Annotated in this window: 51 protein-coding genes and 2 riboswitches (1 of these 53 cut by a window edge); of the genes, 45 read left to right on the top strand and 6 right to left on the bottom strand. The window is 41.0% G+C overall.

The genetic code is table 11. The features are described 5' to 3' along the window. On the top strand, nucleotides 1-2,536 hold the 3' portion of the coding sequence (locus ACFQ19_RS06080) for an ABC transporter permease (RefSeq protein ID WP_379591177.1). 59 nt of this gene lie to the left of the window's left edge; the window shows 2,536 of its 2,595 coding nt (coding positions 60-2,595); its start codon lies beyond the left edge, outside the window; it ends in the stop codon at nucleotides 2,534-2,536. Nucleotides 2,537-2,815: 279 nt separating this feature from the next. Here ACFQ19_RS06080 and ACFQ19_RS06075 read toward each other — a convergent pair whose 3' ends face one another. From ACFQ19_RS06075 to ACFQ19_RS06065, 3 genes are all read right to left on the bottom strand, one after another. Next, entirely contained in the window at nucleotides 2,816-3,844 is a 1,029-nt protein-coding gene (locus tag ACFQ19_RS06075; protein WP_379591176.1) for an NAD-dependent formate dehydrogenase, read from the bottom strand. Nucleotides 3,845-4,899: 1,055 nt separating this feature from the next. Continuing rightward, nucleotides 4,900-5,079 (bottom strand): hypothetical protein, encoded by a 180-nt coding sequence (locus ACFQ19_RS06070; protein WP_379591175.1) that lies wholly within the window; start codon nucleotides 5,077-5,079, stop codon nucleotides 4,900-4,902. A gap of 141 nt (nucleotides 5,080-5,220) precedes the next feature. Further along, complete coding sequence (locus ACFQ19_RS06065) at nucleotides 5,221-5,583, bottom strand: YxeA family protein (RefSeq protein WP_379591174.1); 363 nt, start codon at nucleotides 5,581-5,583, stop codon at nucleotides 5,221-5,223. A gap of 184 nt (nucleotides 5,584-5,767) precedes the next feature. On the opposite strand from ACFQ19_RS06065, the gene ACFQ19_RS06060 reads away from it, so the two are divergent. The 5 genes from ACFQ19_RS06060 (at nucleotide 5,768) to ACFQ19_RS06040 (ending at nucleotide 10,673) form a co-directional block, all read left to right on the top strand. Then, nucleotides 5,768-6,454: a response regulator transcription factor gene (locus ACFQ19_RS06060; RefSeq protein WP_379591173.1), complete on the top strand. Its 687-nt coding sequence runs from the start codon at nucleotides 5,768-5,770 to the stop codon at nucleotides 6,452-6,454. Between the two features lie 17 nt (nucleotides 6,455-6,471). Continuing rightward, the gene (locus tag ACFQ19_RS06055; RefSeq protein WP_379591172.1) at nucleotides 6,472-6,930 is read left to right on the top strand and encodes a GNAT family N-acetyltransferase; all 459 of its coding nucleotides are present in this window, start codon (nucleotides 6,472-6,474) and stop codon (nucleotides 6,928-6,930) included. 25 nt (nucleotides 6,931-6,955) lie between these two features. Beyond that, nucleotides 6,956-7,957 (top strand): sensor histidine kinase, encoded by a 1,002-nt coding sequence (locus tag ACFQ19_RS06050; RefSeq protein ID WP_379591171.1) that lies wholly within the window; start codon nucleotides 6,956-6,958, stop codon nucleotides 7,955-7,957. A gap of 87 nt (nucleotides 7,958-8,044) precedes the next feature. Continuing rightward, nucleotides 8,045-8,809, top strand: a complete 765-nt coding sequence (locus ACFQ19_RS06045; protein ID WP_379591170.1) for an ABC transporter ATP-binding protein — start codon at nucleotides 8,045-8,047, stop codon at nucleotides 8,807-8,809. Beyond that, on the top strand, nucleotides 8,784-10,673 hold the full coding sequence (locus tag ACFQ19_RS06040; protein ID WP_379591169.1) for an ABC transporter permease: 1,890 nt from the start codon (nucleotides 8,784-8,786) through the stop codon (nucleotides 10,671-10,673). The genes ACFQ19_RS06045 and ACFQ19_RS06040 overlap by 26 nt, the downstream gene beginning before the upstream one ends. 69 nt (nucleotides 10,674-10,742) lie before the next feature. Here the strand turns inward: ACFQ19_RS06040 and ACFQ19_RS06035 are convergent, their stop codons facing one another. Beyond that, complete coding sequence (locus ACFQ19_RS06035) at nucleotides 10,743-11,399, bottom strand: alpha/beta fold hydrolase (RefSeq protein ID WP_379591168.1); 657 nt, start codon at nucleotides 11,397-11,399, stop codon at nucleotides 10,743-10,745. 144 nt (nucleotides 11,400-11,543) lie between these two features. On the opposite strand from ACFQ19_RS06035, the gene ACFQ19_RS06030 reads away from it, so the two are divergent. The 3 genes from ACFQ19_RS06030 (at nucleotide 11,544) to ACFQ19_RS06020 (ending at nucleotide 14,731) form a co-directional block, all read left to right on the top strand. Then, a complete protein-coding gene (locus tag ACFQ19_RS06030) occupies nucleotides 11,544-12,107 on the top strand; it encodes an LOG family protein (RefSeq protein WP_080873654.1) in 564 nt (187 codons plus the stop codon). A 176-nt stretch (nucleotides 12,108-12,283) separates the two neighbouring features. After that, nucleotides 12,284-12,384: riboswitch (purine riboswitch) on the top strand. A 191-nt stretch (nucleotides 12,385-12,575) separates the two neighbouring features. Next, nucleotides 12,576-13,880, top strand: coding sequence for an NCS2 family permease (locus ACFQ19_RS06025; protein ID WP_379591167.1), 1,305 nt, complete (start codon nucleotides 12,576-12,578; stop codon nucleotides 13,878-13,880). A gap of 131 nt (nucleotides 13,881-14,011) precedes the next feature. Further along, nucleotides 14,012-14,731 carry a gamma-glutamyl-gamma-aminobutyrate hydrolase family protein gene (locus ACFQ19_RS06020; RefSeq protein WP_379591166.1) on the top strand — a complete coding sequence of 240 codons (720 nt, stop codon included), beginning with the start codon at nucleotides 14,012-14,014 and terminating at the stop codon, nucleotides 14,729-14,731. A gap of 145 nt (nucleotides 14,732-14,876) precedes the next feature. Here ACFQ19_RS06020 and msrA read toward each other — a convergent pair whose 3' ends face one another. Next, nucleotides 14,877-15,407 (bottom strand): peptide-methionine (S)-S-oxide reductase MsrA, encoded by a 531-nt coding sequence (gene msrA / locus ACFQ19_RS06015; RefSeq protein WP_379591165.1) that lies wholly within the window; start codon nucleotides 15,405-15,407, stop codon nucleotides 14,877-14,879. A 165-nt stretch (nucleotides 15,408-15,572) separates the two neighbouring features. Between msrA and ACFQ19_RS06010 the strand changes: the two genes are divergently transcribed. Then, nucleotides 15,573-16,130, top strand: a complete 558-nt coding sequence (locus tag ACFQ19_RS06010; protein ID WP_379591164.1) for an MOSC domain-containing protein — start codon at nucleotides 15,573-15,575, stop codon at nucleotides 16,128-16,130. Nucleotides 16,131-16,206: 76 nt separating this feature from the next. Beyond that, the gene (locus ACFQ19_RS06005; RefSeq protein ID WP_379591163.1) at nucleotides 16,207-16,455 is read left to right on the top strand and encodes a hypothetical protein; all 249 of its coding nucleotides are present in this window, start codon (nucleotides 16,207-16,209) and stop codon (nucleotides 16,453-16,455) included. A gap of 264 nt (nucleotides 16,456-16,719) precedes the next feature. Here the strand turns inward: ACFQ19_RS06005 and ACFQ19_RS06000 are convergent, their stop codons facing one another. After that, nucleotides 16,720-17,037 (bottom strand): ArsR/SmtB family transcription factor, encoded by a 318-nt coding sequence (locus tag ACFQ19_RS06000; RefSeq protein ID WP_379591162.1) that lies wholly within the window; start codon nucleotides 17,035-17,037, stop codon nucleotides 16,720-16,722. Between the two features lie 358 nt (nucleotides 17,038-17,395). Between ACFQ19_RS06000 and ACFQ19_RS05995 the strand changes: the two genes are divergently transcribed. The 34 genes from ACFQ19_RS05995 to ACFQ19_RS05830 all read left to right on the top strand — a co-directional run bounded on the left by ACFQ19_RS05995 (nucleotide 17,396) and on the right by ACFQ19_RS05830 (nucleotide 57,627). After that, nucleotides 17,396-18,010, top strand: coding sequence for a DUF2179 domain-containing protein (locus ACFQ19_RS05995; RefSeq protein ID WP_379591161.1), 615 nt, complete (start codon nucleotides 17,396-17,398; stop codon nucleotides 18,008-18,010). Between the two features lie 65 nt (nucleotides 18,011-18,075). Next, nucleotides 18,076-18,177: riboswitch (purine riboswitch) on the top strand. Beyond that, a complete protein-coding gene (locus ACFQ19_RS05990) occupies nucleotides 18,175-18,306 on the top strand; it encodes a hypothetical protein (RefSeq protein WP_379591160.1) in 132 nt (43 codons plus the stop codon). Its footprint overlaps the riboswitch before it by 3 nt. Before the next feature lie 609 nt (nucleotides 18,307-18,915). Continuing rightward, nucleotides 18,916-19,407 (top strand): 5-(carboxyamino)imidazole ribonucleotide mutase, encoded by a 492-nt coding sequence (gene purE / locus ACFQ19_RS05985; protein WP_379591159.1) that lies wholly within the window; start codon nucleotides 18,916-18,918, stop codon nucleotides 19,405-19,407. Next, nucleotides 19,394-20,527, top strand: coding sequence for a 5-(carboxyamino)imidazole ribonucleotide synthase (gene purK, locus ACFQ19_RS05980; protein ID WP_379591158.1), 1,134 nt, complete (start codon nucleotides 19,394-19,396; stop codon nucleotides 20,525-20,527). The genes purE and purK overlap by 14 nt, the downstream gene beginning before the upstream one ends. Beyond that, nucleotides 20,524-21,819, top strand: a complete 1,296-nt coding sequence (gene purB / locus ACFQ19_RS05975; protein WP_379591157.1) for an adenylosuccinate lyase — start codon at nucleotides 20,524-20,526, stop codon at nucleotides 21,817-21,819. Before purK ends, purB begins: the two co-directional genes overlap by 4 nt. Nucleotides 21,820-21,832: 13 nt before the next feature. After that, nucleotides 21,833-22,546: a phosphoribosylaminoimidazolesuccinocarboxamide synthase gene (gene purC / locus ACFQ19_RS05970; protein ID WP_379591156.1), complete on the top strand. Its 714-nt coding sequence runs from the start codon at nucleotides 21,833-21,835 to the stop codon at nucleotides 22,544-22,546. Further along, nucleotides 22,543-22,794, top strand: a complete 252-nt coding sequence (gene purS, locus ACFQ19_RS05965; protein WP_379591155.1) for a phosphoribosylformylglycinamidine synthase subunit PurS — start codon at nucleotides 22,543-22,545, stop codon at nucleotides 22,792-22,794. The genes purC and purS overlap by 4 nt, the downstream gene beginning before the upstream one ends. After that, nucleotides 22,791-23,477 carry a phosphoribosylformylglycinamidine synthase subunit PurQ gene (gene purQ / locus ACFQ19_RS05960; RefSeq protein ID WP_379591154.1) on the top strand — a complete coding sequence of 229 codons (687 nt, stop codon included), beginning with the start codon at nucleotides 22,791-22,793 and terminating at the stop codon, nucleotides 23,475-23,477. The genes purS and purQ overlap by 4 nt, the downstream gene beginning before the upstream one ends. After that, complete coding sequence (purL, locus tag ACFQ19_RS05955) at nucleotides 23,461-25,689, top strand: phosphoribosylformylglycinamidine synthase subunit PurL (RefSeq protein ID WP_379591153.1); 2,229 nt, start codon at nucleotides 23,461-23,463, stop codon at nucleotides 25,687-25,689. The genes purQ and purL overlap by 17 nt, the downstream gene beginning before the upstream one ends. Then, on the top strand, nucleotides 25,665-27,071 hold the full coding sequence (gene purF, locus ACFQ19_RS05950) for an amidophosphoribosyltransferase (RefSeq protein WP_379591152.1): 1,407 nt from the start codon (nucleotides 25,665-25,667) through the stop codon (nucleotides 27,069-27,071). Before purL ends, purF begins: the two co-directional genes overlap by 25 nt. Nucleotides 27,072-27,099: 28 nt before the next feature. Then, entirely contained in the window at nucleotides 27,100-28,119 is a 1,020-nt protein-coding gene (gene purM, locus ACFQ19_RS05945) for a phosphoribosylformylglycinamidine cyclo-ligase (protein ID WP_379591151.1), read from the top strand. Continuing rightward, a complete protein-coding gene (gene purN / locus ACFQ19_RS05940; RefSeq protein WP_379591150.1) occupies nucleotides 28,116-28,694 on the top strand; it encodes a phosphoribosylglycinamide formyltransferase in 579 nt (192 codons plus the stop codon). Before purM ends, purN begins: the two co-directional genes overlap by 4 nt. Then, a complete protein-coding gene (gene purH, locus ACFQ19_RS05935; protein WP_379591149.1) occupies nucleotides 28,691-30,223 on the top strand; it encodes a bifunctional phosphoribosylaminoimidazolecarboxamide formyltransferase/IMP cyclohydrolase in 1,533 nt (510 codons plus the stop codon). Before purN ends, purH begins: the two co-directional genes overlap by 4 nt. Before the next feature lie 116 nt (nucleotides 30,224-30,339). After that, on the top strand, nucleotides 30,340-31,584 hold the full coding sequence (purD, locus tag ACFQ19_RS05930) for a phosphoribosylamine--glycine ligase (protein WP_379591148.1): 1,245 nt from the start codon (nucleotides 30,340-30,342) through the stop codon (nucleotides 31,582-31,584). Nucleotides 31,585-31,820: 236 nt separating this feature from the next. Then, nucleotides 31,821-32,912 (top strand): glycerol dehydrogenase, encoded by a 1,092-nt coding sequence (locus tag ACFQ19_RS05925; protein ID WP_379591147.1) that lies wholly within the window; start codon nucleotides 31,821-31,823, stop codon nucleotides 32,910-32,912. A gap of 144 nt (nucleotides 32,913-33,056) precedes the next feature. Beyond that, nucleotides 33,057-33,758: a GntR family transcriptional regulator gene (locus tag ACFQ19_RS05920; protein ID WP_379591146.1), complete on the top strand. Its 702-nt coding sequence runs from the start codon at nucleotides 33,057-33,059 to the stop codon at nucleotides 33,756-33,758. Then, nucleotides 33,755-34,957 (top strand): CaiB/BaiF CoA transferase family protein, encoded by a 1,203-nt coding sequence (locus tag ACFQ19_RS05915; RefSeq protein WP_379591145.1) that lies wholly within the window; start codon nucleotides 33,755-33,757, stop codon nucleotides 34,955-34,957. The genes ACFQ19_RS05920 and ACFQ19_RS05915 overlap by 4 nt, the downstream gene beginning before the upstream one ends. Then, nucleotides 34,957-35,871 carry a hydroxymethylglutaryl-CoA lyase gene (locus ACFQ19_RS05910; protein ID WP_379591144.1) on the top strand — a complete coding sequence of 305 codons (915 nt, stop codon included), beginning with the start codon at nucleotides 34,957-34,959 and terminating at the stop codon, nucleotides 35,869-35,871. Before ACFQ19_RS05915 ends, ACFQ19_RS05910 begins: the two co-directional genes overlap by 1 nt. Beyond that, a complete protein-coding gene (locus ACFQ19_RS05905) occupies nucleotides 35,868-36,896 on the top strand; it encodes a DctP family TRAP transporter solute-binding subunit (protein WP_379591143.1) in 1,029 nt (342 codons plus the stop codon). The genes ACFQ19_RS05910 and ACFQ19_RS05905 overlap by 4 nt, the downstream gene beginning before the upstream one ends. A gap of 32 nt (nucleotides 36,897-36,928) precedes the next feature. Continuing rightward, on the top strand, nucleotides 36,929-37,426 hold the full coding sequence (locus tag ACFQ19_RS05900) for a TRAP transporter small permease (protein ID WP_379591142.1): 498 nt from the start codon (nucleotides 36,929-36,931) through the stop codon (nucleotides 37,424-37,426). Continuing rightward, on the top strand, nucleotides 37,423-38,697 hold the full coding sequence (locus ACFQ19_RS05895) for a TRAP transporter large permease (RefSeq protein ID WP_379591141.1): 1,275 nt from the start codon (nucleotides 37,423-37,425) through the stop codon (nucleotides 38,695-38,697). Before ACFQ19_RS05900 ends, ACFQ19_RS05895 begins: the two co-directional genes overlap by 4 nt. 194 nt (nucleotides 38,698-38,891) lie before the next feature. Then, nucleotides 38,892-40,619: an adenine deaminase C-terminal domain-containing protein gene (locus tag ACFQ19_RS05890; protein WP_379591140.1), complete on the top strand. Its 1,728-nt coding sequence runs from the start codon at nucleotides 38,892-38,894 to the stop codon at nucleotides 40,617-40,619. Between the two features lie 120 nt (nucleotides 40,620-40,739). Continuing rightward, nucleotides 40,740-41,033 (top strand): YerC/YecD family TrpR-related protein, encoded by a 294-nt coding sequence (locus ACFQ19_RS05885; protein ID WP_379591139.1) that lies wholly within the window; start codon nucleotides 40,740-40,742, stop codon nucleotides 41,031-41,033. 1,181 nt (nucleotides 41,034-42,214) lie between these two features. Beyond that, nucleotides 42,215-42,904, top strand: coding sequence for a heptaprenylglyceryl phosphate synthase (locus ACFQ19_RS05880; protein WP_379591138.1), 690 nt, complete (start codon nucleotides 42,215-42,217; stop codon nucleotides 42,902-42,904). A gap of 32 nt (nucleotides 42,905-42,936) precedes the next feature. After that, nucleotides 42,937-45,180, top strand: coding sequence for a DNA helicase PcrA (pcrA, locus tag ACFQ19_RS05875; protein WP_379591137.1), 2,244 nt, complete (start codon nucleotides 42,937-42,939; stop codon nucleotides 45,178-45,180). A gap of 6 nt (nucleotides 45,181-45,186) precedes the next feature. Next, nucleotides 45,187-47,196 carry an NAD-dependent DNA ligase LigA gene (gene ligA / locus ACFQ19_RS05870; protein ID WP_379591136.1) on the top strand — a complete coding sequence of 670 codons (2,010 nt, stop codon included), beginning with the start codon at nucleotides 45,187-45,189 and terminating at the stop codon, nucleotides 47,194-47,196. Between the two features lie 6 nt (nucleotides 47,197-47,202). Then, nucleotides 47,203-48,315, top strand: a complete 1,113-nt coding sequence (locus tag ACFQ19_RS05865) for a CamS family sex pheromone protein (RefSeq protein WP_379591135.1) — start codon at nucleotides 47,203-47,205, stop codon at nucleotides 48,313-48,315. A gap of 430 nt (nucleotides 48,316-48,745) precedes the next feature. Then, nucleotides 48,746-50,014 (top strand): helix-turn-helix domain-containing protein, encoded by a 1,269-nt coding sequence (locus tag ACFQ19_RS05860; protein WP_379591134.1) that lies wholly within the window; start codon nucleotides 48,746-48,748, stop codon nucleotides 50,012-50,014. A gap of 366 nt (nucleotides 50,015-50,380) precedes the next feature. Continuing rightward, nucleotides 50,381-50,683, top strand: coding sequence for an Asp-tRNA(Asn)/Glu-tRNA(Gln) amidotransferase subunit GatC (gene gatC, locus ACFQ19_RS05855; RefSeq protein ID WP_379591133.1), 303 nt, complete (start codon nucleotides 50,381-50,383; stop codon nucleotides 50,681-50,683). 17 nt (nucleotides 50,684-50,700) lie between these two features. Beyond that, nucleotides 50,701-52,167, top strand: coding sequence for an Asp-tRNA(Asn)/Glu-tRNA(Gln) amidotransferase subunit GatA (gene gatA, locus ACFQ19_RS05850; protein ID WP_379591132.1), 1,467 nt, complete (start codon nucleotides 50,701-50,703; stop codon nucleotides 52,165-52,167). After that, on the top strand, nucleotides 52,167-53,597 hold the full coding sequence (gatB, locus tag ACFQ19_RS05845) for an Asp-tRNA(Asn)/Glu-tRNA(Gln) amidotransferase subunit GatB (RefSeq protein WP_379591131.1): 1,431 nt from the start codon (nucleotides 52,167-52,169) through the stop codon (nucleotides 53,595-53,597). Before gatA ends, gatB begins: the two co-directional genes overlap by 1 nt. Nucleotides 53,598-53,823: 226 nt before the next feature. Further along, entirely contained in the window at nucleotides 53,824-54,741 is a 918-nt protein-coding gene (locus tag ACFQ19_RS05840) for a diacylglycerol kinase (protein ID WP_379591130.1), read from the top strand. Between the two features lie 152 nt (nucleotides 54,742-54,893). Next, a complete protein-coding gene (gene rlmD / locus ACFQ19_RS05835; protein ID WP_379591129.1) occupies nucleotides 54,894-56,291 on the top strand; it encodes a 23S rRNA (uracil(1939)-C(5))-methyltransferase RlmD in 1,398 nt (465 codons plus the stop codon). A 274-nt stretch (nucleotides 56,292-56,565) separates the two neighbouring features. Then, nucleotides 56,566-57,627, top strand: coding sequence for a DNA cytosine methyltransferase (locus tag ACFQ19_RS05830; RefSeq protein WP_066186241.1), 1,062 nt, complete (start codon nucleotides 56,566-56,568; stop codon nucleotides 57,625-57,627). The last annotated feature ends 44 nt before the right edge of the window (nucleotides 57,628-57,671 follow it).

Raw genomic sequence — 57,671 nt, 5'->3', positions numbered from 1 at the left:
TATTACAATTATTGGGGTCATTATTTCTGTTGCGATGATTACAGGGGTAGCTTCACTTGGTATTTCATTTATAGATATGCAGCAGCGGGATGCGATTGCTAATGAAGGAAATTGGCATTACAGCATGGATCAGCTTGATTCAGAGCAGCTGGAAAAAATTCAAACCGATGCCAATACAGATTCTGTCGGTGTGATGAAGGAATATGGTTACGCACCATTGAATGACCAATTATTGAAAAGATACCTTTATGTCCGGGGCATGGATGAAACGGCTATGGACCAAATGCAAGTGAATCTGACGAAAGGCCGGCTCCCGGCAAATGAAAAGGAGGTAGTGATCTCTGAGGAATTAAAGAGACAGGATTTTGATTACCAAATTGGAGATACGATTGATTTAAATATAGGAGAAAGACGTTATACAGGAACGAGAGGTATAGCAAATCATACGTTAGAACAAAATGATTCCCTGCTGGTTATGGAGGGACAAGTAGATGAAGAATTACGTAATCAAACGGAACACAGCTTTTCCATTGTTGGTGAAATCGAAGAACCGATATGGGACGAGCCGTGGTCTCCAGGATATACGGTTTTAGCTTATACGGATGCACAAGCGTCATCTGTGGTGGATCGTGCAATTGTAAAAGTGAATGAGTTAGACTCAATCCTTTTTAAGGAAGTTGATGCGCTGGCTCAAGAAGCTGGAATAGATATAAATGCATATGATTTTAACACGACGTTATTGAATACGTACCTTGTTTCTTTGAATAGTGGAATGGTTTCTACTTTATCCGGATTATTAACAGTTATTATGCTGATTATCGTGATTGGTTCAGTTGCATTAATTTATAACGCATTTGCCATTTCTGTATCAGAAAGGTCACGGTATTTAGGAATGCTTGCGAGCGTTGGAGCAACGAAACGGCAAAAAAGAAATTCCGTTTTATTTGAAGGATTTTTAATCGGGGCAATCAGTACCCCTATTGGAATTGGAGCTGGTTTTGCCGGCATTGGCATCACGTTGCATTATGTGAATCAGATTTTACAAAATGTAGGGCTTGAGACAGATTTCCGGCTGGTTGTTACTCTTCCTTTAATCGGGATAGCTGTCGGAGTTTCTATGATGACCATTTTAATTTCTGCATGGATACCTGCAGTCAGAGCATCTAAAGTAACGGCAATTGATGCTATCCGCCAGGCAAAGGATGTCAAATTAACGAAAAAGAAAGTGAGAACAAACCGTATCGTCCGTAAACTCTTTGGCTATGAAGCGGAAATTGCTTTGAAGAATTTAAAGAGACATAAGAAACGTTACCAGGTGACTGTTTTTTCACTCATGATCAGCGTTATTCTATTCTTAACTGTAGGGTTCTATACCAATTCGCTGACAAAATCATATGAAGTACTGTCGGAGGAACTGGAATATGATATTTCCATTAGCGGCACAGGGGAGATAGATGATTCAAACCCATTGTGGAAAACCTATCAAGACATACAAGATTTAGATAGTGTGGAGGAAAGTTTCATTTACAAAGAAGCTAATCTCCAGGCATATTTTCCGGAGCACATGACTGGGGAGAACTATGAAAATTGGGATCAAACGCCTGAAAAAGCAGAAGGTCTTCCGTATAACCTGGAATTAGTCGGCTTATCTGACACGGATTGGGAACAATATCTTGCCGATAATGATATAACGGATAGGGCAGAAAGTGATTTTCGTGGTGTTTTAGTGAACCATGTCACCTATAATGATGGCACGCAATATATCGAAACGGATATGTTAAAAGTGGATACAGGTGATATGCTGCCGCTTCAAGTGAACAGCTACAATGAAGAGACAGAAGATTGGAATTTGGAACAGGGGGAAGACATCGAGCTGCTTGGTCTGACGAATCAATATCCAGTTGGGGATTCCCATGCTGATTCGAAGACCATTTATCTTATTGTACCGGAACAAGTGCTTGAGAATATTGTGGAATCATATCCAAATGAAAGAGCAAGTTTATCCGAGGTATATGTCACCTCTGATGCCCCGGATCAGGCGCAAGAAGATATAGAAGCGCTGGGAATTGCGAATGAGGTATCTATTTATAATCAGTATGAAATCAGACGGGATAATGAACAATTTGCACGGGTGTTGTCTATTTTTGTTTACGGGTTTATCATCCTGATTACATTGATCTCTGTCGCTAATATCTTTAATACCATTTCAACAAGTATTGCCTTGCGACGGAGAGAATTTGCTACGATGAAATCGATTGGCATGACGCCAAAAGCTTTTCGTAAAATGATTTATTTTGAGAGCCTGTTTTATGGAATGAAATCCTTGTTGTATGGTTTGCCAATTAGTTTTGTGGTGATGTATATTATTTACTCGCAAACACAATACGCCTTTGATTACAGTTTCAGCATTCCTTGGATATATATTGGAATTGCGATTCTAGCTGTATTTCTGATTGTTGGAGCAGCTATGCTTTACTCGATGTCGAAATTGAAGAAGGATAGTATCGTGGAGACGTTAAGACAGGAAAATATTTAAAGCACTCAAAAGCTGTCACAGATAAATGTAACTGTGATAGCTTTTTGCGTTATAGGAGAATGAGCGAAACAGACAAATATCAGTAAACGCACGCTTTATCATTATGAAAAAAATCAGGCTGTTAAGAGCCGACATTTGTAGATGGAAAATTGTTCTTACTATTACGATTAGATGTGGCTTTCCTTATAAAAAAATAGGCGTATTTAGGGGGGAAACAAAATACGCCTATTTTTATAAATCTGTATACTATCAAGCAGAATATGCTATTTAAAACAACTTTTATTCCGCAGTATAGCTGGAGCTCGCAATTTTACCGCCGTCTACAATCACATCTTTCTCTTGGAACGGTTTTTCTTCAAAGAAACGCGTTAAGATATCTTTGACACCTTCTTCAATACGAGCTTGCGCTTCTAACGTCATGCCGGAATAGTGAACAGTCATTGCCTGGCGTGGCATGGTTCTCCAAGGATGGTCTGACGGAGCAGGTTGTGGATACCATACGTCGCCTGCATAGCCTTGTATATGATTGGATTCAATCATTTCTTTTACATCATCTGTATTTACAATCTTACCGCGTGCGGTGTTGATTAAATAACTGCCTTCCTTCATCTGGCTTAAGACTTCTTTATCAAACAGGTTATCTGTAGAATGGGTTAACGGTGCATGAATGGTAATCACATCGCTTGTTTTAACTAACTTGTCGAAAGGAACAAAGGTAGAACCTTTCATATCTTTTTGGTTCATCGGGTCGTAGTGCTGCAACGTTACATCAAACGGTGCTAAACGCTCTGCAACTAATTGACCGATGCGTCCAAATCCGAAAATACCGACTGTTTTATGCTGCAAATCATGGGCATCATTACCGACCTGTGATAAATTCCATTCGCCTTCCTCTGCCTGACGATGGCCTTCTAAGAAATTACGCAGCAGGATAAGAATATCCATAACAGCATGTTCTGCTACACTGACTGTATTACTGCCAGTCACCTCGACAACGGTCACTTCATTCTTAACGGCTGCGTCTAAATCGACATGGTCTGAACCAACGCCAGCGGTAATGGCAAGTTTTAAATTTGGCGCATTGTTCAGACGTTCTTTTGTCATATACGCAGGGTAGAAAGGTGCGCTGATAACGACGTCCATATCAGCCAAATGTGCATTTAAATCTTTTTCGTTATCATTTAAAATAACCAGTTCGTGTCCTTTTTCTTGTAAGAACGGTTTTAATCCGATTGCTTTCTCGGTATTTAATAATTGATTCTCTGTACCACTTCCGGATGTTTCTGGAAATAATGCTACAATTTTCATTTAACACACGCTCCCTTAAATATAGTTGGTAGTATAAATAGGAATCTTCGAAAAAACATGATGTTATTCCCATAATATTCCATTTAAAAATACATTCAAAAAGAGCTTCGTAAAACAGAATAGCGTACTCTACACAATGTGTTATTCGCTAACCACACAAAATATTCATTTCGTGCTTACATACATTCTATTTAAATTCTTTAAAAAACATATGTTTTTTTAAGATTCCATTTATTACTATAATTGCCAAGTTCGCAAAAGATAAAACTTCTAACTTAGGAAAATGTATCTTGAAAGATGTCATGCTATAGCGGAAGCGGTTTGGTTTGTTGTTTAAATAACTCAACTTTTGCACCTAAGAATAGGCATATAAAACTTGCTGTTCCAGGATGAACATGATCTCTATTATCATGCTTGCTTTTTGTTTAATCATTTTTTTTGAACAAGATATGGTGTATAGCTTCCGCTCCGGCCAACCACTCCGCTTTCCATGGGGACGGCTTCAGCTAACTTGAAAAGAAACCCGCTTTTCAAGTGGATCTTCAGCTCGCCCTGTTCCCATAGGAGTCTACGTGGTTGGCCTACGCTCTAATAGTATGCTACAGCATTTGGAAGAAATAACATCGTGATGAAGTGAGAAGAAATAATAGCTTTTTAGCCTAAATAAACCATCATTTAGTTGTTCAGCTATTGCAAATGTATAGAATACCCCACCAGCGGAGGCGGACCGTTTTGACTCCTGAGGGATCAGCACCATCTGAAGATCCACTTTTGCCAAGCGCTCTTCTTGGCAAAAGTTAGCTGAAGAGCGTGCCCCTAGGAAAGCAAAACGGTCCGCCGTAGCGGTAGCCTTACACTTCACCACTTTATCTTCTAATCTTTGTCAACAGATATATAGAAGAAACGATCAATCCTTGTTCCTATGGAAAGCAAGTTACTTTTTAAAGTGCGGAATTGAGTAAATAATAGAAGAGGGCTATTGTAGAGATGTTAAAACAAAAATACGTAATAGTTAAACAAGCTATCTTAGCTTGAATGTCTAAGATAGCTTGTTTTTATCTTACTTTCTCTACAGATTTCACTCCTCGAATAAGCCAATACAATGCAATCCAAGGAAAAATGAATTTTGTAATCCATTCTATCGCTTCAAAGAGTATATAATTGTTAATATTGACTAACGGTAAGCCTAAAAATAAAATGCATAAAATAACAATACCAATGATAAGACGCTTCATTATTATTCTTCCTTTGAGAGTCAGTTTCTTTTTAACTTTATCAAAAATCTTTATTTCGTTAAAGAGGTTCATTTTATCTTACCAAGCTCCGTTTTATGAAATAAGCTGGGGTGCTTTTTGGCCCGTTGATGAACCTGCATTTTAATCCAGTTGCAGTAACGCTTCTTCAGGAACTTTTTCATCCGTGACTTCTACCCAGCCTTTTCCATAGCTGCCCGATGCATCCATACGCAGAAAAGCTTCTGTTCGTAATTCTCTATCCATCACTCTCGTAATTTGCTGTTCCTCTCCGGCTTCGTTATACCCTGAAAAGATATACTTATAATTGCCGGTCCACAGTTTCTCGTAATTATCAGCCGTTGTTTCTACATAATAGGTTTCTACAGGCTTTTGTAATAACCAGTCTGTTAAAGGAATGATTCCGGCTGTCGTCTTTTGGATAGCAACAGCTGCGGCGATAAATATAATGAGAAAACCCACCAGTATCTTTACTCTCTTTTTCATCAATCGACAACTCCTTCTTCTGTTTTTATGCGTATCTTCATTGTAGAAAAGAAACTTGAATGTAAAAAATCGTTCTCTCTTACACACAGCTTACAATTTTGTAAGGTGAAAATGCTTTCGCTATTTTTGTGGTTCCATATAATCTGTGCCATAATTATTTTTAGAATGGAGAAGGGTGATAGATATGCAGACCATTATGATTGTAGAAGATGACCCAAAGATTACAAAACATCTGCAGGATTATATTGAAAAATATGGCTATGATGTATCCTTTGTCACGGATTTTGAACGGATTATGGAAGTGTTCCAAGAAACAAAGCCTAACCTGGTACTTTTAGATATTAATTTACCAAGCTATGATGGCTTTTATTGGTGCAGGCAAATCCGCACAGCATCCACTTGCCCGGTTATTTTTATTTCCGCACGGACAGGGGAGATGGATCAGGTCATGGCACTCGAAAATGGCGGCGATGACTTTATTACGAAACCGTTTAGTGCAGAAATTGTGATGGCGAAAATACGTAGTCAGCTGCGCCGTGCCTATGGAGAATATGCACAGGATGCGAAGGAGCGTTTTTTGGAAGTAGAAGGTCTGAAATTATTACCGGAACGATTGGAATTAACCTTTGCCGGGGAAGAAACGTTTTTATCCAAAAAAGAAGCGGATATTATCGAAACATTGATGAACCGCTATCCGCGTGTTGCCGGCAGGGAGGATTTGCTGGAAAAATTGTGGGATGACCAGACTTACGTGGATGAAAACACCTTAAATGTTAATATCACAAGGGTGCGAAAAAAGCTGCAAGCTGTCGGAATAGAAGATGGTGTGGAAACGGTCAGAGGAGTCGGATATCGGCTGAAAAGCATGTGAACGAAAAAGGAGAATAAATGAAAGAAGGAAGTGTCAGTGTGCATTTTAAAACAGTTGAAGAGAATGATTTGCGTATGTGCAGTAACCTGTTTTTAAGCGTTTTTAACAAGGAGCCATGGAATGATAAATGGACGATGGAAAAAGCTGAACAATATTTGACAGATTTTTACCGGACTCCGGGATTTTTAGGCGTGTCTGCGATAGAAAAAGAGAAAATGGTAGGTTTTATATTTGGAACACGACGAGCCTGGTGGAGCGGAGATGAATTTTTCATCCATGAAATGTGTGTAGATACGGGCAGACAAAATAAAGGGATTGGAAAGGCGCTAATCAATCATTTGATAAATGAACTGGATTCCAATTCGATTACTGCCATTTCTCTTTTAACGGACAGAGGGATACCGGCAGAAGCATTTTATCAAAGACATGGCTTTAAAGAAGTGGAAAGGCTTGTTTTTCTAAGTCGTGAAGTTTAAAACAGCTGTTTAAAGGAGAGTTGAAATGAAGCTATTTTTTAAGGAACATGCTTTATTGATTGCGCTTAATATCCTGCAATTCACGGCTATCCTGCTTCTTTATTGGTTGGATGGCTACCGGAATCTGCTGCCGGCGCTGTATGCCATTTTTATCGGCTTCTTTTTGTTGACCTGCTACCTTTTTTATCAATATGTCAGCCGGCGTTCCTTTTATAAGCGATTAAGCAGGCCTTTAGAAACACTGGATGAATCGCTGCAGAAAAGCAGCCAGCATCCTGTTTCAGAAGCTTTGGATGACCTGTTGCGAAGCCAGTACAAGCATTATCAGCAGCAGATTAATACCATTGAAAAGGAAAGGGTAGAGCACCTGAAGCTGATGGATCAATGGGTGCATCAGATGAAAACACCAATCTCTGTGATTGAACTTACTGCGCAGAATCTGGATGAACCGGATTCATCCAATATTCGGGAAGAAACGGAACGGATGAAGTCGGGATTACATACGATTCTTTATATGGCGAGACTGCGGACGATTGAGCAGGATTTTCATATTAAGCCGATTCATCTGGAAGCATTGGTTCATGAGGTGAATGGGGAAAACAAACGGTTTTACATACGTAACCAGGTCTATCCGAAAGTGGAAGAAAGAACAGCGGGATTAACTGTGCAAAGTGATGAAAAGTGGCTCTACTTTATTTTAACGCAGCTTATCTTAAATGCAGTGAAGTATTCTGCAGGAAAGAGTAATTCCGTGCTTATTTCCATGTATGAACGTGGGAAAGAGGCTGTTTTAGAAATACAGGATTTTGGAATAGGCATTCCAGAAGCGGATAAAAAACGTATTTTTGATGCTTTTTATACAGGAGAAAACGGAAGGAGATTCAGAGAATCTACGGGAATGGGGCTGTACCTAATAAAAGAGTCAGTGGAGTACCTTCACCACCGTATTGAATTTGAATCCAAAGCTTTGGAAGGTACAACGTTCCGGATTGTTTTCTCAGAAACGCAAAACCTTACAACATTGTAAGCTAATTGAAAGGAATTTCGATCGTTCCCTCTTTGAGAACAGCGATATACTATGGTTAAATCAAATGCTAAGAAAGGAAGTATTCTTATGTTGAAAGTAAGACAAGTCAGTAAAGTGTACGAAGGAAAACTTTCCTATCGTGCATTGTCAGACATTGATTTAACCGTAGAGGATAATGAATTTGTAGGCATCATGGGACCGTCTGGAAGCGGGAAAACAACGCTATTAAATATGATTGCTACAATCGACGAACCAACGACAGGTGAAATTTTAATTAATGGAAAGGATCCGCATCGTCTGAAAAAGGAAAAACTGGCGCAATTCCGCAGACGGGAGTTAGGTTTTGTTTTTCAGGATTTTAATTTATTGCATACCTTGACTGTGGAAGAAAATATGGTGCTTCCTTTAACGCTTGATGGCAAAAAGGTAAGGGATATGAAGGAAAAAGCAAAGGAAATTGCAGAGAAGTTAGGGATAACAGATATTATGGACAAAAGAACCTATGAAATCTCTGGCGGGCAGGCGCAAAGAGCTGCGGTTGCCAGGGCGATGATTCATACGCCGAAATTGCTTTTAGCGGATGAGCCGACTGGAAATTTGGATTCCAAGTCTTCTAAAGACGTGATGGAATTGCTGGAGTCGATTAATGAGAAGGAAAAGACAACGATGCTTCTGGTTACGCATGATCCACAGGCGGCAAGCTATTGCAATCGTGTCGTGTTTATACGGGACGGGAAGTTTTATTCGGAAATTCATCGCGGCGATAATCGGCAGGCTTTTTTCCAAAAGATTATCGACACACTCTCATTAATGGGAGGGGATTCCAATGACTTTTCGTCAGTTCGCGTTTAATAATGTCATCCGGAATAAACGGCTTTATGCTGCGTATTTTCTGACCAGTTTGTTTACGGTGATGGTGTTCTTTACCTTCTCCATTTTTGCATCGCATCCGCAGTTGACTGGAGACAATATGAATTCCAATGTCAGTGTTGGAATGAATGTAGCTGCCGGAATTATCTATGTGTTCTCCTTTTTCTTTGTGCTTTATTCCATGAGTTCTTTCTTGCAATCACGGAAAAAAGAATTCGGCTTATTGATGATGCAGGGAATGAGCATGAAGCAGATTCGTTCGATGGTATTTTTGGAAAATATGTTTATTGGCTTGTTAGCTACGATTGGCGGTATCGGATTAGGACTCGTATTTGCCAAAGGGATTTTACTGATTGCGGAAAATGTGCTCGTTATTGATAATGAATTGCCATTTTATTTTCCAACGCAGCCTATTTTGCTGACGCTGGGATGCTTTATCGTATTATTTTTTCTGATTTCTATCTTCGTGTCTTATATTTTGCGGAGCCGGAAATTGATTGATTTAATCAAAGGCAATCAAAAGTCCAAAGGGGAGCCAAAAGCGAATCTATTTTTAACCATTTTGGCAGTTCTTTTGCTTGGATCGGGATATACCGTTGCGCTTTCTGTTGAAGGACTGGCAGTAGTGGGAGCTCTGGTTCCGGTTGTTATCGTTGTGATTCTTGGCACATACCTCTTATTTACGCAGTTAAGTGTATTTATCATCCGGCGTCTGAAGAAAAATCAGAATGTTTTCTGGCATAAAACGAATATGATACTACTATCCGATCTGTCTTTTCGGATGAAAGATAACGCCAGATCCTTTTTCCTGGTGGCGATTATTTCTACGGTTGCTTTCAGTGCGATTGGTTCGCTGTACGGATTTCAGTCGTATACTACAGCGGGTACGGAACAATTGAATCCCTATACGATAACATACACCGGTGATGGGGAGCAGGATGAAGCGAATGTTTCCATGATGGAGGAAGCATTCACAGAAGTGGACATGCATATGGATAGGGAAGCCATGCAGGTGCAGTACTTTGAAGAACAGGATGAATCACTGGTAATGATTGCAAAACAGTCCGATTATAATCGGCTTGCAGCTTTAACGGATAAAGAAACACTTGACGTGGAAAATGGTGCACCGGCTTTCGTGGAGACTGGGCAAGTTTTCTTAGAAGATATGCATGCAGGGAATACGGAAGCAGAAGTGCTGGAAAATGCAGCCCTGGAATTACATGACGGGTCTATTATCGAACCGGGGCAATTGATCGAATCGAATGCGCTGCCTGCAGGAAGCAATTATTACGTGGTGTCCGATAGTGACTTTGACAATTTACCTGATGCTTCGAGGGAAGAAAGTTACTACGCCTGGCAGGACAGAGATGGTGAAGACATCCCGATTGCAACATCAGAAAAACTGGATAATGCGGTATCTAACGGAATGATTCAAAATGTCGCTTATCAAGAATATAATATTAATAAATCATTTGGCCCCGTTTTGTTTGTCGGCCTATTTATCGGTATCGTCTTTTTTGTATCAGCAGGAAGTTTTCTGTATTTCCGGCTCTACTCTGATTTAGATGAAGATAAGAAAAAATTCCAGGCAATCACGAAAATGGGATTGACCGAGAAAGAATTGAAGAAAGTATTAAACAGGCAAACCGCATTGCTTTTCTTCGCGCCGATTATAGTTGCACTGGTTCATGGAGCAGTGGCATTAACAGCGCTGTCTAATATGTTTTTCTACAATTTGGTGAAGGAGTCAGCTATGGTGCTCGGTCTGTTTTTAGCCATTCAAGTCGTATATTTCTTTATTGTGCGTTTTTATTATATCCGGCAGGTGAAGCAGGCGTTAAAATAGATTGTATATGCAATAAGGAAAGGCTGCGTATGGCGGAAATGATTCATTTCTGCTATACACAGCCATTTTTTACGGATTTATATGCTGGGACCGAGATAATACGGGCTTATTCCAGAAATCACCTACTATTTCTGCAAGCCTTTGCGGGTTATCTGCATTTGCTTCATGTCCAGCCTCTTTCACAATTTCCAAGTCTGCATCATGAATCTCGCTGCTTAACTGCTCCGCTGCTTTTCGATTCGGCTTATCTTTCTCTCCACACAAAATAAGCGTTGGGCAGGATATCTCTGCTAATTGCTTACTGAAATCTAATTCTTTCATCGATGAGGTGAGTTGAATCGTATCTTTTTTAGGCAGCCCCATTTTTTGAAATACAGAATTGGGCAGTATTCGGAAAATGCCATTTTGTATCGTGAGAAGAAACGTTGGCATTTTATACTGCGCATCCATTAATATCAGCGAATCTACTTTTTCTGGGCGGTCGAGTGCATAGTTTAAAGAGAGAATCGCGCCCAGTGAAAGGCCGCATAGATGAACGGCTCCATCCAGGTTTTCACAATAATTGAAAAAATGCTGATATACATTGGAATAATTCGGTTTGTCTTCCCCAAGTAAAGAAAATAATTCTGGTGAAGCGACTTGCTGTGAATCGATTTCTAAATCATCTATAATCGGCTGCCAACTGGATGCAGTTTGGCCGAGCCCGTGCACAAATGTATAAGTCATTTGCTCGTTCACCATCCTAACTGATGATTACCTCATCTCTATTTATTATTTTAAAAAGCATATACATGTATTGAATCATTATCATGCTGTATTGTAAAATAAGTTATCTCTAGTAAACATAGAAGATAGAAATGGGGGATGGGCATGTATATCGCTGTTTATTGTGGCGCAAGTCTGGGTAACGATCAAGTTTATCAAGAGGCTGCAAAGCGAGTCGGACAATGGATTGCGGAAAAGAAGCATACATTAGTTTACGGCGGCGGAAAAGTAGGATTAATGGGTGTGGTAGCAGATGAAGTATTAGCAAATCATGGAGAAGCAATCGGGGTTATTCCTGACTTCTTAGTGGAAAGGGAGCTGAGCCATCCAGACTTAACCTCTTTAGAAGTGGTGGACTCCATGACGGTACGGAAGAATAAAATGATTGCATTAGGGGATTGCTACATAGCGCTTCCAGGCGGCCCGGGAACATTAGAAGAAATTGCGGAAGTCATATCCTGGGCAAGGGTTGGTCAAAATAATAATCCATGTATATTGTTTAATCAGAATGGATATTACGATAGTCTGGCGCGATTCTATGATGATATGGTGGAAAACGGATTTTTATCGAAACAGGATAGAGAACGCATATTATTTTCCGATTCTCTGGAGGAGATTGAAGCGTTTATTACCAGTTATACTCCACCTGAATTGCGTCAATATACGTAACATCTTTCGATAAGAAAGCCTGCAGAAATCCGGTGAGGAGGATTATTTCTGCGGGTTTTTATGCGAAAAAATACCTGCTTTGGTAATATGAATGGCTATCAACGAATGTTAAGCATATAAATGCTGTTTTTTGTTCGTGTTTTATTGACAAAAAATAGCTGTCTTAGTAATATAAGAATGTAAAGTTAATAGAAATGCGTATAATTTCGGGGATAAGGCCCAGAGTTTCTACCAGACCGCCGTAAACGGTCTGACTACGCAGCGGAAATTATCTTGATTTCATTTGATTATATAATGAAAAGCAAAAGATTATCCTCTGCTGTTCCTACAGAAACTCTTAATGTGATTAAGAGTTTTTTTGTCGAATAAGCACTATTGAAAAGAGCATAATAGAGCTGGATACATATTGGAGGAACTTTTCTATTTTAGAGAATAAAAAATTCCAGTAAAAAATGGAGGAAAAAGTTCATGCGTAATTTTTTTGAATTCGACAAGTTGGGTACGAATTTTCGAACTGAATCTGTCGCTGGTTTAACCACCTTTTTAGCGATGGCTTATATTTTATTTGTTAACCCGAGTATTTTAGGTGAATCGGGAATGGATCAAGAAGCGGTGTTTGCTGCGACAGCGATTGCGGCTGCCTTTGGTTCCATTATTATGGGCGTTCTCGCAAAATATCCTGTAGCACTTGCGCCTGGTATGGGGCTGAATGCCTTCTTTACATATACGGTTGTTATGGGCTTTGGTATTCCATGGGAAACAGCGCTTGCAGGGGTTCTAGCTTCTGGTATCATATTTATTATTTTAACATTAACGGGAATCCGTGAGTTAATTATCAATGCGATTCCGCCAAGTCTCAAGCAGGCTATTGGCGCCGGAATTGGTTTATTTATTGCATTTATCGGTTTAAAAAATGCAGAAATTGTGCAAGCTGATCCATCAACGATCATTGCACTTGGTGATCTATCCTCGCCAACGGTATTATTAGCTATTTTCGGTGTGGTTGTCTCTGTTATTTTGATGACTGTCGGCGTCAAAGCAGGGATTTTTTATGGCATGATTATCAGCTCTATTGCTGGTATGATTTTTGGGTTGATCCCAGTTCCATCCGGTATCAGCGGCATTGTCAGCAGTGCACCGAGTTTAGCGCCGACATTTGGACAGGCTTTTATCCATTTTGATCAAATTTTTACAATGGAAATGTTGATTGTTATTTTGACTTTCTTATTTGTTAATTTCTTTGATACAGCAGGGACACTTGTGGCTGTAGCAACGAAAGCAGGCTTAATGAAGGATAATAAGCTGCCGAGAGCAGGAAAAGCACTGTTTGCAGATGCTTCTGCCAGTGTAGTCGGAGCTGCAGTCGGTACATCGACAACAACTTCCTTTGTGGAGTCAACATCCGGCGTCAGTGTCGGAGGACGTTCCGGATTTACAGCTGTTGTAACAGGTATGTTGTTCCTTTTAGCTTTATTTTTCTCTCCTTTACTGAGTGTAGTAACGAATGAAGTAACAGCTCCAGCATTGATTATTGTCGGTGTCTTAATGGCAAGCAGCCTGAAGGATATTCCTTGGGATAAATTTGAGATTGCTGTACCAGCTTTCTTTACCGTATTAATGATGCCGGTAACTGCCAGCATTGCATCCGGGATTGCAATTGGCTTTATTTTCTACCCGATTACTATGCTTATGAAAGGCCGGGCAAAGGAAATCCATCCGATTATGTATGTTCTGTTTGTTATCTTCTTACTGTATTTTATCTTTTTAACATAATATTGTATTACTATAGCGTAAAAAAAGCTGAACGCCATTGTTCAGCTTTTTTTACGCTATTATTTTGTCTATATTCGTGTGCCTTTTGCATATGGTATGGTGAATGCTCATTAAGAAGATTCGGAGGTAATATGCAAGTGAAACCAATCATTGGTATGACAGCATCAATGGAAGTAGATGGATTGGAATATAAGATGAATGTGCGAAACGTCAAAGCGGTAGAACAAGCTGGCGGAATTCCTGTTATTCTCCCGTATTATAATGATTATCAGGAAATAGACTCTTTGCTTCATAAAATGGATGGCCTTTATCTTCCTGGTGGCTATGACATTGATCCTTCGTTATTTGGAGAAGAACCCCATCCTGATTTGGGGATCATTATTCCAGAAAGAGACCGTCTGGAAAAAGAAATAATTCCTCATTTTCTGGAAGCCGACAAACCAATACTGGCAGTATGCAGGGGGTGTCAAATTTTGAACGTGGTTACTGGCGGAACAATGTATCAAGATCTGCATTCGCAATATCCGAGCCAATTGATGCAGCATACGCAAAAGGCAGCTTTTCATCATCGTTCGCATCCTGTTAAAGTAACGCCGATTTCTTTATTGGAAAAAATAGTGCAAACATCGGAAATCAGGGTGAACAGTTACCATCATCAGGCCAATCGTTCTCTTGGGAAAAATTTTATCGTTTCTGCCGAAGCCGCTGACGGGGTGATAGAAGCCTTTGAGAGTAAAATACATCGCTTTGTTTTAGGTGTACAGTGGCATCCGGAAGGGCTGATTCATCTTTCAAATGACCCGTCACAGACTATTTATCAAAGGTTTGTGGAAGCGTGCAAAGTAAAGTAGGATAAAAGGGGAAATATTATTTAAAAAAGAAGAGACCATCTGAAATATTCGTTATCAGGTCTCTTCCTGTTGTTTTTCTGACCTATTTCATGTAAAAGGATGGATTAACAGGGATTTTTCTAAAAAAGCCTGTACGAGGTTTGGTTTAGAATGATTCCTGCCAATTTGCTGCAATAAATTCATCTCGCCCTGATTTAGCACGATCTTCTTCATATTCTGTCTTGCTTTTTTTATAAAAATCTTGATGATAATCTTCTGCAGGGTAAAAAACAGCGGCAGCTTTAATTTCTGTTACAACCGGTTTAGCGAACCGTCCGCTTTCCGCAAGCAGCTGCTTTGATTTTTCAGCTAGTTCTTTCTGTTCATCATTATGATAAAAGATAGCTGTTCGATATTGTTCGCCTCTATCCTGGAACTGTCCGTCTGGGTCAGTCGGATCAATTTGCGGCCAGTATAAATCAAGAATTGTTTGGTAGTTGATGATAGAATCATCATACGTAATTTCTACAGCTTCATAATGTCCTGTATTACCATGTTTAACTTGTTCATAAACAGGATTTTCTATATGTCCTCCTGTATAGCCGGATACGACCTGATGTACGCCATCCCATTGATCAAAAGGCTTTACCATACACCAGAAACAGCCGCCTGCAAATGTTGCTTTTTGTATTGTCATGTTAACTCCTCCTTGAGGCTTTTCAAAAGTCATGATAATTTGTAGAATGAAATTAATATAACATATTTCATTACTTTAACATATTCGGAAAGACTATTTTCTCTCTTTAGAATGATATTAAGGTAAGAAATGATAGTGTAAAAGTATAGGAAATCAGGTGACATTATGGAAGAACCGTTTGTACATAGAATTTTTAATAATAAACAGAATGAGATAAAAAAGAATATGTATTTATCCAGGTTAGGATTTGCCAAAGAGAATCCGGAAAAAAAGAAAGCTATCTTTGATAAAAGTATTTTTGCTTTTCCAGTGAAGCATTACAATGAACCAGAGGTAAAGAAGTTATTTACGGCACGCGCAGGTGAAAAGAAAGAAAATTTTTCTGTGCTGGAAATGGATGAGTATTCTGTTTTTATTGGTGACATTTACCGAGTAGGAGATGCGACCATCAAAGTGACCCAGCCCGGGAGAGTATCGCAGCAAGAAATGGAAAATGGGTTGAAAACGGGCTGGTATTTTCGCGTGTTAGAAGAAGGGAAAATTCAGCCGGAAAATGATTTACATTTGCTTGATCGCCCAAACCCCAAATGGTCTATTGCTGCCTGTAATGAAGTCATGTATCTGGATCGTGATAATTTAAGAAGTGCAGACGAACTGTTTCATTGTACTGATTTGGGGATTATTTGGAGGAAAACATTGCGTAAGAGATTGAGAGGATTCTAGGAAGGCAGATTTCTAATGAAGATTTGAAAATTTAAGCCTTGTTAAATCGTAAAACGAATAAAGGGAGGAAATGTTCATGAAAAAATATCTTGTTTTTGCAGGGGTTTTCTGTGTTTCTTTTTTAGTATTTCAAGCAGCTGCAGGAATGATATGGACACTATTTTATACACCTGATATCAGTGCGGCTTGGCAGCAGACAGGTGCTTTATCCTCAGAGACAATGCTTGTAAAAGCAAGTGCTGTTTTCCCATTCATTATTGCTGTAACATCATTGACAGTTACTTTTGGTCTGACGCGATTATTTCGTAAAAGAACAGCTGGATAAAAAAAGATCTCCTTTAAAGATCTTCACCATAATAAAGGGTTGACAGTCTTTATATAGTTATGCTTTAGTAACCGCTGCGGAAAAATACTACGCTTTCCATGGGGACGGCTTCAGCTAACTTGAAAAGAAGACCGCTTTTCAAGTGGATCTTCAGCTCGCCCTGTTCCCATAGGAGTCTCCGTATTTTTCCTTCGCTAGATTAGATATTGCTATCATATTTAAATACAAACTTCAACCATTGATTTTGGTGTTGACGACCCTCCTTTAAAGATCTTTTTTTATCTTAGAAGTTATCTCCTCAATACGTTCCTCGTTGCGCCGATAATACGTCCACTGGCCATGACGTTCGGAATGTAGCAGCCCGACCTGTTGCATCATTTTTAGGTAATGGGATACAGTGGATGGCGACATCTGTGCTTTTTCCTGGATATCGCCAACACAAACGCCTCCTTTCTCCTTGAAATTTTTTGAAATATCTGCAACAGGTTTTCCAAAATGGCTGACAGGATCTTTTAACCATTGAAGTATCTCTAACCTTTTTTCGTTACCTAACACTTTAAAAACTTCTACTAGATTTTCCATAGGCGAATAATATTCGAAAATTGTCGAAATGTCAAATGATTGTTTACGGTTTAAAATACACACTAATTGGAGATTATGGAATAAGCCATGTCTGGATACGCAAAAAAATTTAAAAAATAAAGGATGAACCTAGTCTACGTAATTATGAACAATCATAATATGGATACCAGCTTTTATAATAAAAATTGTGTAGCATCATGAATTAAAAATATGGTAAATTAAAGGCATCCTATTATTTCTTTTAGACTACGTGTGTTTGGTTCTTGGAAATAAAGGGAACATTTACAAAATGTCATATTTTGTGAATGTGTTTTTTTCTGTTTGAAGTTATTTTCAAGAAGGTAAAGGGGGAATCAATATGTTAGAGAATGCACTCATTATGGTGGCCATTATATTTTTAGTGAATGTGTTATATGTATCCATAATGACGGTTCGTATGATTTTAACACTAAAGGGCAGAACCTATATTGCCGCATTTGTAAGTATATTTGAAATGGTTATGTATGTTGTCGGGCTGATGCTCGTACTGGATAACCTCAATCAATTTCAAAATGTGCTTGCTTATGCAGTAGGTTTCGCAACAGGTTTGATCATTGGTTCCAAAATTGAAGAAAAGCTTGCCCTTGGATACATTACCGTAAATGTCGTCTCTGCTAACCCGGATTTAAATTTCACACAACGTCTTCGTGAAAAGGGATATGGTGTAACAAGCTGGTCTTCCTATGGAATGGATGGAGACAGACTTTCCGTTCAAATTTTAACACCGAGAAAGTATGAATTGAGATTATATGAAACCATCCACGGAATTGATCCAAAAGCATTTATTATCTCTTATGAACCAAAACGAATTCATGGCGGGTTCTGGGTAAAACAGGTTCGTAAAGGAAAATTAATGCGTAAAGAGAATAATAATAAAGAACAGAAACAAAGTGAAAATCAGTCAAATGAACAATCCTCAAAAACCGAACATTAATTTTGTGTGAAGCTGAAAATGTTCGACATTATCTTGCGTTTTTCATTTTTTTTTGGTATGCTAAAGCCAACAATAGAAAAATGCCTCATATATACTTGAGAATAAGGCTCAGGAAGTTTCTACCCGGCACCGTAAATGACCGGACTATGAGGGAGGATGAGCCGTTGTTTGAAGAACAGCGGATGTTGAATGATGCTTATAATAAGGATGTTCAAAAGTCCAAACAATTACGCTTTGAACAACTTTTAACCAAGTCTATTCATCTTCCCTTATGGAAGGTGAATGGACTTTTTTAATGATCTGACATTTCATTACTCAACTTACGCACCTAAGAATGAGCATATAACTCTTGTTGTACCAGGATGAACATGATTTCTATTATCATGCTTGCTTTGATTTCAATCATCCTTTTATTTTTGAAAAGGGTTTGGTGTATAGCTTCCGCTCCGGCCAAGCCTTCCGCTTTCCATGGGGACGGCTTCAGCTAACTTGAAAAGAAGACCGCTTTTATACACAGAAAAGAATGATTGCGGAATATTTTTGCCATGCACCACGAAAAATATGTCCTGTCTGATCTACGTTTATTTGTTCAGCTATTTCATGCATAGAACATCCCACTAGCGGAGGCGGACCGTTTTGACTCCTGAGGGATCAGCACCCTCTGAAGATCCACTTTTGCCAAGCGACCTTCTTGGCAAAAGTTAGCTGAAGAGCGTGCCCCTAGGAAAGCAAAACGGTCCGACGCAGCGGTAGCTTGACACCTTACCTTAGATTATAAAGTACTTTTGGATAAAAGAGGCAATCACTGCTCAAACTTTCATTGATCCGATCAAAAACCGGACATTATCTTTATGACTATCTTTTAAAATCCGTAAAAACAATAAAAATTCAGAAAGAGGGATTCGATGGCTCAAGTTGGTGTCATTATGGGAAGTATCTCTGATTGGGAAACGATGCAGCATACCTGCGAAGAACTTGAAACGCTGAATATCAGTTATGAAAAAGAAGTTATTTCCGCTCACCGTACGCCGGATGATATGTTTACCTATGCTCAAAATGCACGGGAAAAAGGGTTAAAAGTCATTATTGCCGGTGCAGGCGGTGCAGCACATCTGCCTGGAATGATTGCTTCACAGACAACGCTGCCGGTTATTGGAGTTCCTGTTGAAAGCAAAGCACTTCAAGGAGTCGATTCACTCTTATCCATCGTTCAAATGCCTGGCGGTGTACCGACTGCAACAGTTGCCATTGGAAAAGCAGGCGCGAAAAATGCCGCTGTTTTAGCAACACAGATTATCAGCACATTTGATGAAAAGGCAGAACAAGCGTTAAAAGCATACCGCACAGCAATGAAAGATGCCGTACAGGAAATGAGGGATGAGCTTGCTACCTATTAAACAAATTTTTCCTCCTCAGACGATTGGGATTATTGGCGGCGGTCAGCTTGGCAGAATGATGGCGATTGCTGCCAGATACATGGGATACCGTATTGTTGTTTTAGATCCGACACCGAATTGTCCGACTGCACAGGTTGCTGATGAACAGATTGTTGCAGGCTATGCAGAAATGACAGCTGTAAAAGAATTGATTGAAAAAGCGGACGTCATTACATATGAATTTGAAAATGTGCATCTGGATGCTGCAGAGCTTATTCAGAATGCAGGAAAACTTCCACAAGGTGCGTTGGCTTTAAAGGTTACACAGAACCGTGAAAAAGAAAAGCTGCTGATGGATGAGTTAGAGCTTTCTGTTCCTGCTTTCCGTATCGTGCAAACAGAGGAAACCTGCCAAGAGGCATTATCCGTTATTCCGCTGCCGGCAGTCATTAAAACTTGCCGGGGAGGGTATGATGGAAAAGGGCAGCTCAAATTAAAAGCAGAAGAAGATAAAAAGGAAGCTTTAGCATTTTTCCGAGAGCACGGCTATTGTATAATAGAACGATGGATTCCTTTTGATAAAGAAATTTCGGTTGTCTTTACAAGATCCCAGCAAGGAGATATTGCATTTTTCCCTGTCGCTGAAAATGAACACCGTGACCATATTCTTTACAAAACAACGGTTCCGGCAGAGATAGATGCAGCACTTGAAGAAAAAGCGTATGCGATGACAGCGAAAATTGCGGAACGTATGGAGATTGTCGGTACTTTTGCGATTGAAATGTTTGTCGGCGAGGGTACGATTTACATGAATGAAATGGCACCGAGGCCGCATAATTCCGGTCATTATACGATTGAAGGTTGTACGGTTTCACAATTCACGCAGCATATCCGGGCAATCTGCGGACTGCCGCTTCTTCCCGTCAACCTGCATCAGCCAACCGCGATGATCAATATCTTAGGAGAATCCCTTCCGGAAGCAATCGCATTTACTGCAAAGCATGATTTCGGTTTCCTTCATCTATATGGAAAAGAAGAACCGAAAGAAAAACGTAAAATGGGACATATCACATTTACAGCAGAAACTCCAGAAGCTTTACGGAAACAATTGGAAAAATTTGAGGAGGCAACAAACCAATGATCGAGCGTTATACAAGAGAAGAAATGGGCAATATCTGGACGGAAGAAAATAAATACAAAGCATGGCTGGAGGTTGAAATCCTAGCTTGTGAAGCATGGAGCGAGCTTGGGTTTATTCCAGAAGAGGATGTTAACAAACTGCGTGAGAATGCTTCCTTTGATATGAACCGTATTTATGAGATTGAGCAGGAAACACGCCATGATGTGGTCGCATTTACCCGTGCTGTATCGGAAACATTAGGCGAGGAAAGAAAATGGGTCCATTATGGTTTAACTTCTACCGATGTGGTGGATACGGCTCTTTCTTATATATTGAAACAGGCAAACGATATTTTAAGAAGTGGATTGAACCGGTTTGTCGGGATTTTAGAAGCGAAAGCGAAAGAACATAAACATACAGTGATGATGGGGCGTACCCACGGTGTGCATGCAGAACCAACAACTTTTGGATTGAAAATGGCCTTATGGTATGAAGAAATGAAGCGGAATGTCGAGCGTTTTGAGCTTGCTGCAAAGAATGTTGAGTTCGGCAAAATGTCCGGAGCGGTTGGAACCTATGCCAATATTGATCCATTTGTAGAACAATATGTATGCGGAAAGCTGGGTACATCACCAGCGCCGGTTTCTACACAAACCTTACAGCGTGATCGTCATGCAGATTATTTATCAACATTAGCATTGATTGCTACATCGATTGAAAAATTTGCAACGGAGATCCGCGGCTTGCAAAAAACAGAAACAAGAGAAGTTGAAGAGCGCTTTGCAAAAGGTCAGAAAGGATCTTCGGCGATGCCACATAAACGTAACCCGATTGGCTCGGAAAATATGACAGGGATGGCACGCGTTATCCGCGGTTATATGGTAACGGCTTATGAAAATGTATCATTGTGGCATGAACGTGATATCTCGCATTCTTCTGCAGAGCGTGTCATTTTACCGGATGCGACGATTGCGCTCGACTATATGCTGCATCGCTTTGGCAATATTGTAGAGAACTTAACGGTATTCCCTGAAAACATGAAGCGCAACATAGACCGTACCCATGGGGTGATATTCTCACAACGTGTATTATTAACACTGATTGATAAAGGCATGGCGCGTGAGGAAGCTTATGATATTGTGCAGCCAAAAGCCATGGAAGCCTGGGAAACAGCAACTTCCTTTAAAGTATTGGTAGAGCAGGACGAGCGGATTACCAGTAAATTAACACAGGCAGAAATTGATGATTGTTTTGACTATACGTACCATTTGAAGAATGTGGATCAAATCTTTACAAAAATTGGACTTGCCTAGGAGGATTTCCCATATGGATCGGCAGCTTTTGTATGAAGGAAAAGCAAAGAAGATTTATCAATCAGATACGAATGAAAATCATTTGATTCTCTCGTATAAGAATGATGCAACAGCCTTTAACGGAGAGAAAAAAGCGCAGTTTACCGGGAAGGGGAGACTCAATAATGAGATCTCTTCCCTCCTGTTCCAAGCATTAGAAAACAAAGGAATCCCGTCGCATTTTATCAAGCGGCTGGATTCTACTACCCAAATAGTTCAGAAAACAGATATTATTCCGTTAGAGGTGGTAATTCGGAATATTGCGACAGGTAGCATTACCAAGCGTCTCGGTATCGAGGAAAAAACGCCTTTTGATCCTGCCCTGGCAGAACTCTTCTATAAAGATGACAGTTTAGGAGATCCGTTGATAAATGATGAGCATGCGCTCTATCTAACAGATGTGACAGGGGAAGAATTGACCGATATGAAAGAGAAGGCGAGAAAAGTGAATCAGGCTTTAACAGCTATTTTTGCTGCTATTGGTGTTCGTCTAGTCGATTTTAAGTTGGAGTTCGGCAAAAATAAGGATGGCGAGATTTTGCTCTCTGATGAGGTGTCTCCCGATACGTGCAGGTTATGGGATATCGAAACGAATGAAAGATTAGATAAAGACGTTTTTCGGCAAGGCACAGGAGATTTAATTACCGTATATGAAGAAATATTCAATCGCTTGGAGGCGCAGCTATGAAAAAAGTGCAGGTGTACATTACATTAAAACAAGGCGTGTTAGATCCACAGGGAAAAGCAATTCAAACGTCGCTTCATTCTTTGGATTATCCAGAGGTGGAAGATGTTCGGGTCGGGAAATATATTGAACTTCAAGTAGAGGACGGGCCTGAATTAGAGAAAAGAGTAACGCAGATGTGTGAGCAATTATTGGCGAACCCGGTCATTGAAGATTACCGGATTGAGCTAGAGGAGGCACGGTCATTGTGAAGGTAGCGGTGATTGTTTTTCCAGGTTCCAATTGTGACAGGGATATGCACCATGCGGCGGGAGAGATAGCAGGGGCAGAAGCAAGCCTTGTCTGGTACACGGATACACATTTGTTAGATGATGCAGACGGTATTCTTATCCCGGGCGGTTTCTCTTATGGCGATTACTTGCGATCCGGTTCGATGGCTTCTACGTCGGATATGATGAACAAGATTCGAGCGCATGCGGAAAAAGGCAAACCTGTACTGGGGATTTGCAATGGATTTCAAGTATTGACGGAAGCTGGACTTCTGCCGGGAGCGCTCATGCGTAATAAGAATCTTTCGTTTATGTGTCATCAGGAAGAATTGACCGTCGAAGATAATGAGACGGTTTTTACAACGTTGTATGATAAAAACGAGGTCGTCCGTTTTCCAATCGCCCATGGGGAAGGCAACTATTTCTGTGATGAAGAAACGTTACAAGAATTAAAGGATAATAATCAAATCGTATTTACTTATAAAAACAATCCCAATGGTTCCGTAGAAGATATTGCCGGTATCCGCAACAAAGCTGGTAATGTGCTGGGGATGATGCCGCATCCGGAACGGGCAGTGGAAGCTTTATTAGGAAGTGAAGACGGATTAAGGCTATTTCAATCTATGATCATGAATTGGAGGAGCAGCAATGCAGTTAACGCATAATATCGATCCAGAGAAAGTGGAAAAAGACCGATTGTATCAGGATATGGGTTTAAGTGATGAGGAGTTTGAAAAAATCAAAATGATCCTGGGCCGTCGTCCGAATTTTACAGAGACAGGCATCTTTTCTGTTATGTGGTCCGAGCATTGCAGCTATAAAACATCCAAACCGCTTCTGAAAAAGTTCCCGACAGAAGGCCCGAATGTTTTGCAGGGACCGGGAGAAGGCGCGGGAGTCATTGATGTTGGCGATGAGCAGGCCGTTGTTTTTAAGGTGGAAAGTCATAATCATCCGTCTGCTGTTGAACCGTACCAGGGAGCAGCAACAGGTGTCGGCGGCATTATCCGTGATGTGTTTTCGATGGGAGCACGCCCGATTGCACTAATGAACTCATTACGCTTTGGACCGTTAACAACGAACCGTACCAAGTATCTCTTTTCCGAAGTTGTTGCCGGGATTGCCGGTTATGGAAACTGTGTCGGTGTTCCAACGGTAGGCGGCGAAGTGCAATTTGACGACAGTTATGAGGATAACCCGCTTGTCAATGCCATGTGTGTGGGACTGATTAATCATGATGACGTACAAAAAGGAATTGCTGCGGGGATTGGCAATACGATTTTATATGCAGGACCGCCAACTGGGAGAGATGGTATTCATGGCGCTACTTTTGCTTCGGGAGATTTGGCGGAAGATTCCGATAAAGACCGTCCAGCCGTACAAGTTGGGGACCCATTTATGGAAAAATTATTGATTGAAGCATGTATGGAAGTGATTCATTCCGATGCACTTGTCGGCATGCAGGATATGGGTGCTGCCGGCTTAACCTCTTCAGCAAGTGAAATGGCGAGTAAAGCAGGAACCGGACTGGAAATGAACTTAGATCTTGTGCCGCAGCGTGAGCAACATATGACGGCTTATGAAATGATGCTGTCTGAGTCCCAGGAAAGAATGCTGCTTTGCGTGAAAGCTGGCCGTGAACAGGAAATCATCACTATTTTTGAAAAATACGGTTTGCAATCTGTTCCGGTCGGAAAGGTGATTGAGGAAAAAGTATTCCGTATCAAGCATCATGATGAGGTCGTAGCGGATATTCCGGTGGATTCTTTGGCGGATGATGCACCAGTGTATCATATGCCATCGACGGAAGCGCAATATTATCAGGAATTTCAGCAAATTAATGTTCAACCGCCAGCTATAGATAATTATGGAGAAGCGTTGAAACAATTACTGCAGCGTCCGACGATCGCCAGTAAAGAGTGGGTTTATGATCAATACGATTCCATGGTGCAGACCAATACTGTTGTTACACCCGGTTCTGATGCGGCAGTCGTTCGTATCAAAGGTACAGATAAAGCTTTGGCTATCACAACGGACTGTAACTCCCGCTACATTTATTTAGACCCGGAAGAAGGCGGAAAGATTGCTGTGGCAGAAGCAGCTCGTAATATCGTCTGCTCCGGAGCCAAGCCGTTAGGACTTACAGATGGATTGAATTTTGGAAACCCGACAAATCCAGAGGTTTTCTGGCAAATGGAAAAAAGTGTGGAAGGGATGCGTGCTGCTTGTGAGGCGTTACAGACGCCAGTTATCAGCGGAAATGTTTCTTTGTATAATCAATCCAAAGGAAAATCGATTTATCCGACACCGGTTGTCGGTATGGTTGGCTTGCATGAATCTACGTCCCATATTACACCAAGCTTTTTCCAAGAACATGGCGATAGTATTTATCTTATTGGAGAAACAAAAAATGAATTTGGCGGCAGTGAATTGCAATTTATCCAGGATGGAAAATATGAAGGAAAAGCACCGCATCTGGATATAACGATCGAAGCGGAACGTCAGGAAAAACTGCTTTCCTTGATCAGACAGGGCAAAATTCAATCTGCCCATGATCTTGCTGAGGGCGGGTTAGGAGTTGCGTTAGCAGAATCGTTATTCTCCAGTGAAGATTTGGGTGCAGAAGTGACCCTTTCAGGAGATGCAACGGTTACGTTATTCAGTGAAACGCAATCCCGTTTTCTCGTTACCGTAAAACCGGAGCATCAAGCCGCTTTGGAAGAGGTATTTACGGATGCAGCTAAACTTGGTGAGGTAACAGCAGATAATCAACTAACTATTATGGCAAATAACGAAACGATTCTACAGGAAGATGCGAAAGCGTTAAAAGCACTTTGGAAAGGAGCTATTCCATGCTTGCTGAAATCAAAGGCATAAACGAAGAATGTGGCGTATTCGGAATTTGGGGACATGATAAAGCGGCAGAATTAACCTATTATGGACTGCATTCGATGCAGCATCGCGGACAAGAAGGCGCCGGGATTGTTGTGAGTAAAGATAAAGAATTAACAGGCTACAAACAGCTTGGATTGGTTAATGATGTGTTTAAACAAGTGAAATTTGATGATTTAAGCGGGAAGATTGCTTTAGGGCATGTAAGGTATGCCACACAGGGCGGAAAGGGATTAGAAAATGTACAACCTCTTCTTTTTCAGTCCCTTACGAGCGGCATGGCGTTAGCGCATAATGGGAATTTAATGAATGCTACTGTATTGCGGGAAGAACTTGAAAAAGAGGGCAGTATTTTTCAGACCACTTCAGATACAGAAGTGCTGGCGCATTTGATGAAACGGAGCGGAGAGATAAATGAAACAACCATCTCAGAAGCGCTCAATCGCGTCAAAGGTGCTTATGCTTATCTTATTTTAGAGGATGATACCTTATATGCTGCACTGGATCCTGCCGGCATCAGACCGCTTTCTATTGGAAGAATAGGAGAAGCATATGTCGTTGCATCGGAAACATGTGCTTTCGATCAAATCGGCGCAACTTTTGAGAGAGAAATATTACCGGGTGAATTAATTAAAATCAATCAAGACGGTCTAACTTCTTTTCGCTTTGCCCCGCGCGACAAAAGACGGATGTGTGCAATGGAATATGTCTATCTTTCCAGACCGGATAGTGATTTGAACTATGTCAATGTGCATGCGTCTCGGAAACAGATGGGGAAAGAATTGGCCAAAGAAGCCCCAATCGATGCCGATTTAGTAATAGGTGTTCCCGATTCCAGTATTTCAGCTGCCATTGGCTACGCAGAGGAAAGCCAGCTGCCTTATGAAATGGGGATTATCAAAAATCGTTACGTTGGAAGAACATTTATCCAGCCCTCCCAGGAGCTGAGAGAGCTTGGTGTGAAAATGAAGCTGTCTCCAGTCCGCGGGATTGTAGAAGGGAAACGTGTCATTATGATCGATGATTCGATTGTGCGCGGAACAACCAGCAGGCGAATTGTAAAAATGTTAAAAGATGCTGGTGCAAGGGAAGTGCATGTACGCATTGCTTCTCCCGTGATAACAGACCCTTGCTATTATGGAATTGATATGTCTACGAAGAAAGAACTGATTGGAGCGAATTACAGTATAGAAGAAATAGGAGAACTGATTGGAGCGGACAGCATTGCTTATCTATCTGAACAAGGCTTAGAAAATGCCATCGTCAAAGATAAAACGATCCATCAAGGTGTCTGCATGGCTTGTATGACAGGGGTGTATCCAGTTGCTCCGGCTGATGAGAAGGAAAAGGACATATCAAATTGTTAGAATCAAAACCATGTAGGAGGGCGAAAAGATGTCAGATGTTTATAAACAAGCTGGGGTAGATGTTGAAAAAGGCTACGAAGCAGTAGAGCGAATGAAAAAACATATTCAAAAAACACATCGCAAAGAGGTGCTGGGCTCTTTAGGTTCCTTTGCAGGAGCATTTGATTTATCCTCCTTTTCCTATCAAGAGCCTGTTCTGCTTTCTGGGACAGACGGCGTCGGCACCAAATTAAAGCTTGCGATCGAATTGGACAAGCATGATACAGTAGGAATGGATTTAGTAGCGATGTGCGTGAATGATATTGTTGCTCAAGGAGGCGATCCGCTTTTCTTTTTAGATTATATTGCGTGCGGAGAAAATGACCCGGCGCGGATCGAAGCAATTGTATCCGGTATTGCAACAGGATGTCAGGAAGCCGGCGCTGCATTAATCGGCGGCGAGACGGCAGAGATGCCGGGGATGTATGATGCAGCGGAATATGATTTAGCTGGTTTTGTCGTAGGTATCGTTGAGAAAGAAGAGATCATTACAGGAAAGACCATTACAGAGGGCGATACGTTGATTGGCTTCGCTTCAAGCGGCATTCATTCCAATGGTTACTCACTTGTCCGCAAGCTGATGGAAGGTCTGGATTTTGAAGAAACTCCTGATGGACTATCAAAACCTCTGGGTGAAACAGTAATGGAGCCGACGAAGATTTATGCAAAAGCGGTTCAATCCATAAAAGAAAAGGTACATATAAAAGGAATCGCGCATATTACCGGCGGCGGTTTTGATGAAAATATTCCGCGAATGCTGCCGGAAGGTCTTGGAGCAACAATCCAAGCAGGAGCATGGCATGTTCCTGAAATTTTTCCTTTCCTGCAAAAACGAGGAGAAATTGATACACGTGAGATGTATCGTGTGTTCAATATGGGGATCGGCATGGTCGTAGCAGTATCCAGTGAAGAGGCGCAGAAAGTCTGTGATATATTGCAGGAGAATAAGGTCGAAGCAGCAGTTATCGGACAGGTCATTACAGGTGAAGGGGTGCAGATTTCTTCATGAAACAGCGGGCTTGTGTATTTGCATCAGGCACAGGAAGTAATTTTGATGCCATGATGCAGGATAAAAAAAATGCAGGTTCTATCGTACTGCTTGTCTGTGATAAGCCGGGGGCAGCGGTAATCAAAAAGGCTCAAGATTATGGCATCGAGACACTTGTGTTAGAACCAAAAAGGTATGCTACTAAGCAAGAATATGAGGCAGTGATTATTGAAAAATTACAGTTTCTTGAAGCCGATTGGATTTTCTTAGCAGGCTATATGCGGCTTATCGGGGAGACCTTGCTTTCACAATATGAAGGAAGAATCGTCAATATACACCCGTCTCTGTTACCGGCCTTCCCAGGGAAAGATGCTGTTGGCCAAGCTTATCGATCCGGTGTTTCCAAGACTGGAGTAACGGTTCACTACGTCGATGAAGGGATGGATACCGGACCCATTATCGCACAGGAAGAAATAAACAGAATACCTGGAGAAACAGAAGAGCAGCTGAAAATGAGAATCCAGGCGGTAGAGCATCGCTTATATCCAAATGTCATCAATCAACTTATGCAGAATGTAACGGAGGAATTATTATGAAAAAACGCGCGCTTATTAGTGTATCTGATAAAACAGGGGTTGCAGAATTTGCAAAAGGGCTTGAAGCAAAAGGTTTTGAAATTTTATCAACAGGCGGAACTATCCGTTTACTAAAAGAGTCTGGTGTACAAGCTATTCCTGTAGAAGAAGTAACAAACTTTCCAGAAATGCTTGAGGGAAGAGTAAAAACATTGCATCCAATGATTCATGGCGGGCTTTTAGGAAAACGTTCCAACGAGGATCATCGTGCGCAAATGGAAGAGCATCATATCGCTCCAATCGATCTTGTTGCGGTTAATCTGTATCCGTTTAAAGAAACAGTCCAAAAATCAGGCGTAGGTCATGAGGAAATAATAGAAAATATTGACATTGGCGGACCTTCCATGCTTCGTTCTGCAGCGAAAAACTTTGCTGATGTCTTCGTGGTTGCCGATCCGTCTGACTATCCATCTGTTTTAGCGGCTCTGGAAACAGAAGTGGACCATTATGCTTTCCGCCAGCAATTAGCAGCAAAAGTGTTCCGTCATACGGCACATTATGATGCGATGATTGCTGCTTATTTCCAAACACAGACAGAAGAAGTATTTCCAGAGACATACACCGTGACTTATGAAAAGGTACAGGATTTACGTTATGGAGAGAATCCGCATCAGCAGGCAGCTTTTTACAAGGCACCTGTTCAGAATGCAGCAACATTGGCAACTGCCAACCAACTGCATGGCAAGGAGCTTTCTTATAATAATATCCAAGATACCAATGCAGCATTAGAAATTTTGCGGGACTATGATGAGCCTGCTGCAGTTGCGGTCAAACATATGAATCCATGTGGCATCGGTATTGGAGAAACATTGGCAGAAGCGTTTGGACGAACGTATGAAGCAGATCCTGTTTCCATTTTTGGAGGTATCGTAGCTTGCAATCGTCCAGTTGATAGACAGACAGCGGAGCAGCTCTCTTCTATTTTCTTAGAAATCGTCGTTGCGCCTTCTTTTGAGGCGGATGCACTTGCTTTATTAACAGAGAAGAAAAATATCCGTCTCTTGGAATTGGATATTTTGAATCAGCAAACCGACCAAAAACGGATAACTACCGTTGACGGCGGCGTGCTTACCCAGGATTTAGATGTCAAAGAAGTAACAGCCGAAGACTTAGAAGTGGTAACGGAAAGACAGCCGGCTGAAGCAGAAATAGCTGATTTACTATTTGCTTGGAAAGCAGTGAAACATGTGAAATCAAATGCCATTGTACTAGCAAAGGATGCACAGACCGTCGGTGTAGGTGCCGGTCAGATGAATCGGATTGGAGCGGCGGAAATTGCGATTGACCAGGCGGGAGATAAAGCAAAAGGAGCTGTGCTATCTTCAGATGCCTTCTTCCCGATGCCCGATACTGTAGAAGCAGCCGCTAAAGCTGGTGTCGTAGCGATTATTCAGCCGGGCGGATCTAAACGCGATCAAGATTCCATCGATGTATGTAATCAATATGGAATTGCCATGGTGACTACATCTGTTCGCCATTTTAAACATTAAATAGGTACAGAAGCTCCTGTGTTTCTCCATTCGTTTTATACAGGAGCTTTTGCTTAGGGTGCTAGCCAGGTAAACCAATCGGTTCGTCTGAATAAAAAGAAAACGGAGGAGAAACGATGAACATATTAGTTGTAGGACGCGGCGGCAGAGAGCATAGTATGATTAAAAAGCTAAGGGAAAACCCGCAGCTGGAAAAGATTTATGTCGCCCCTGGAAATGCCGGCATGGAAGAAGAAGCAGTGAGTGTTCCCATTGATGAAATGAACATAGAAGAGCTGGCAGCTTTTGCGAAAGAAGCGGCAATTGATTTAACGGTTGTTGGCCCTGAAAGTCCATTAGATGCTGGTATTACCAATCGGTTTCAACAGGAAAATCTTCCTATTTTTGCGCCGACGAAGGAAGCAGCAAGGTTGGAAGGAAGTAAAAGCTACGCGAAAGATTTTATGAAAAAGTATGATATCCCTACGGCCTCTTATGGTGTTTTTCAGGATGCACAGGAAGCTAAGAAAAGAATTGCAGAAACAGGCGCTCCTATTGTAATCAAAGCAGATGGATTAGCATCCGGAAAAGGAGTAATTGTAGCGATGACCGAGGAGGAAGCTGTCCAGGCGATTGATGATATGCTTGTGGATAAAGCATTTGACCAGGCAGGATCCACCATCGTTGTTGAATCGTATTTAGAAGGTGCTGAATTCTCTTTAATGGCGTTTGTCCATGAGGATAAGGTCTATCCAATGATAGCAGCAAGAGACCATAAACGAGCATTTGACCATGATGAAGGTCCAAATACCGGTGGCATGGGAGCTTTTGCGCCAATTCCGGATTTAACGGAAGAAACGTATCAATTTGCCGTCGAACAGATTTTACAGAAAACAGCAATAGGAATGATAAAAGAGGGGAGACCTTTCACAGGAATACTTTATGCAGGATTGATCATGACAAAAAATGGACCGAAAGTAATTGAGTTCAATACACGTTTTGGCGACCCAGAAACGCAGGTTGTTCTTCCGTTATTAAAGAATGATTTGGTTCAAGTCATGCAGGATGTATTAGCGAAAAAGAACCCAAATTTAGAATGGTATCAGGAAACTTGTGTCGGTGTTGTGCTTGCTTCTGAAGGGTACCCTGGTACATATAGAAAAGGCAGTATACTGCCAAAAATGGATATGACTGCTGATACTTTTATTATCCATGCTGGAACGAAAAAAACGGATGGAGTGCTTGTGTCTGACGGCGGGAGAGTCCTTCTGGCAGGCGGACGGGCAGAAACGCTTTCGCAAGCGGCAGATAAAGTGTATCAGCAGCTGGATAATGCCGAGCTTCATGGTAACTTTTTTTATCGGAGTGATATTGCTCGATAAAAACATCAAAATGCGAAGGATGAAACGCCAGCCTTTGCATTTTGATGTTTTTAGTATGCAGACGAATTTAATGGGAAAGATAATATCATTCACTCTAATTGAAAAACAAATCAATTAGAATAAGAATCAGGGAAGTAAGGAACCATAGTATAATTTCATTTTATAATTGTGAAATATTTCACAATATCTGAATTCTATGTTATAATAAAGTCAAATCTTAGAAATGGAGTGGTTACATGTCAAATATTATTTTCACATCACCAAGTAAATATATTCAAGGAAAAGGTGCTTTGAATGATCTTGGTAAACAAATTAAAACGATCGGCAAAAAACCGTTAATTCTATCAGATGATATTGTGTGGGACATTACTGGAGAGACGATTGAAAGCAGTTTAAAATCGGAATCATTACATTTTCATTATATTCAATTTAATGGAGAAGCTTCCTTAAATGAAATGGGACGTATTGCAGATGAAGGGAAGCAGGAAAAGGTTGATTTTGTGATTGGTGTTGGAGGAGGAAAAACACTCGACACTGCCAAAGCAGTTGCTGACGAATTAGAAGTGAGTGTTGTAATTGTTCCTTCTACTGCCTCAACCGACGCACCGACAAGTGCATTATCTGTTATTTACAGTGATGAGGGTGTATTTGAATCCTATAAATTCTATAACAAAAATCCGGAGCTGGTACTTGTGGATACCAAAGTGGTTGCAGGTGCACCGCCGCGGTTATTTGCTTCTGGCATTGCAGATGCTATGGCGACATGGGTAGAAGCAAGAGCAACCATTAAAAGTAATGGAGATGCAATGGCTGGCGGAAAGACAAGTATTGCTGGACAAGCGATTGCTGAAGCATGTGAGAAAACCTTATTCGCTTATGGAAAAGCTGCATATAAAGCAGTAGAAAAAAAGCTGGTGACTAAACAGGTTGAAGCTGTTGTGGAAGCAAACACCCTCCTATCCGGTCTTGGTTTCGAGAGCGGCGGACTGGCTGCAGCCCATGCTATTCATAATGGTTTTACCGTGCTGGATGGAGATATCCACCATCTGACTCATGGCGAGAAGGTAGCGTACGGTACACTTACACAGCTTGTACTTGAACTGCATCCGGAAGAAGAAATCCAAAAATATATCGACTTTTATCGTTCCTTAGGTTTACCAACTACATTGGAAGAAATGCACTTGGATGAAGTATCCTATGAAGATTTACGTAAAGTCGGAGCTGCTGCAACACAGGAAGGCGAGACCATGGGTAACCTTTCTGAAGAAATCACCGCCGATGATGTCGCACAGGCTATTTTAGCAGTAGACCAATTAAGCAAAAAATAATGACGCCTTAACCAAAAAAATAATGGTATGAACAAGAGCTCCCTATCTCGATTGAAGATACGGAGCTTTTGTTTTTCAACGGAAAAAAATATCTTTAAAATAGTTTGACTTTTTACTTTTATTGTAATAGTATGTACAAATACCTTGCATACTGTATACAAAAAAGAGGTGATTATTATCGTTGAGATTGTTAAGAAAACCTTAAAGAGTCAGGTCTATGATTACTTAAGAGAGCAAATTATTGTCGGAAAATTCAAACCAGGGGAAAAATTAATAGAAGAAAAAATAGCAGAAACACTACAAGTAAGCAGAAGCCCGATCCGTGAATCGATTCGGATGCTGGAGCAAGAAGGATTTTTGAATTTATCAAAAACAGGCGGTGTGACGGTAGTTGAACCTTCTCTTACCGATTTTAGGTATTTATATGAATGCCGGATAGGTATGGAATCGCTGGCTGCTTATTATGCTGCCCTCAGGAGGACGGATGACCAATTACAATTAATGAAACAGGAAGTGGAGAATACTGCTTATCATAAAGAAAAACAGGAGGATAATGAAAAGCGTGTTACCGTCGCTTTTCATGACATTATTATGGAGGCAAGCGCCAACCCTTTTCTAATTTCCATGCTCCGGACGCTGCGCGGAGTGAACAGTTTTTACCGGGAAGTTATTGTGGATCAAGATCCTACCTATAGAGAAACAGCATATATGGACCATGAACAAATATGGGAGGCGATTGCCAAGCAGGATGCTGATGCTGCGAAAGAGTTAATGAAACAACATATTGAGAGAGATTTTACACACTTTAAGAATTTGAACAAAGACGCGTTGGAGGGATTGGATTGAGTAAGAAAAAGCCGCTGGAAGGAATCAAAGTATTAGAATTAGGAAATATTGTAGCTGCTCCTTTTGCGGGAAAGTTATTTTCTGAATTTGGAGCAGAAGTGATTAAAGTAGAAGAGCCGACAAATGGAGATCCGCTCCGAAATTGGCGCGTAATGTACAAGGATACATCCGTTTGGTGGCATGTCCAAGCCCGAAATAAAAAATCAATTACAGTCAATTTGCGGGAGGCAGAAGGCCAGGAAATTATTAAAAATCTCACGAAAACAGCAGATGTTGTTTTAGAGAATTTTAAACCCGGGACACTGGAACGATGGGGATTAGGCTATGATACGTTGAAAAAAGTGAACCCTTCTATTGTATTAACGAGAATCTCCGGTTACGGACAGACAGGACCATACCGGGAAAAAGCCGGTTTTGGAAGTGTTGCTGAAGCAGTTGGCGGTCTGAGGTATTTAACGGGATATCCGGATTTACCGCCGGTTCGGGTCGGAATTGCGATTGGAGATATGGTTGCCGGATTATATGCCGTTATTGGTACATTAATGGCGCTTCGGGTTCGGGACCGTGATGAGGAAAAAAGAGGGCAGGAAGTGGATGTTGCCCTGTATGAGTCTGTATTCAGCTTATTGGAAGGAATGCTTCCCGAGTATGATTTAACCGGGGAAATTCGCGAACGGACAGGAAGTACACTGCCGGGGGTGGCTCCTTCTAATTCGTATCTGTGTGCAGATGGATCGTATGTCATTATCGGCGGGAACGGTGATCGAATATTTCAGCGATTGATGACAACGATAGGAAGAGAAGACATGGCAACAAATCCCAAATATGCTACCAATCAAGACCGGGTGAACAATGTGGAATATATTGATAGTGTCATTGAAGCTTGGACAAAGCAGCATTCTCTTCCAGAAGTACAGCGGATTTTAGATGAAGCTTCCGTTCCAGTCAGTGCAATTTATAGCATTAAAGATATTTTTGAAGATGTTCATTATCAATCCAGAGACATGATTCAGGAAGTTGAACTGGCTGATGGTAAAAAAATAAAAACGCCGGGCATCGTTCCAAAACTTTCCGAAACTCCGGGTGAAATTGATGCGAATGGACCGACGCTAGGTCAACATAATGAAGAAATCTACAAAGAATACTTAAACTTCTCCTATGAGGATTTTAAAAGGTTAAAAGAGGGGGGAATTATCTGATGACACAACAGATTACCATTGTTGATGTCAGCCCGCGTGACGGACTGCAAATAGAAGCAAATACCGTTTCTACAGAACATAAAGCAGAACTTATCCATAAACTGACAGAAGCAGGAATTCAAAAAGTGGAGGCAGCTTCATTTGTACATCCGAAAAGAGTTCCACAGATGGCAGACGCAGAAACGTTGTTAGAGCAAATCAGTACAAACAAACAAGTGCAGCCAATTGCGTTAATTCCCAATCAAAAAGGTTTTATGCGGGCCAGTCATTTTCCAAATTTGGAACTAAATTGGGCGGCTTCGGCAACGGAAGCATTTAGTGATAAAAATTTAGGGATGACAATTGATAAAAATTTCGAAATGTTTACGGAAGTGGCAAAGGAAGCAAAAATGAGCGGTATGGAGATTTGCTTTTCGATTGCTGTCAGTTTTGGCTGTCCTTATGAAGGTCATGTAGCAGAAGAAAAAGTATTGCAATTAGTTGAAAAAGCGGTCCAGGCCGGAGCAGACAGAATTGGCATTGCAGATACTATTGGCATCGCAACGCCGGATGAAGTAGACAGGCTGTTCCAAAAGGTGTTTAAAGCAGCAAAAGATACCAAGGTATCGTTTCATATTCATGATACCAGAGGCTTTGGGGCTGCGAATGCGTATGCGGCATATACAGCTGGAGTGAGGACGTTCGAGACGGCAGTCAGCGGCATTGGCGGATGCCCGTTTGCTCCTGGTTCAGCAGGGAACTTAGCAACAGAAGATTTGGTATATTTATTTGAACGGATGGGCGTCCATACAGGCGTGGACATTCATAAGCTGTTCGAAGCTGCTGATTTTGCAGCAGAGCTTGTTTCCAAAAAGCCTTTGGGAAGAATCCGTCACTTAGATAGAACACGTACGATAAAGGAGATGATGGAATGAAGAAATTACGCCATCTTTCCTTTGTGCTGCTCCTGTCCGGCATGTTAGCAGCCTGCAGTAACGATGATGGAGCAACAGAAAATGCAGAAGCAAGTGGAGAGGAATATGAACCGGCTACCATTCGTCTAGCTTATAACTTGCCGCCTGATCATCACATTTCGCATGGGATAGAACAATTTGTTCAAAAAATCGAAGAGGAATCAAATGGCCAAATTGAGATGCAGGTTTTTGCGAATGGACAGTTGCTCTCGGATAAAGACATGAACCAATCGCTCTTAACGGGCGGTATTGAAATGGGAATGAACTCGTCTACAATTTGGTCTTCAACAGTGCCGGCTATGGGAATATTTGATGTTCCTTATGTGTTTGAAGACTATGAAGAAGTCGGTGAATCGTTAAATGGCGAGTTTGGTGATATTCTACGTTCCGAAATGGAAGATGTCGGCGTGAAAGTGCTGATGTTTGGAGATTACGGATTTGGACAATTTGCGAATAATCAGCGGCCGCTTGAATCTCCGGAAGATTTTGCGGGAATGAAAATCCGCAGTGTTGGCACCCTTCCTTCTGAATTAATTCAAGCTTATGGAGCATCGCCTGTATTTATGGGAGGCGGAGAAGTGTATATGGGGTTACAAAGAGAAACGGTAGACGGAGCTACATCTGGAACAACAGCGATGGTGCAGCGCAGTTATGATGAAGTGACCGATTATTTAACCGTTAATAATTATGCTTATTTTGAATTTATTCTCGGTGTTAATCAGGAGTATTGGGATGATTTGCCAGAAAATACACAAACGTTAATTGAAGAAACTGCTAATGAAACCGAAGAATGGATACGTCATCAGACAAAGTTAGAAGATGAAGAAACACTCCAAGTGCTGAAAGACAGAGGAATGGAAGTATATGAAGTACCTGCTGATGAGCTGGACGTATGGAAAGAAGCAGCAATGCCGGTATGGAGAACTTTTGAAGATGAAGCCGGTGAAGCAGGGGAAAAATTATTAGATATCGCTGAGGAGGAATAAACGGTGCGCATCACTTGGAAGGGAGTTACAACATGAATACTTTATATAAATTTTCTGATTTATTAATCAAATATGCAGCCTATTTAGCTGGAATTTTAATATTTGCAACAACGTTGATGACGTTTTATGAAGTTCTATCCAGATCATTCTTTGGAATGCCGACAGCATGGGCTACGGAATTATCTACTTATGCCATTATTGGCAGCTGTTTTTTAGGAACAGCCTATGCTGTGCGCACCTATGCGCATATAACTGTCGATTTACTGGTTAATCGAGTGAACAATGTTACGCGGAAGGTATTTGCATATATTTGCAATGCGCTCGGATTACTTTTTAGTGTAATCTTGACAGGCTACGGGTTTTCGCATATTTCGCTGACATTTGAATTAGGGACGACTTCCACCTCCTTGTTGCGTATTCCGATGTACTTACCGGAATTATTTATTCCGATAGGCGGCGTATTGCTCATTATCGCATTTATCTTGCAACTGGTTGACGGTGATGTACATAAAGGAGGCGACTCTCTATGAATCTATTTTTTGCAGGAGGGTTAGCGACCTTCTTACTTATTGGTCTCCCGGTTGCCTTTTCTTTAGGTCTGCTTGCAGTCCTGGGAATGTATCTATTTAATGGCGGGAGCGTCGCCTTTGACCAAGTTCCGATTATCGCATATTCTGCTTTAGATGACTTCACGTTGACAGCGCTGCCGATGTATGTGTTGATGAGTCAAATACTTGTTGTCAGCGGTGTTGGACGGGATTTATATGAGATGGCCAGCAAATGGTTCAGGCACTTTCCGGGAGGGCTGGCCATTGCGACGGTTTTTTGCTGTACCATTTTTTCAGCTATTTCCGGATCCAGTGTGGCAACAGCAGTGACTGTAGGCGTCGTTGCTCTTCCGGAGATGGTTCAACGTGGTTATAAAAGACGATATGTGCTCGGTTTATTAGCAGCCGGAGGAACACTTGGGATTCTTATCCCGCCGAGTGTGCCCATGATTATATATGGTTCCCTTACTGGTGAATCTGTTGGACAGTTATTTATTGCAGGTGTTGTCCCGGGAATTATTTTAACATTGAGTTTTATGATTTTTGCATCGATTCAAATGCGGCATATAAAAGAAAAGCCGGCGACATGGAACGAGCGCTGGGAAGCTTCTAAAAAAGCAATTTGGGGATTATTGCTGCCAGTGGCGATTATCGGCGGTATTTATTCCGGGATTTTCACACCGACAGAAGCAGCTGCGGTCGGAGTAGTATTATCCTTCCTGATTGCCATTCTTGTTTACCGGAATCTGACGTTTATGAATTTGAAGAAGATTATTCTGACAACCGTAAATACAAGTGCTATGATTCTATTTATTATTATAGGTGCTAAGCTGCTCGGTTTTATTTTAACGATGTTGCAAATTCCGCAGCAGATTACCGAAGCGGCTACGGGAACAGACGTCTCGCCTTGGGTTATCCTGATTGTTATTAATCTTGTGTTACTTGGTTTAGGTATGTTTTTAGAGACCGTCTCTATTCTGGTTATTACGGTACCGATGTTATATCCAATCATTACAGCGCTGGGATTCGACCCGATATGGTTTGCGATTATCATGGTTATAAACATGGAATTGGCATTAATTACGCCGCCGGTAGGATTAAATCTCTTTGTGTTAAAAGGGCTGGATAACAAAAACAGCCTCGGTGAAATTGTAAAAGGTGTTATTCCTTATGCCTTGATTATGGTTTTATTTATCATCTTGATGTGCTTTTTCCCGCAAATTGCCACGTACTTTGTGGGAGATGTACAGTAAATAAAAACAACGTCGTTTTTGCAAAATTTGTAGAAACGGCGTTGTTTTTTGTTCAAAAGGAAATCGTTCATTGTCAAATAATGTTTCAAATACGGTGTCTTTGTATAATCAGAGAAGAAAAAGCGGCTTTACTATTTTAAAGCGTTACAATATGCTAAAATAAAAAGAAATGATAAATAGTGGAGAGTTGCTTAATGACATTATGGAGAAATCGGGAATTACGACAGCATATTAACGTGGTTGACGGGACGGTTGCCCCTGGTATTGTCTTAACCAATGCAACCTATTTAAATGTGTACACAAATCAGTGGTTAGAAGCAAATATTTGGATTTACGGAAATCGAATTGTATATGTCGGCGAGAACTTGCCTGAAGAAACAGCAGAAACTCACTTTTACGATTGTCAGGGAAAGTTTGTTGTACCAGGCTATATTGAACCGCATGCTCACCCGTTTCAAGCAGCCAATCCGGAAGAGACAGTGATGCATGCTGCAAAAACCGGGACAACAACATTCGTTAATGATAATTTGACCTGGTATTCCCTGTTGAACAAAAAAAAGACGTTTTCGATCATAAACGCGTTTTCGAAATTGCCGGTAAATATGTTCTGGTGGAACCGATTTGACAGTCAAACGATGTTGAAAGATAATCGAATGTTTAATACAAGAGATATATTGGATTGGGCGGAACATCCATCGGTCATTCAAGGCGGCGAATTGACGGACTGGCCAAGTCTGTTAACCGGCGGGGACCGTTTGTTGTATTGGATGCAAGAAATGAAGAAACTCGGTAAACCAATCGAAGGACACTTGCCCGGAGCTTCCTCCCGGACGTTAACAAAAATGAAGCTTTTCGGTATTTCAAGCGATCATGAATCGATGACGGCAGATGATGTATTAAAAAGGCTGGAGCTTGGTTATCGAGTCAGTCTCCGTTATTCCCCGATCCGGCCGGATTTACCGGAAATTATCAAAGGACTTTTGGATAAAGGGATGTTCCAGTTTGATAATATGAGTTTCACCATGGATGGTCCGACACCAGCCTTTATGGAAGACGGTATCATTAATGTATGTATTGAAAAAGCAATAGAGAGCGGTCTTCCTATTGAGACAGCTTATCGGATGGCAAGTTATCACCCTGCCAGGCATTTTAATAAAGAAGAAGAGTTTGGCAGTATTGCGCCGGGACGGGTGGCTAATATAAACATTCTTTTGGATAAAAAGAATCCGCATCCGGAGAGCGTTCTCAGCAAAGGAGAATGGGTTAGAAAGGACGGTCACGCGGTTTCATATCCATCTGCTATTCCGTGGGAAGAATATGATATTACCCCGCTCCGCCTAGACTGGGAATTAACAGAGGAAGATTTGCAGTTTTCCAGTCCAATCGGAATGGATATGGTCAACGATGTTATTATTCAGCCTTATACGATCCTGTCCGATGTGAGTGCAGATCGGATTCCTTCCAATAAAAGTGAACAGTTTATTGCATTGATTGACAAGCATGGGGAGTGGCGTGTAAACACAATTATCCGCGGTTTTGCTCCGAAACTTGGTGCGTTAGTCAGCAGTTTTTCTGCAACAGGTGATATTATCTATATTGGTAATTCCAAAAAAGACTTGCGCATTGCTTCTCAACGCATGAAAGAGTTAGGCGGAGCCATTGTATTAGTAGATCAGGGAGAGATTTTAGCAGAGATGCCGCTTCCTCTCGGCGGAGTGATGGCGAAAGTTTCCATGGAAGAATTAATTTCGAGTAATAAAGAAATCAAAGAAGTATTGGAAGCATATGGATACGCCTATAATGATCCGATTTACAGCTTGTTATTCTTATCTGCTATCCATCTGCCTTTCTTCCGCATTACACAGCAGGGTCTAATCGATGTGAAAAAACGGGAAATTGTGATCCCGGCTACCATGCGATGACAGATAAAATCCTTATTACAAATGAAATCATTGAAATATCTTGGTCAGGAATAAATAGCATCCTGTTCTTCTTTTATCGAATCAAAGACTGAAGAGCAGGGCGCATAAGGGGGAAATGAAGTGCAAATTGATAAGTTACGAGGAGAACAGCTTGATCAGTTGTTTGATGCGATATTGTCGTTAGATACCCGCGAGGAGTGTTATCAGTTTTTTGATGATATTGCAACGATGTCTGAAATTCAATCCTTATCACAACGGCTGCATGTGGCTAAAATGCTGACAGAAGGAAAAACATACAGTGCCATTGAAGAGGAAACGAACGCATCGACCGCAACCATCTCGCGGGTAAGGCGCTGTATTAATTATGGTAGTGACGGTTATAACCTTGTGTTAGAAAAATTGAATGTAAAATAAATCAACTTTGGTGTCTTGAAAAGTAACTTCTTTTCCAAAAGAACAGGAATTGATAAAAATGAGAAGGTAAAGTGGTGAAGTGTAAGGCTACCGCTGCGGCGGACCGTTTTGCTTTCCTAGGGGCATGCTCTTCAGCTAACTTTTGCCAAGAAGAGCGCTTGGCAAAAGGGCATCTTCAGAGGGTGCTGATCCCTCAGGAGTCAAAACGGTCCGCCTCCGCTAGTGGAATATTCCATACTGGTGAAATAGTTGAATAACTAAAAGGCAGGTCAGACAGAACGAATTTTTCGTGGTGCGTGGTAAAAATAATCAGCAATCAGTCCTTTCTGTGCATTCAAGCTATTATTTCATCTCACTTCATCAGGATGTTATTTCTACTAAGCGCTGTAGCATCCTATCAGAGCGCAGGCCAACCACGGAGACTCCTTGAGTGGTTTGCAGGCTAAAACCGTGACTCCTGGGGTTGGGGCTGCGCTTACCAATGTTGTCAGGTTAATGAATTTTCAAAAGGTTATAGTTGCTGCTAGCAGATAGCATGAAAGCTAACTAGCGGAGGAAAAACACGGAGACTCGTGTGGGAATGCGCAGTGTGAAGACCCCGCAGGAAAAAAGCGAACTTCTTTTTTTCTACCCGCGGGGCATAAGAGCGACTTTGCTTCTGTCAGCGCCTGACGGCTTGCCAATCAGCAAGTCTTCTTTAAAGGAGGCTGAGGACAAGCCCACGGAAAGCGTAGTGTTTTTCCGTAGCGGTCATATTAACCTGACAATATTGAGACCTGCGATTACTCGGTCTATTAAAACCGTTGCGGCGCTTACTTGCCCCACCGAAAACCATTGCGTTTAATCACCCCATCGAAAAGAGTTGTACGTCGGAAAGCGGAGGGCTTGGCCGGAGCGGGAGCAATACACTACAGCCTGTTCAAAAATAGAAGGATGCTCTAAAGAAAAGCAAGGTTAATATGCTTGTTCTTAGGTGCGAAAGTTGATTAAAATAATAAACATAACACAATGGGATAAATATCGAGAATAAGTATTCTCTCTTTACAGAAGGGAATGCTTATTTTTTGTTTTGGTGAGTAAATGTGTGTTTTTCTAATAAATCTTTGCTTTATCCGTTCTAACCATGTGCTGATTTTTGTTATAATAAAGAAACGAATGTCATGATGGGGGATTAATAACGAATGATGAATATAGATGAATGGAAGCATATGTTTAAGCTGGACCCTGCTAAGGAAATATCCGATGAAGATTTAGATAAAGTCTGTGAATCGGGCACCGACGCGATTATTGTCGGCGGAACGGATAATGTCACTTTGGACGGTGTTTTGGATTTATTATCACGGATTCGCAGGTCGCATATGGTTCCCGTTGTTTTGGAAATTTCTAGTGAAGAAGTATTAACACCAGGATTCGATTATTATTTCGTGCCGTTGGTGTTAAATTCGAAAGAGAAAAAATATGTTATGGATATCCAGCAAAAAGCGATTAAAGAATATATCGACATGATGGAGTATAGTGAGGTATACTTTGAGGGTTATTGTGTATTAAATCCGGAGGCAAAAGTTTTCCATCATGCGAATTGTGAGCTGCCGGAAACAGCGGATGTGAAGGCATATGCTTATATGGCAGAGCATGTTTTTCATCTGCCTGTTTTTTATGTGGAATACAGCGGAACTTACGGTGATCCGGAAGTTGTTCGAGAAGTAAAAGCGGAACTTCATCAGACAAAGCTGTTTTATGGCGGCGGTATTGAAACACCAGATCAGGCCACAGCGATGATGGAACATGCCGATGCAATTATTGTTGGAAACAGCATTTATACCAATTTAAAACAAGCGCTCAAGACAGTAGCAGCTGTTAAAGCAGAATAAGCAACAAGCGCATTCAGGAAGGAAGATGCAAGATGGAGCAAACGCTTGAAGCGATGATAAATACATTAAATCCGGAACAGCAAAAGGCTGTCCGGCATACAGAAGGTCCATTGTTAATTATGGCGGGTGCGGGCAGCGGGAAAACGCGTGTATTAACGCATCGAATCGCCTATTTAATGGGGGAGAAAGAAGTTTCCCCGCGTAATATTCTGGCGATTACTTTTACTAATAAGGCAGCCAGAGAAATGAAAGAACGTGTAGCGAAACTGGTCGGATCTCAAGGGGGAAATATGTGGGTTTCGACATTTCACTCAATGTGTGTCCGGATTTTACGCCGGGATATAGACCGGATCGGCTATTCCACGAACTTTTCCATTTTGGACAGCAGCGATCAGTTATCCGTGGTGAAACAGGTACTTAAAAATTTAAATATTGATCCCAAGCAATTCGATCCCAGAGCGATGCTGGGACAAATCAGTACAGCCAAAAATGAATTGGTTACGGAAGAGGAATTTGCCAAGAATGCCGGTAACTTCTACGACCGCCAAGTAGCACAGGTCTATGAAAGTTATCAGAAGATGCTGCGGAAAAATCAATCTTTGGATTTTGATGATTTAATTATGCAGACTATCCATTTGTTTGATCGTGTACCGGAAGTATTGGAGTATTACCAGAGAAGATTCCAATATATTCATGTGGACGAATACCAGGATACTAACCATGCCCAGTATTTTCTGGTAAAGCAGCTAGCGAAAAGATTTGAAAATTTATGCGTTGTCGGGGACTCCGACCAATCTATTTACCGTTGGCGCGGAGCTGATATTTCCAATATCCTTTCCTTTGAAAAAGACTATCCTTCTGCTGAAACGGTGATGCTGGAGAAAAATTATCGTTCCAGCAATTCTATTTTACAGGCTGCCAACAAAGTAATCGGCAATAATCCTGGGCGAAAACCGAAGAATCTTTGGACGGATAAGGATGACGGAAAAAAGATATCCTATTATAAAGGTGCAACGGAGCAGGAAGAAGCCTTGTATGTTGCAGATACGATTCAGCAATTATTGAAAAACGATCGATATGATGCTGGGGAGATTGCGATTTTATATCGTACTAATGCCCAATCCCGTGCGATAGAGGATACATTTGTGAAATCAGGAATCGATTATCAAATGGTCGGCGGGACACGTTTCTATGACCGAAAAGAAATCAAAGATATGATTGCTTATTTACGGTTAATCGCTAACCCGGATGATGATATCAGTTTTCAACGCGTAGTGAATGAACCGAAAAGAGGAATCGGAAAAACCTCCATTGAGCGTCTTCAGGCTTATGCGCAGGTTCATGATATTTCCTTGTTTGATGCGGTCAAGGAAGTTGATTTTACTGGTGTGTCCAAAAAAGCTGCCAATGCTTTAGCCGGATTCCTGGAACTTATCCAATCGCTTACAAAGCAATTGGAATTTTTAACAGCGACAGATATGGTGGAAGCAGTACTCGAGCGGACAGGTTATGAGAACATGTTGCGTAATGAGCGTTCCATCGAAGCGCAATCCAGATTGGAAAACTTGGAAGAGTTTAAAACTGTTACGCAAGAATTTGAAAAAACAAGTGAAGATAAGACATTGATTGCCTTCTTAACGGATTTGGCGTTGATTGCGGATCTGGATCGTGTCGATGAAGAAGACCCAGATCAGTTGCAGAAAATCACCTTGATGACACTGCATGCGGCAAAAGGGTTGGAATTTCCAGTTGTATTTTTAATCGGACTGGAAGAAAACGTCTTTCCACACAGCCGTTCCATGATGGATGCGGAAGAGATGGAAGAAGAGCGCCGTCTTGCTTATGTCGGCATAACCAGAGCAGAAGAAGAACTCTATTTGACTCATGCGCAAATGCGTACATTATTTGGTCGGACAAATATGAATCCAATCAGCCGATTTATCAATGAAGTCCCTCCGGAACTGGTGGAAGGGATGGAACCAGTAGAAAAAACGTCAATTGGCGGAAACAGCAAGAAGGGGAGTAGCTTTGGCTCGTGGCAGCAACAGGAAGCTCCTCCGAAAAGACGTGCTGAAAAAATACAAGGTCCAAAGTCAAGCGGTGCGGAATCAGAAGACTGGTCCGTCGGTGATAAAGCTGCCCATAAAAAATGGGGAACGGGTACAGTTGTCAGAGTACAGGGGGAAGGCGATAAGCTGGAATTGGATGTAGCTTTTCCTGCACCGGTCGGCATCAAACGTCTGCTGGCACAATTTGCCCCCATAACAAAGGAGTAAAAGGGAATGAACAAACAAGAAATAAAAGAACAGATGAACTCTCTTGTGGAGCTTCTTAATCAATATGGTTATTCCTATTATGTATTGGACAACCCGTCTGTCCCTGATTCGGAATACGATCGGAAGTTGCGGGAGCTGGAAGATTTAGAAAAAGACTATCCAGAATTCGTCAGGAATGATTCGCCTACGCAGCGTATCGGCGGGGAACCGCTGGATGCGTTTCGCAAAGTAGCGCATGAAACACCGATGATGAGCCTCGGTAATGCTTTTAATGAACAAGATTTACGAGATTTTGCCAGACGAGCGGCAGAAGGTGTATCCGGCAAGGTTACTTTTGTATGTGAATTAAAAATAGACGGTTTAGCTGTTTCCTTAAAGTACCAGGATGGCGAGTTTGTTCTGGGATCCACCCGGGGAGACGGAAGAATCGGTGAGGATATAACTTCTAACTTGCGCACGATACGAAGCATCCCGTTAAGCATTCAAAAAGAAGGAACGATAGAAGTTCGCGGGGAAGCTTTTATGCCGCATAAATCTTTTTTAGCATTGAATGAAGAACGGGAAGAAAAGGAAGAAGAGCCTTTTGCCAATCCAAGAAATGCAGCTGCCGGATCGTTGCGGCAGCTTGATCCGAGAATAGCTGCCAAGCGTAATTTGGATATATTCTTATATGGTGTCGGCGAATGGAATGATAATAGAATAACCCGTCACAGCGAACGTTTGGAAGCATTACAGCGCCTGGGTTTTAAAACGAATAAAGAATGGCAGCGGGCAGAAAGCATAGAAGAAGTGCTGGAATTTATAACATATTGGACAGAACATCGTAAGGAACTACATTATGAAATTGATGGTATTGTGGTTAAAGTAGATAGCCTGGATCATCAGGATGAACTTGGTTTTACTGCGAAAAGTCCCCGCTGGGCGATTGCTTATAAATTCCCTGCGGAAGAAGTGGTGACCACATTAAAAGATATTGAATTAAGCATAGGCAGAACAGGAGTGGTGACTCCGACAGCGATGCTTGAACCTGTCCGGATTGCCGGTTCAACGGTACAGCGGGCGTCTTTGCATAATGAAGATTTGATTCGGGAGCAGGATATCCGGATTGGCGACCAAGTTGTGATAAAAAAAGCAGGAGATATTATTCCTAAAGTAGTCCGTTCACTTATTGAACAGCGTACAGGAGAGGAAAAGGAATTTCATATGCCGGACTCATGTCCGGATTGCGGTAATGAATTGGTCCGTTTAGAAGGAGAAGTAGCATTACGCTGCATCAATCCGAATTGCCCTGCTCAGCTGAAGGAAGGGTTGATTCATTTTGTCTCCCGGAATGCGATGAATATTGACGGGCTTGGAGAAAAGGTAATTATTCAGCTATTCCGCGAAGATTTAGTGCACACCATTGCAGATTTATATCGATTGCAAAGGGAAGATCTTCTGGATTTGGAACGGATGGGTGAAAAGTCTGTTACCAATCTTTTACAAGCAATAGAGAACTCCAAAGAAAATTCAATGGAAAGACTGCTATTTGGACTTGGCATCCGTTTTATCGGATCAAAAGCTGCGCAAACCTTAGCGATGGAATTTGAGACAATGGAACAGCTCCAACACGCTACGCTGGAAGAGATTGCAGCGATTGAAGAGATTGGGGAGAAAATGGCCGATTCCGTGGTGCGTTATTTTGAGGAAGAAAAAGTGACACAGCTATTGCAAGAATTGAGAGCGTTAGGTGTTAATATGGCCTATAACGGTCCGAAAAAATCGGAAACGACAACAGATAGCTTATTCTCTGGAAAAACTGTTGTACTGACTGGTAAAATGGAACAGTATTCGAGAAAAGAAGCGAAAGAACTGATTGAATCGTTGGGCGGGACAGTGACCGGCAGTGTCAGTAAAAAAACAGATGTTGTTATTGCCGGAGCGGACGCCGGTTCCAAATTAGAAAAAGCAGAAAAGCTAAATGTAGAAGTATGGAGCGAAACAGAGTTAAAAGAAGCGGCCGAGGGAGAGGAGTGATTCGCTTTGAAAAAATGGATACTATTCATTGCAGTAATAGCACTGTTTTTAAGCGGGTGTATGCAGCAAACATCCAATGATGATGAGGTTGTCCAGGAAGAATCAGGTCAGGAAGAAGCCTCTATTGTGCCGACCAATAGACTTGCCGGGGATAATTATCGTATGATTTTACCTTATCAGCCAAGTGAAGCCAGGGGTGTTATTACGAATCAAGTAGCTAACCGTGTGGATATTGATGAAATGGAAGAAGGTCTCCGCCGGCTGTCAATGGACGCATATGACCCGGAAGATTATTATTTTCAGGAAGGACAGTATTTTGATAGTGACCGTATCTACAGCTGGATTGATGATTTGAATCCGGAAGTGGATAGAGGATCGGACGAAGAAACTTTTCGGGAAAATCCGCGTTATTTATCACATATTTTAGAACAAAATTATTTAACACAGACGGAAGAAGATAATGTACATTTAGAAGGAATTTCCATTGGTCTGGCCATGAAATCTGTTTACCAATTCCAGACAGATACCGGTGAGCCTTATGAGTATGAAAATATTTCAGAAAGTGAAATGATGGAGCAGGCAACAGAGATTGCACAAGATATTGTAGATGATATTCGTCAAAATGATGAGGAATTAAGTGATATCCCGATTATGATTGGAGTATATCGAGAAGAAGAACAATCTTCTCCCGTACCGGGAAATTTTGTAGCACAAACGACAGTCGATGGCGGCAGCAGTTCTGTGGATGACTGGGAAGACGTGGAAGAAGAAAATATTCTTTTCCCTTCAGATGAAGGCGAGGAAAAATATTATGACGATCAAGAGCTAGTCACTAATTTTGCGAATGAAATAAGTGATTTCTTCCCTAACTACGTCGGTATGGTAGGAGAAGGCTTCTATATAGATGAGGAACTTCAAAAATTACGTATCGATATTCCGATAGAGTTCTATGGAAAGGGAGAGGTTATCGGGTTTACGCAGTATGTATACGGACTGATTGAGGAAATGTTCCCGAATTATTATGATATAGAAGTAAATATCAATTCCAGTCAAAAAAGTGAAAGCCTGCTTTACCGAAATGCCGGTGAAGATGAAATTGAAACGCATATTTATGAATAAGAGGTTAGGAAATTTACTGTTCGTACCTGCATTGTCAGGTAACGGCAGTAAATTTTCTTTTTTGAAGAAAAATTTTCAGGACAGTCAGAACTCTTTGCTGTTTCTCTTGGCTATTTTCCCAAATTGAAAACAAACATAGTATGGTACAATAAGATTATCATATCGGAGTGAATAGAAAATAAAACTGGATTGAAAGGGGATATAGTGCAGTATTGCTTAGTGTTGGAAGAAAATAGCGGACAGGAATGTAAGAATAAGCAGCTTTCTAGATGGCAAGTGCATTCCAGAAAATTTTGACCTGTTTTCCTTATTGAAGAAAAAAGGCGATGTCTGCCCAAGACAAACGTATACGAATTTGGCCGGATAAGTAAACGTTTTTCAGATAATTATTCCATAATGAAAGACTCATAAGAATGGGGAGAAAAATAATATGATAGCAATTGGAACATATATAAAAATTCAACGCATGAAGCAGAAAATGACGCTAGGAGAGCTATCAGAAGGAATTGTCTCTTTATCCTATTTATCTAAAATTGAGAATCAGAAAACAGAACCTCATGAAGATATTTTAAAAAAATTATGCAATAGACTCTGTATTACAAAAGACCAGCATCAAGATGAAGAAATCGGCCGATTATGCGAGAATTGGTATGAGTTATTGGATGAAAGCAACGACAGACAGGAAATGGAAGAAGCATATCGGGAAATTCAGGAGTTGATGGATACAAACTATTCCAACCATTTTATTATGTTCGAAATTCATACAATCAAATATTTTTTATTAATTCACAGAACGGACCTGGCAGCTGATAAAATTAGGCATTTACGAGAAAGCGCAGGTACTTTCAGTATAGAGGAACAATATTTCTGGAATTTGTTCAACGGGCGGTACAGCTTTTTTGTTCAAAACTATTATCACTCCATGTATCAATATAAAAAAGCAGAAAAAATCACAGAAAGTTACCGTTTGAGCGAAAGAATTGAAGCAGATTTAAAGTATTATATGTCCATGACACATTCTAAATTGAGAAACTCTCTGGAAGCCATTGAGTATGCCGGCGAAGCATTAAAATTGTATATGGAACAATACAATTTCCTTTGTTGTGCCAGGGCACATAATATTCTGGGAATTTGCTATTGTCATATTAAATTGTATGAAAAGGCAATCAAGAATTTTACGCTTGGATTACAGTTGGCGGAAACAATCCATGATAAAATTATTATTCAAACAATCCACCAGAACCTTGGTTACCTATACGCATCAAAAGGGGATTCAACAAAAGCGATTGCTTATTATAAAAAAGTATTAAATAACCCCGGTGTACCTGCCAGCAATAAACTGGAAGTAACAACGCTGCTTGTGCGTGAATACTACCATGCAAATTATTATGACGAAGCGGAAGAGTACATTAATTATGGGTTGAAACAATTCTACGATATGGAAGATAAACAACCTTATATCGTATATAAGTATATTTTACGCAGCTATCATTACTTACTGGAGGAAAAGTTTTCTTATTTTGAACAACTATTAATTGATCATCTGCTTCCTTTATTAAAAAGGCAAAAAGACTATGGGAATTATATTCTTTATTCTGAATTATTGGCAAAACATTATGAAAATATTAGTAACTATAAAAACGCTGCACAATATTATCGAGAAGCAAGCCAAACGTATAAACATATCGCCCACCTTTAATTATTTTATGCATAAAACCAAGTTATTCTATATTATTAATTGTAAATTATAGTATAACTTGGTTTTTTTGGTGCGCAGCGTGATAAACTTGCCTTGTATCAGTTTATTTTGCTATTATCATTATGCGACGGTTCTAATCATAGGGTTAAACGCGATGTTTTGCGGCGGGATGAATCCTAGCAACGGAAGCACCAGAATGAATAGATATGAATATTGTCCGTGCTATGTATATCAAACATGACTCAAAAATGGTATAATATGATTTTGATGAATGTATAAACGGAACGATTCCATCCATGTTGGAATAGAAGTGCTATGATGGTAGCATATTATTAAAAAATATAGGATGTTTTGGAGGTTAGACAAATGGCAGAGATTTCAAAAGAGCAGGTAAAGCATGTAGCTAACCTTGCACGCTTGGAATTTGATGATGCAGAAGTAGAGCAAATGGCCAATGAACTGAGTGCTATCATTGAATATGCGGAGCAGTTAAATGAGTTAGATACAGAAAACGTAAAACCAACCACGCACGTATTGGATTTAAAAAATGTGATGCGTAAAGATGAGCCTAAAAAATGGATTACACAGGAAGAAGCATTAAAGAATGCTCCAGATCAAAAAGATGGACAAATCCGTGTGCCATCCATTTTAGCAAATAGTGAAGAATAAAGGAGGGTATCAGGTTCATGTCTTTATTTGATTATACAATCAAAGAATTAGAAGCAAAATTACATAATCAGGAGATTACTGTAGTAGATTTAGTGAAAGAATCTTATCAGCAAATTAAAGAAGTAGATGGGGATGTACATGCATTCCTGACACTTGATGAAGAAAAAGCACTAGAAAAAGCGAAAGCACTGGACAAACAGGAAGATAAATCCGGTATCTTATTTGGCGTTCCGGCAGGTATTAAAGATAATATCGTCACAAAAGACCTTCGCACAACTTGTGCCAGCCAGCTTTTGGATAATTTTAATGATCCTTTATACGACGCAACGGTTGTAGAAAAATTAAATGCAGAAAATCCGGTTGCTGTCGGTAAATTAAATATGGATGAATTTGCAATGGGTTCTTCCAATGAAAATTCCGGTTATGAACCGACTCGCAACCCTTGGAACACGGATCATGTTCCTGGCGGATCCAGCGGCGGATCAGCTGCAGCAGTAGCAGCGGGAGAAGTATTGTTTTCTTTAGGTTCAGATACAGGCGGATCCATCCGGCAGCCGGCAGCATTCTGCGGGGTAGTCGGAATGAAACCTACGTATGGTCGTGTATCCCGTTTCGGCCTTGTCGCGTTTGCATCTTCCTTAGACCAGATTGGACCGTTAACCCGGACAGTAGAAGATAATGCACGGGTTTTGGAAGTAATTGCAGGCCATGACAAAATGGACTCTACCAGCGCGGACGTAGAAGTTCCGGCATATACCGAGGCATTAACCGGTGATGTGAAGGACTTAAAAATCGCTGTTCCGAAAGAATATTTAGCAGAAGGTGTCTCGGGAGAAGTGAAAAACGCCGTGATGGAAGCATTGAAAGTCTATGAAAACTTGGGCGCAACGTGGGAAGAGGTATCTTTACCACATTCTAAATATGCTCTTTCAACATATTACTTGCTTTCTTCTTCAGAGGCTTCCGCAAACTTAGCACGTTTTGATGGTGTACGTTACGGTGTCCGGTCAGAGAATGCGAAAAACATGCTGGATATGTTCGTGAAATCCCGCAGTGAAGGATTTGGCGATGAAGTGAAGCGCCGTATCATGCTTGGAACTTTTGCACTCAGCTCCGGCTACTATGATGCCTATTATAAAAAAGCGCAAAAAGTACGTACATTAATTAAAAATGACTTTGATAACATTTTGGAAGACTATGATGTGATTGTCGGACCGACAACACCGACACCGGCCTTTAAAGTAGGTGAAAACACAAGTGATCCATTGACCATGTACGTCAATGATATCTTGACAATTCCTGTGAACTTAGCAGGCGTCCCTGGTATCTCCATTCCTTGCGGGTTCTCCGAGGAAGGACTGCCGATCGGCTTGCAAGTTATTGGAAATTATTTTGATGAGAGTACCGTATATCGTGCTGCTCATGCATTTGAACAAGCGACAGAACACCATACAAAACGACCTCAACTGGGAGGTGCCAAGTAATGAATTTCGAAACAATTATTGGACTTGAGGTACACGTAGAATTAAAAACACAATCAAAAATCTTTAGCCCGGGCACCAATGAATTTGGTTCAGCGCCAAATACCAATGTCAACCCGATTGACTTGGGATACCCGGGAACACTGCCTGTCTTAAACGAAGAGGCTGTTAACTTTGCCATGAAAGCAGCATTGGCATTAAATTGTGAAATAGCAACCGATACAAAATTTGACCGTAAAAACTACTTTTATCCGGATAACCCGAAAGCTTATCAAATCTCACAATTTGACCAGCCAATCGGAGAACATGGCTGGATTGAAATTGAAGTAAACGGTCAGAAGAAAAAAATCGGCATTACCCGTCTGCATCTGGAAGAGGATGCCGGAAAACTGACTCACGGGGAAGACGGCTATTCGTATGTCGATTACAATCGGCAGGGAACACCGTTAATTGAAATTGTATCCGAGCCGGATATGCGCTCTCCGGAAGAAGCTTATGCATACTTAGAGAAGCTGAAAAATATTATTCAATATACAGGTGTATCCGATGTGAAGATGGAGGAAGGCTCCCTGCGTTGTGATGCTAACATTTCGCTTCGTCCAATCGGACAAGAAGCATTCGGCACAAAAGCAGAATTGAAAAACTTGAACTCTTTCTCCTTTGTCCAAAAAGGATTGGAATTTGAGGAAAAACGTCAGGAAAAAGAATTACTGAACGGCGGAGAAATTTTGCAGGAAACACGCCGTTATGATGAAAAAAATAAAGAAACGATTCTGATGCGTGTAAAAGAAGGTTCGGATGATTATCGTTATTTTCCAGAACCGGATCTTATTCCGTTATATATTGATGAAGCTTGGAAAGAACGTATCCGCAATGACATTCCGGAACTTCCGGATGCAAGAAGAGCACGTTATGTGAATGAATTAGGCCTGTCAGAATATGATGCGAATGTGTTAACTGCATCTAAACAGATGTCCGATTTCTTTGAAGAAGCAGTAAAACAAGGAGCGGATATCAAACAAGTATCCAACTGGCTGATGGGAGAAGTTTCTGCTTATATGAATAAGCACTACAAAGCAGTAGAAGAACTGGCTATTACACCAGCTTCCTTGGCGAAAATGATTCAGCTGATTGATGATGGCACGATTTCATCCAAAATTGCGAAGAAGGTATTTGCAGAACTGGTTGAAAATGGCGGTGATCCGGAAAAAATCGTTGAAGAACAAGGCTTGGTGCAAATCTCTGATCCAGAGCAATTGAAGCCGGTTATCAATAACATTCTCGATCAAAATGAACAGTCTATCATTGACTTCAAGGATGGAAAGAAAAAAGCAAAAGGTTTCCTTGTCGGACAGATTATGAAAGAAACAAAAGGTCAGGCAAATCCGCAGCTAGTGAATGAAATTCTTGCAGCTGAACTGGAAAAAAGATAAGCTCGCTGGTTAGCAGCAAAAGAGAAAAGAATAAAACAAACAAACAGGCTGTCGCACAGATATGGTGTGGCAGCCTCTCAAATGAGGACGAAACGTTACTTTTTGTCGAAGTTTGTTATGTTTCTGTTCATTTTGCTTTTCAAATAGATAAAAAAAGACTATGATATGGACTAGGTGAGTTTCATTTTGAGGACGTCGATAACTTCCATACAGGGAGGAAAAGAACATGAAAAAGGCCCGAATCATTTATAACCCTACTTCGGGACGTGAAGCAGTCAAAAAAGAATTACCAAATATCTTAGAAAAGCTGGAAACAGCCGGTTATGAGGCTTCAGCACATGCGACAATCGGTGAAGGCGATGCTGTATCTGCAGCAAGAACGGCAGTCGATAGAGGCTATGATTTAATAGTAGCTGCCGGCGGGGATGGTACGATTAATGAAGTGATTCATGGTATGGCAGAACAGGAGTATCGTCCAAAACTGGCAATCTTGCCTGCTGGTACGACCAATGACTTTGCCAGAGCACTACATATTCCAAGAGGCATTGATGCAGCGGTAGATATTATTTTAGAAAATAATTCTTTGCAGCTGGATATCGGCAAAGTGAACGATCATTATTTTATCAATATCGCTGGAGGCGGCAAACTGACAGAGTTGACGTATGATGTTCCCAGCAAATTAAAAACGGTCTTAGGTCACTTGGCATATTATATCAAGGGTATTGAAATGCTTCCTTCCTTAAAAGCAGCCAGGGTAAAAATTGAGTTTGATGAAGAGGTTTTAGAAGAAGATATTATGCTTTTTCTGATTTCTAATACCAATTCCGTCGGCGGTTTTGAAAAGCTTGCTCCCGAAGCACGTTTAAATGACGGGTATTTTGATGTATTGATTTTAAAGAAAACCAACCTGGCAGAATTTATTCAAATTGCGACACTTGCACTGCGGGGAGAGCATTTAAAAAGTAAGAACATTATTTATAAACAGGCAAAACGGATTAAGGTAACGAATGAAGATAAAATGCAGTTGAATATCGATGGGGAATACGGCGGTTTGCTTCCGGGCGAGTTTATTAATTTGCAGCAGCATATTGAATTTATTGTACCGGAGGAGTTTATCGCACATCAGGAAAATTTGGATTATTAATTGGGAAGGAAGTCTCAAAACATCACGTTGTTTGGGGGCTTTTTTTCTTTTGAGAATGAACGGGCCGGCAAATGAGTATTGTTTTCGATTTTTACATCGTTATGATAAAATAAGGTATTAAAATCGATTACGGAAATAGAGGAAGATGTAAAATGGCGAAATCTACAGGAAAGACACCTGTTCAAAAAAATGAGCAATTATCCATCACAATTGAAGATATAACACATGAAGGAAGCGGTGTCGGAAAAATAGATGGTTACCCTTTGTTTATTCCGAAGACTTTACCGGGAGAAGAAGCGCTTATCAAAGTGGTCAAAGTAAATAAAAATTATGGTTTCGGGAAACTGCTGGAATTGAAAAAAACAAGCCCGGAGCGTGTGGAACCAACCTGTCACGTCTATTGTGGAGGGTGCCAGCTCCAACACATGAGCTATGCCCTTCAATTACAGATGAAACAAAACCAGGTCCACAATGTGATGAAAAAAATAGCACATCTGGAGCATGTTCCAGTACATCCGATTATCGGTATGGAGGATCCTTCTCATTACCGGAATAAGATCCAAATTCCAGTGGATGAAAAAGACGGCGAATTAATCACAGGCTATTATCAAAAAAGAAGCCACCGGATTTTGCAAAATCAAGATACCTGTTATGTTCACAGCCATGCGATGAATGAGGTGCTTCCATTTGTTCGTTATTTAATGAATAAATATGGCGTGACTGCTTATGATGAAAAAACGCATCGCGGCGAGCTGCGTCATATCATGATCCGGACAGGTCATTTTACCGGAGAAATGATGGTGGTGTTCGTGACCCGGACAGCCAAGCTTTCCGGTAAAGAACAGATAGTGGAAGAACTGAAACAGAAATTTCCTTTCATCCATTCTGTTATACAGAATATTAATGATCAGCGCACGAATGTGATTTTGGGCAAAAAGACAAACGTATTGTGGGGAACATCTTATATTCACGATACAATAGGCGATTTAACATTTGCGATTTCGCCCCAATCTTTTTATCAAGTGAATCCTGTTCAAACAGAAGTGCTTTATGATAAAGCATTGGAATATGCGGCTATTGATGAAACGGATGTAGTGGTTGATGCATACTGCGGTATAGGCACGATTTCGCTATTCTTAGCCCAAAAAGCGAAAAAAGTCTATGGGATTGAAGTAGTTCCTGAAGCGATTGAAGACGCGAAGAAGAATGCGGAGCGTAATGGAATAGATAATGTAGAATTTACAGTGGGACAGGCGGAGAAAGTGATGCCGGCTTGGAAGAAGGAAGGTCTGGACCCAGATGTGATTGTTGTCGATCCACCAAGAAAAGGCTGTGATCCGGAATTTCTGGAGGCGATGATGGCAATGGAGCCTGAGCGGATTGTGTATGTTTCTTGTAATCCTTCGACACTGGCAAGGGATTTACGTATTTTAGAGGATGGCGGTTATGAAGCGAAGGAAATACAGCCTGTGGATATGTTTCCGAATACGGGACATGTGGAGGTTATAGTTTCGATACAACGGAAGAATACGTCGAAATCCTTAGTATGACAGTGTTTCACAAGCATTACCAATTTATACCTGATGGTCAAAATGGGCGAAAAAAAGTGCTAAAACATCATGTTGACGTTTCAGTGGGAATCAATCTGGTATATGGAGACACAACAAAATAAAAATTCCATAATAAGTAAGTTTAAAAATTTTAGGCGTTCAGAAAAATGAACGTCTATTTTTTTATGTCAAAATTGGAAATTTATTTTGAGAATTTATTGATTTTCTTATAAAAAATGAACCTCTAATAAATGAAATAAAGGTTGTGATTGATATGAAACTTCTTACGTTAGGAAGTTTATTTGATGGAATCGGTGTATTTCCTTTAGCTGCTTCTTTTTATGGAGTGAAACCTGTTTGGGCAAGTGAAGTTGAGAAGGCACCAATTGCAATTACGAAACGTCATTTTCCTAATATGCTTCATCTTGGAGATATTACAAAAATAGATGGTGGAGAAATACCACCTGTTCATATCATTACCTTTGGTTCTCCTTGTCAGGATTTATCTAACATTGGTAAGCGAGAAGGCCTTGCTGGAAGTAAATCCAACTTATTTTATCAAGCATTACGAATTATTGAAGAAATGAGGTGTGCAACGAATGGTGTCTATCCAGTTATCGCTGTTTGGGAAAACGTCATGGGAGCTTTTTCATCAAATAACAGGATGGATTTTAAAGCCGTGCTGGAATCTTTCACAGGTTCCAAAATTCCAATGCCTACTTCTGGAGGATGGGCAAACGCCGGAATGGTTCGAGGGAACAACGTTGATGTCTGTTGGCGATTGTTGGACGCCCGATATTGGGGAAAGCCCACTCTCGCTCAAAGAAGAAGACGTATCTTCCTCGTGGCAGATTTTAGAGGAAACCGTGCCAAAGAAATATTATTTAAAGCCCGTGATTTGCAATCGTTTCCTGCGTCTTGCGGAAAAAACAGGCTGTCCTCCGCCGGCTCCTGTGGAATACCTGTTAAAGAAACAAGGAGGAACATACCCATCATCCGACCCTTTCAAGAAAGACGTATGCGAAGTGCCGCAAAAGAAAAAAACGAAACAGGATTCATTGGAAGTTTCGGAAAGACAGATGACCCTTTTCCAACAATGCTAGCTGGTTCCGTTAATCTTTTTTCGTTTTGGTATGAAGGGAAAGAAAAAGAAGGTTTTATTCGGCAGCTTACTCCATTGGAATGTGAACGTTTGATGGGATTGCCCGAAGGCTGGACAGCTTTTGGAGAACAAGAAAAAGCAATCAGCGATTATGCCAGATATAAAGCACTTGGAAATTCAATTGCTGTACCATGTGCCGAATATATTATGGCTGGTGTTGCAGAAAGTTTATAGATAATTAATTTCTTAGCTTGTTGGATTATGGTCATCTGACATGC

The organism is Oceanobacillus locisalsi, from assembly GCF_042675985.1.
GTDB classification, from domain to species: Bacteria; Bacillota; Bacilli; order Bacillales; family Amphibacillaceae; genus Oceanobacillus; species Oceanobacillus locisalsi.
This window is presented reverse-complemented; position numbering and strand designations above follow the sequence as displayed.

What these genes read in the sequence shown, in the direction of transcription:
- ACFQ19_RS05860 (WP_379591134.1), top strand. Translation starts at nt 48,746, where the DNA reads ATGATAGCAATTGGAACATATATAAAAATTCAACGCATGAAGCAGAAA.
- purL (WP_379591153.1), top strand. Translation starts at nt 23,461, where the DNA reads ATGCAGTTAACGCATAATATCGATCCAGAGAAAGTGGAAAAAGACCGA.
- ACFQ19_RS05830 (WP_066186241.1), top strand. Translation starts at nt 56,566, where the DNA reads ATGAAACTTCTTACGTTAGGAAGTTTATTTGATGGAATCGGTGTATTT.
- ACFQ19_RS06010 (WP_379591164.1), top strand. Translation starts at nt 15,573, where the DNA reads ATGGAAGAACCGTTTGTACATAGAATTTTTAATAATAAACAGAATGAG.
- purF (WP_379591152.1), top strand. Translation starts at nt 25,665, where the DNA reads ATGCTTGCTGAAATCAAAGGCATAAACGAAGAATGTGGCGTATTCGGA.
- ACFQ19_RS06030 (WP_080873654.1), top strand. Translation starts at nt 11,544, where the DNA reads ATGTATATCGCTGTTTATTGTGGCGCAAGTCTGGGTAACGATCAAGTT.
- ACFQ19_RS06020 (WP_379591166.1), top strand. Translation starts at nt 14,012, where the DNA reads ATGCAAGTGAAACCAATCATTGGTATGACAGCATCAATGGAAGTAGAT.
- gatC (WP_379591133.1), top strand. Translation starts at nt 50,381, where the DNA reads ATGGCAGAGATTTCAAAAGAGCAGGTAAAGCATGTAGCTAACCTTGCA.
- ACFQ19_RS06070 (WP_379591175.1), bottom strand. Translation starts at nt 5,079, where the DNA reads ATGAAGCGTCTTATCATTGGTATTGTTATTTTATGCATTTTATTTTTA.
- purS (WP_379591155.1), top strand. Translation starts at nt 22,543, where the DNA reads ATGAAAAAAGTGCAGGTGTACATTACATTAAAACAAGGCGTGTTAGAT.
- ACFQ19_RS06045 (WP_379591170.1), top strand. Translation starts at nt 8,045, where the DNA reads ATGTTGAAAGTAAGACAAGTCAGTAAAGTGTACGAAGGAAAACTTTCC.
- gatB (WP_379591131.1), top strand. Translation starts at nt 52,167, where the DNA reads ATGAATTTCGAAACAATTATTGGACTTGAGGTACACGTAGAATTAAAA.
- ACFQ19_RS05925 (WP_379591147.1), top strand. Translation starts at nt 31,821, where the DNA reads ATGTCAAATATTATTTTCACATCACCAAGTAAATATATTCAAGGAAAA.
- purB (WP_379591157.1), top strand. Translation starts at nt 20,524, where the DNA reads ATGATCGAGCGTTATACAAGAGAAGAAATGGGCAATATCTGGACGGAA.
- ACFQ19_RS05910 (WP_379591144.1), top strand. Translation starts at nt 34,957, where the DNA reads ATGACACAACAGATTACCATTGTTGATGTCAGCCCGCGTGACGGACTG.
- ACFQ19_RS06055 (WP_379591172.1), top strand. Translation starts at nt 6,472, where the DNA reads ATGAAAGAAGGAAGTGTCAGTGTGCATTTTAAAACAGTTGAAGAGAAT.
- pcrA (WP_379591137.1), top strand. Translation starts at nt 42,937, where the DNA reads ATGGAGCAAACGCTTGAAGCGATGATAAATACATTAAATCCGGAACAG.
- ACFQ19_RS06000 (WP_379591162.1), bottom strand. Translation starts at nt 17,037, where the DNA reads ATGGAAAATCTAGTAGAAGTTTTTAAAGTGTTAGGTAACGAAAAAAGG.
- ACFQ19_RS06035 (WP_379591168.1), bottom strand. Translation starts at nt 11,399, where the DNA reads ATGACTTATACATTTGTGCACGGGCTCGGCCAAACTGCATCCAGTTGG.
- purH (WP_379591149.1), top strand. Translation starts at nt 28,691, where the DNA reads ATGAAAAAACGCGCGCTTATTAGTGTATCTGATAAAACAGGGGTTGCA.
- msrA (WP_379591165.1), bottom strand. Translation starts at nt 15,407, where the DNA reads ATGACAATACAAAAAGCAACATTTGCAGGCGGCTGTTTCTGGTGTATG.
- ACFQ19_RS06050 (WP_379591171.1), top strand. Translation starts at nt 6,956, where the DNA reads ATGAAGCTATTTTTTAAGGAACATGCTTTATTGATTGCGCTTAATATC.
- ACFQ19_RS06025 (WP_379591167.1), top strand. Translation starts at nt 12,576, where the DNA reads ATGCGTAATTTTTTTGAATTCGACAAGTTGGGTACGAATTTTCGAACT.
- ACFQ19_RS05995 (WP_379591161.1), top strand. Translation starts at nt 17,396, where the DNA reads ATGTTAGAGAATGCACTCATTATGGTGGCCATTATATTTTTAGTGAAT.
- ACFQ19_RS06005 (WP_379591163.1), top strand. Translation starts at nt 16,207, where the DNA reads ATGAAAAAATATCTTGTTTTTGCAGGGGTTTTCTGTGTTTCTTTTTTA.
- ACFQ19_RS05900 (WP_379591142.1), top strand. Translation starts at nt 36,929, where the DNA reads ATGAATACTTTATATAAATTTTCTGATTTATTAATCAAATATGCAGCC.
- purM (WP_379591151.1), top strand. Translation starts at nt 27,100, where the DNA reads ATGTCAGATGTTTATAAACAAGCTGGGGTAGATGTTGAAAAAGGCTAC.
- ACFQ19_RS06060 (WP_379591173.1), top strand. Translation starts at nt 5,768, where the DNA reads ATGCAGACCATTATGATTGTAGAAGATGACCCAAAGATTACAAAACAT.
- ACFQ19_RS05905 (WP_379591143.1), top strand. Translation starts at nt 35,868, where the DNA reads ATGAAGAAATTACGCCATCTTTCCTTTGTGCTGCTCCTGTCCGGCATG.
- ACFQ19_RS05890 (WP_379591140.1), top strand. Translation starts at nt 38,892, where the DNA reads ATGACATTATGGAGAAATCGGGAATTACGACAGCATATTAACGTGGTT.
- ACFQ19_RS05840 (WP_379591130.1), top strand. Translation starts at nt 53,824, where the DNA reads ATGAAAAAGGCCCGAATCATTTATAACCCTACTTCGGGACGTGAAGCA.
- ACFQ19_RS06040 (WP_379591169.1), top strand. Translation starts at nt 8,784, where the DNA reads ATGACTTTTCGTCAGTTCGCGTTTAATAATGTCATCCGGAATAAACGG.
- purC (WP_379591156.1), top strand. Translation starts at nt 21,833, where the DNA reads ATGGATCGGCAGCTTTTGTATGAAGGAAAAGCAAAGAAGATTTATCAA.
- ACFQ19_RS05895 (WP_379591141.1), top strand. Translation starts at nt 37,423, where the DNA reads ATGAATCTATTTTTTGCAGGAGGGTTAGCGACCTTCTTACTTATTGGT.
- purN (WP_379591150.1), top strand. Translation starts at nt 28,116, where the DNA reads ATGAAACAGCGGGCTTGTGTATTTGCATCAGGCACAGGAAGTAATTTT.
- rlmD (WP_379591129.1), top strand. Translation starts at nt 54,894, where the DNA reads ATGGCGAAATCTACAGGAAAGACACCTGTTCAAAAAAATGAGCAATTA.
- purE (WP_379591159.1), top strand. Translation starts at nt 18,916, where the DNA reads ATGGCTCAAGTTGGTGTCATTATGGGAAGTATCTCTGATTGGGAAACG.
- ACFQ19_RS05880 (WP_379591138.1), top strand. Translation starts at nt 42,215, where the DNA reads ATGATGAATATAGATGAATGGAAGCATATGTTTAAGCTGGACCCTGCT.
- purD (WP_379591148.1), top strand. Translation starts at nt 30,340, where the DNA reads ATGAACATATTAGTTGTAGGACGCGGCGGCAGAGAGCATAGTATGATT.
- ligA (WP_379591136.1), top strand. Translation starts at nt 45,187, where the DNA reads ATGAACAAACAAGAAATAAAAGAACAGATGAACTCTCTTGTGGAGCTT.
- gatA (WP_379591132.1), top strand. Translation starts at nt 50,701, where the DNA reads ATGTCTTTATTTGATTATACAATCAAAGAATTAGAAGCAAAATTACAT.
- ACFQ19_RS06075 (WP_379591176.1), bottom strand. Translation starts at nt 3,844, where the DNA reads ATGAAAATTGTAGCATTATTTCCAGAAACATCCGGAAGTGGTACAGAG.
- ACFQ19_RS06065 (WP_379591174.1), bottom strand. Translation starts at nt 5,583, where the DNA reads ATGAAAAAGAGAGTAAAGATACTGGTGGGTTTTCTCATTATATTTATC.